The sequence below is a fragment of the Roseomonas sp. AR75 genome (assembly GCF_005222815.1).
GTDB lineage: Bacteria > Pseudomonadota > Alphaproteobacteria > Acetobacterales > Acetobacteraceae > Falsiroseomonas.
Genome location: NZ_STGB01000005.1, coordinates 832,126 through 888,489, shown reverse-complemented (window position 1 = coordinate 888,489; position 56,364 = coordinate 832,126). Strand labels below are relative to the sequence as shown.

51 protein-coding genes and 1 pseudogene (2 of these 52 cut by a window edge) are annotated in these 56,364 nt (G+C 71.7%); 25 read left to right on the top strand and 27 right to left on the bottom strand.

Annotation, left to right across the window (positions count from 1 at the left end; genetic code table 11):
- Positions 1–93, top strand: the end of a protein-coding gene (locus E4T13_RS23655) for a serine hydrolase (protein ID WP_206030280.1). 1,056 nt of this gene lie to the left of the window's left edge; 93 of the gene's 1,149 nt are visible here — the last part of the coding sequence; the start codon falls outside the window, past its left edge; its stop codon occupies positions 91–93.
- A 38-nt stretch (positions 94–131) separates the two neighbouring features.
- On the opposite strand, the gene E4T13_RS23650 is transcribed toward E4T13_RS23655, so the two are convergent.
- Positions 132–569, bottom strand: coding sequence for a DoxX family protein (locus E4T13_RS23650; protein ID WP_137180790.1), 438 nt, complete (start codon positions 567–569; stop codon positions 132–134).
- 126 nt (positions 570–695) lie between these two features.
- Here E4T13_RS23650 and E4T13_RS23645 point away from each other — a divergent pair, with 126 nt between their 5' ends.
- The 3 genes from E4T13_RS23645 to E4T13_RS23635 all read left to right on the top strand — a co-directional run bounded on the left by E4T13_RS23645 (position 696) and on the right by E4T13_RS23635 (position 4,243).
- Positions 696–1,628, top strand: a complete 933-nt coding sequence (locus E4T13_RS23645) for a LysR family transcriptional regulator (RefSeq protein WP_137180789.1) — start codon at positions 696–698, stop codon at positions 1,626–1,628.
- A gap of 189 nt (positions 1,629–1,817) precedes the next feature.
- Complete coding sequence (locus E4T13_RS23640) at positions 1,818–3,572, top strand: transglycosylase domain-containing protein (protein WP_240791255.1); 1,755 nt, start codon at positions 1,818–1,820, stop codon at positions 3,570–3,572.
- 17 nt (positions 3,573–3,589) lie between these two features.
- The gene (locus E4T13_RS23635) at positions 3,590–4,243 is read left to right on the top strand and encodes a HAMP domain-containing histidine kinase (RefSeq protein ID WP_137180787.1); all 654 of its coding nucleotides are present in this window, start codon (positions 3,590–3,592) and stop codon (positions 4,241–4,243) included.
- Positions 4,244–4,322: 79 nt separating this feature from the next.
- Here the strand turns inward: E4T13_RS23635 and E4T13_RS23630 are convergent, their stop codons facing one another.
- The 8 genes from E4T13_RS23630 to E4T13_RS23595 all read right to left on the bottom strand — a co-directional run bounded on the left by E4T13_RS23630 (position 4,323) and on the right by E4T13_RS23595 (position 12,132).
- Positions 4,323–6,095, bottom strand: a complete 1,773-nt coding sequence (locus tag E4T13_RS23630) for a SulP family inorganic anion transporter (protein WP_137180786.1) — start codon at positions 6,093–6,095, stop codon at positions 4,323–4,325.
- Between the two features lie 3 nt (positions 6,096–6,098).
- The gene (locus E4T13_RS23625; protein WP_137180785.1) at positions 6,099–7,772 is read right to left on the bottom strand and encodes a bifunctional protein tyrosine phosphatase family protein/NAD(P)/FAD-dependent oxidoreductase; all 1,674 of its coding nucleotides are present in this window, start codon (positions 7,770–7,772) and stop codon (positions 6,099–6,101) included.
- Between the two features lie 36 nt (positions 7,773–7,808).
- Positions 7,809–8,702: an MBL fold metallo-hydrolase gene (locus E4T13_RS23620; protein WP_137180784.1), complete on the bottom strand. Its 894-nt coding sequence runs from the start codon at positions 8,700–8,702 to the stop codon at positions 7,809–7,811.
- Between the two features lie 33 nt (positions 8,703–8,735).
- Positions 8,736–9,191 (bottom strand): DUF6691 family protein, encoded by a 456-nt coding sequence (locus E4T13_RS23615; RefSeq protein WP_137180783.1) that lies wholly within the window; start codon positions 9,189–9,191, stop codon positions 8,736–8,738.
- A gap of 8 nt (positions 9,192–9,199) precedes the next feature.
- Entirely contained in the window at positions 9,200–9,628 is a 429-nt protein-coding gene (locus E4T13_RS23610) for a YeeE/YedE family protein (RefSeq protein WP_137180782.1), read from the bottom strand.
- Between the two features lies 1 nt (position 9,629).
- On the bottom strand, positions 9,630–9,848 hold the full coding sequence (locus tag E4T13_RS23605; RefSeq protein WP_137180781.1) for a DUF2892 domain-containing protein: 219 nt from the start codon (positions 9,846–9,848) through the stop codon (positions 9,630–9,632).
- Positions 9,849–10,174: 326 nt separating this feature from the next.
- Positions 10,175–10,666, bottom strand: a complete 492-nt coding sequence (locus E4T13_RS23600) for an Rrf2 family transcriptional regulator (RefSeq protein WP_137180780.1) — start codon at positions 10,664–10,666, stop codon at positions 10,175–10,177.
- A gap of 464 nt (positions 10,667–11,130) precedes the next feature.
- Positions 11,131–12,132, bottom strand: coding sequence for a D-2-hydroxyacid dehydrogenase (locus tag E4T13_RS23595; protein ID WP_170985191.1), 1,002 nt, complete (start codon positions 12,130–12,132; stop codon positions 11,131–11,133).
- A gap of 585 nt (positions 12,133–12,717) precedes the next feature.
- Between E4T13_RS23595 and E4T13_RS23590 the strand changes: the two genes are divergently transcribed.
- From E4T13_RS23590 to E4T13_RS23565, 6 genes are all read left to right on the top strand, one after another.
- Positions 12,718–13,662, top strand: coding sequence for a tripartite tricarboxylate transporter substrate binding protein (locus E4T13_RS23590; protein ID WP_170985190.1), 945 nt, complete (start codon positions 12,718–12,720; stop codon positions 13,660–13,662).
- Between the two features lie 75 nt (positions 13,663–13,737).
- Positions 13,738–15,282, top strand: coding sequence for an ABC transporter substrate-binding protein (locus E4T13_RS23585; protein ID WP_170985189.1), 1,545 nt, complete (start codon positions 13,738–13,740; stop codon positions 15,280–15,282).
- Between the two features lie 5 nt (positions 15,283–15,287).
- The gene (locus E4T13_RS23580) at positions 15,288–16,274 is read left to right on the top strand and encodes an ABC transporter ATP-binding protein (RefSeq protein WP_240791254.1); all 987 of its coding nucleotides are present in this window, start codon (positions 15,288–15,290) and stop codon (positions 16,272–16,274) included.
- A complete protein-coding gene (locus tag E4T13_RS23575; protein ID WP_137180776.1) occupies positions 16,271–17,242 on the top strand; it encodes an ABC transporter ATP-binding protein in 972 nt (323 codons plus the stop codon). Before E4T13_RS23580 ends, E4T13_RS23575 begins: the two co-directional genes overlap by 4 nt.
- Positions 17,236–18,189: an ABC transporter permease gene (locus tag E4T13_RS23570; protein ID WP_137180775.1), complete on the top strand. Its 954-nt coding sequence runs from the start codon at positions 17,236–17,238 to the stop codon at positions 18,187–18,189. Before E4T13_RS23575 ends, E4T13_RS23570 begins: the two co-directional genes overlap by 7 nt.
- Positions 18,190–18,191: 2 nt before the next feature.
- Complete coding sequence (locus E4T13_RS23565; protein WP_137180774.1) at positions 18,192–19,010, top strand: ABC transporter permease; 819 nt, start codon at positions 18,192–18,194, stop codon at positions 19,008–19,010.
- Positions 19,011–19,012: 2 nt separating this feature from the next.
- On the opposite strand, the gene E4T13_RS23560 is transcribed toward E4T13_RS23565, so the two are convergent.
- Genes E4T13_RS23560 through E4T13_RS23545 form a run of 4 tightly spaced genes read right to left on the bottom strand, consistent with a single transcriptional unit; the run spans position 19,013 to position 22,900 of the window.
- Positions 19,013–20,506, bottom strand: coding sequence for a tripartite tricarboxylate transporter permease (locus tag E4T13_RS23560; RefSeq protein WP_137180773.1), 1,494 nt, complete (start codon positions 20,504–20,506; stop codon positions 19,013–19,015).
- Between the two features lie 6 nt (positions 20,507–20,512).
- On the bottom strand, positions 20,513–21,004 hold the full coding sequence (locus tag E4T13_RS23555; RefSeq protein WP_137180772.1) for a tripartite tricarboxylate transporter TctB family protein: 492 nt from the start codon (positions 21,002–21,004) through the stop codon (positions 20,513–20,515).
- A gap of 2 nt (positions 21,005–21,006) precedes the next feature.
- A complete protein-coding gene (locus tag E4T13_RS23550; RefSeq protein ID WP_170985188.1) occupies positions 21,007–21,960 on the bottom strand; it encodes a tripartite tricarboxylate transporter substrate binding protein in 954 nt (317 codons plus the stop codon).
- A 40-nt stretch (positions 21,961–22,000) separates the two neighbouring features.
- Complete coding sequence (locus E4T13_RS23545) at positions 22,001–22,900, bottom strand: SMP-30/gluconolactonase/LRE family protein (RefSeq protein WP_137180770.1); 900 nt, start codon at positions 22,898–22,900, stop codon at positions 22,001–22,003.
- 103 nt (positions 22,901–23,003) lie between these two features.
- On the opposite strand from E4T13_RS23545, the gene E4T13_RS23540 reads away from it, so the two are divergent.
- From E4T13_RS23540 to E4T13_RS23510, 7 genes are all read left to right on the top strand, one after another.
- The gene (locus tag E4T13_RS23540) at positions 23,004–24,050 is read left to right on the top strand and encodes a LacI family DNA-binding transcriptional regulator (RefSeq protein WP_137180769.1); all 1,047 of its coding nucleotides are present in this window, start codon (positions 23,004–23,006) and stop codon (positions 24,048–24,050) included.
- A 120-nt stretch (positions 24,051–24,170) separates the two neighbouring features.
- The gene (locus E4T13_RS23535; protein WP_137180768.1) at positions 24,171–25,532 is read left to right on the top strand and encodes an acetate--CoA ligase family protein; all 1,362 of its coding nucleotides are present in this window, start codon (positions 24,171–24,173) and stop codon (positions 25,530–25,532) included.
- A 5-nt stretch (positions 25,533–25,537) separates the two neighbouring features.
- Positions 25,538–26,470, top strand: coding sequence for an SMP-30/gluconolactonase/LRE family protein (locus E4T13_RS23530; protein WP_137180767.1), 933 nt, complete (start codon positions 25,538–25,540; stop codon positions 26,468–26,470).
- Positions 26,467–28,470: an acetate--CoA ligase family protein gene (locus E4T13_RS23525; RefSeq protein WP_137180766.1), complete on the top strand. Its 2,004-nt coding sequence runs from the start codon at positions 26,467–26,469 to the stop codon at positions 28,468–28,470. Before E4T13_RS23530 ends, E4T13_RS23525 begins: the two co-directional genes overlap by 4 nt.
- Before the next feature lie 20 nt (positions 28,471–28,490).
- The gene (locus E4T13_RS23520) at positions 28,491–29,330 is read left to right on the top strand and encodes an enoyl-CoA hydratase/isomerase family protein (RefSeq protein WP_137180765.1); all 840 of its coding nucleotides are present in this window, start codon (positions 28,491–28,493) and stop codon (positions 29,328–29,330) included.
- A 9-nt stretch (positions 29,331–29,339) separates the two neighbouring features.
- Positions 29,340–30,068: a metallophosphoesterase gene (locus tag E4T13_RS23515; RefSeq protein ID WP_137180764.1), complete on the top strand. Its 729-nt coding sequence runs from the start codon at positions 29,340–29,342 to the stop codon at positions 30,066–30,068.
- On the top strand, positions 30,065–31,024 hold the full coding sequence (locus tag E4T13_RS23510; RefSeq protein WP_170985187.1) for a tripartite tricarboxylate transporter substrate binding protein: 960 nt from the start codon (positions 30,065–30,067) through the stop codon (positions 31,022–31,024). The genes E4T13_RS23515 and E4T13_RS23510 overlap by 4 nt, the downstream gene beginning before the upstream one ends.
- Before the next feature lie 9 nt (positions 31,025–31,033).
- Here the strand turns inward: E4T13_RS23510 and E4T13_RS23505 are convergent, their stop codons facing one another.
- Complete coding sequence (locus E4T13_RS23505) at positions 31,034–32,014, bottom strand: tripartite tricarboxylate transporter substrate binding protein (RefSeq protein WP_170985186.1); 981 nt, start codon at positions 32,012–32,014, stop codon at positions 31,034–31,036.
- 193 nt (positions 32,015–32,207) lie between these two features.
- Here E4T13_RS23505 and E4T13_RS23500 point away from each other — a divergent pair, with 193 nt between their 5' ends.
- From E4T13_RS23500 to E4T13_RS23485, 4 genes are all read left to right on the top strand, one after another.
- A complete protein-coding gene (locus E4T13_RS23500; RefSeq protein WP_137180761.1) occupies positions 32,208–34,304 on the top strand; it encodes an acetate--CoA ligase family protein in 2,097 nt (698 codons plus the stop codon).
- The gene (locus tag E4T13_RS23495) at positions 34,304–35,080 is read left to right on the top strand and encodes an enoyl-CoA hydratase/isomerase family protein (protein WP_137180760.1); all 777 of its coding nucleotides are present in this window, start codon (positions 34,304–34,306) and stop codon (positions 35,078–35,080) included. Before E4T13_RS23500 ends, E4T13_RS23495 begins: the two co-directional genes overlap by 1 nt.
- Before the next feature lie 24 nt (positions 35,081–35,104).
- A complete protein-coding gene (locus E4T13_RS23490) occupies positions 35,105–35,938 on the top strand; it encodes an enoyl-CoA hydratase/isomerase family protein (protein WP_137180759.1) in 834 nt (277 codons plus the stop codon).
- Between the two features lie 109 nt (positions 35,939–36,047).
- Positions 36,048–37,091 (top strand): LacI family DNA-binding transcriptional regulator, encoded by a 1,044-nt coding sequence (locus E4T13_RS23485; protein ID WP_170985185.1) that lies wholly within the window; start codon positions 36,048–36,050, stop codon positions 37,089–37,091.
- Between the two features lie 147 nt (positions 37,092–37,238).
- On the opposite strand, the gene E4T13_RS31060 is transcribed toward E4T13_RS23485, so the two are convergent.
- The 3 genes from E4T13_RS31060 to E4T13_RS23470 form a co-directional block, all read right to left on the bottom strand.
- Positions 37,239–37,427 carry a ferritin family protein gene (locus E4T13_RS31060; RefSeq protein WP_408906399.1) on the bottom strand — a complete coding sequence of 63 codons (189 nt, stop codon included), beginning with the start codon at positions 37,425–37,427 and terminating at the stop codon, positions 37,239–37,241.
- Positions 37,428–37,548: 121 nt separating this feature from the next.
- A complete protein-coding gene (locus E4T13_RS23475; RefSeq protein ID WP_137180757.1) occupies positions 37,549–38,100 on the bottom strand; it encodes a cytochrome b in 552 nt (183 codons plus the stop codon).
- Positions 38,101–38,116: 16 nt separating this feature from the next.
- On the bottom strand, positions 38,117–38,455 hold the full coding sequence (locus E4T13_RS23470; protein ID WP_137180756.1) for a PepSY domain-containing protein: 339 nt from the start codon (positions 38,453–38,455) through the stop codon (positions 38,117–38,119).
- A gap of 128 nt (positions 38,456–38,583) precedes the next feature.
- Between E4T13_RS23470 and E4T13_RS23465 the strand changes: the two genes are divergently transcribed.
- The 3 genes from E4T13_RS23465 to E4T13_RS23455 are packed head-to-tail and all read left to right on the top strand — an operon-like array spanning position 38,584 to position 40,906.
- Complete coding sequence (locus E4T13_RS23465) at positions 38,584–38,898, top strand: PepSY domain-containing protein (RefSeq protein ID WP_137180755.1); 315 nt, start codon at positions 38,584–38,586, stop codon at positions 38,896–38,898.
- Entirely contained in the window at positions 38,898–39,557 is a 660-nt protein-coding gene (locus E4T13_RS23460) for a response regulator transcription factor (protein WP_137180754.1), read from the top strand. Before E4T13_RS23465 ends, E4T13_RS23460 begins: the two co-directional genes overlap by 1 nt.
- Positions 39,554–40,906 (top strand): sensor histidine kinase, encoded by a 1,353-nt coding sequence (locus E4T13_RS23455; protein WP_137180753.1) that lies wholly within the window; start codon positions 39,554–39,556, stop codon positions 40,904–40,906. Before E4T13_RS23460 ends, E4T13_RS23455 begins: the two co-directional genes overlap by 4 nt.
- Before the next feature lie 8 nt (positions 40,907–40,914).
- On the opposite strand, the gene E4T13_RS23450 is transcribed toward E4T13_RS23455, so the two are convergent.
- On the bottom strand, positions 40,915–42,270 hold the full coding sequence (locus tag E4T13_RS23450) for a sensor histidine kinase (RefSeq protein WP_137180752.1): 1,356 nt from the start codon (positions 42,268–42,270) through the stop codon (positions 40,915–40,917).
- Positions 42,267–42,923 (bottom strand): response regulator transcription factor, encoded by a 657-nt coding sequence (locus E4T13_RS23445; protein WP_137180751.1) that lies wholly within the window; start codon positions 42,921–42,923, stop codon positions 42,267–42,269. The genes E4T13_RS23450 and E4T13_RS23445 overlap by 4 nt, the downstream gene beginning before the upstream one ends.
- A gap of 117 nt (positions 42,924–43,040) precedes the next feature.
- On the opposite strand from E4T13_RS23445, the gene E4T13_RS23440 reads away from it, so the two are divergent.
- Complete coding sequence (locus tag E4T13_RS23440) at positions 43,041–49,217, top strand: cadherin domain-containing protein (protein WP_137180750.1); 6,177 nt, start codon at positions 43,041–43,043, stop codon at positions 49,215–49,217.
- Between the two features lie 152 nt (positions 49,218–49,369).
- Here the strand turns inward: E4T13_RS23440 and arsJ are convergent, their stop codons facing one another.
- From arsJ to E4T13_RS23400, 8 genes and pseudogenes are all read right to left on the bottom strand, one after another.
- Complete coding sequence (gene arsJ / locus E4T13_RS23435; RefSeq protein WP_137180749.1) at positions 49,370–50,617, bottom strand: organoarsenical effux MFS transporter ArsJ; 1,248 nt, start codon at positions 50,615–50,617, stop codon at positions 49,370–49,372.
- A gap of 16 nt (positions 50,618–50,633) precedes the next feature.
- Positions 50,634–51,677 carry an ArsJ-associated glyceraldehyde-3-phosphate dehydrogenase gene (locus tag E4T13_RS23430; RefSeq protein WP_137180748.1) on the bottom strand — a complete coding sequence of 348 codons (1,044 nt, stop codon included), beginning with the start codon at positions 51,675–51,677 and terminating at the stop codon, positions 50,634–50,636.
- Positions 51,674–52,534, bottom strand: coding sequence for a metalloregulator ArsR/SmtB family transcription factor (locus E4T13_RS23425; RefSeq protein ID WP_137180747.1), 861 nt, complete (start codon positions 52,532–52,534; stop codon positions 51,674–51,676). Before E4T13_RS23425 ends, E4T13_RS23430 begins: the two co-directional genes overlap by 4 nt.
- A 262-nt stretch (positions 52,535–52,796) precedes the next feature.
- Positions 52,797–54,131, bottom strand: a complete 1,335-nt coding sequence (locus E4T13_RS23420; protein WP_137180746.1) for an MFS transporter — start codon at positions 54,129–54,131, stop codon at positions 52,797–52,799.
- A gap of 20 nt (positions 54,132–54,151) precedes the next feature.
- Positions 54,152–54,379 (bottom strand): annotated as a pseudogene (locus tag E4T13_RS23415) (copper-transporting ATPase); the annotation flags it as partial.
- A gap of 147 nt (positions 54,380–54,526) precedes the next feature.
- On the bottom strand, positions 54,527–54,850 hold the full coding sequence (locus E4T13_RS23410) for a hypothetical protein (RefSeq protein ID WP_137180745.1): 324 nt from the start codon (positions 54,848–54,850) through the stop codon (positions 54,527–54,529).
- 200 nt (positions 54,851–55,050) lie between these two features.
- Entirely contained in the window at positions 55,051–56,244 is a 1,194-nt protein-coding gene (locus tag E4T13_RS23405) for an efflux RND transporter periplasmic adaptor subunit (protein ID WP_137180744.1), read from the bottom strand.
- A 3-nt stretch (positions 56,245–56,247) separates the two neighbouring features.
- Positions 56,248–56,364, bottom strand: the final stretch of a protein-coding gene (locus tag E4T13_RS23400) for an ABC transporter permease (protein WP_170985184.1). The gene runs 2,244 nt beyond the window's last position; 117 of the gene's 2,361 nt are visible here — the last part of the coding sequence; the start codon falls outside the window, past its right edge; its stop codon occupies positions 56,248–56,250.

Here is a 56,364-nt window from a genome sequence, read left to right as displayed (position 1 = left end):
ATCGGCGTGCTGCTGACGCAGCGCTTCTGGGATCCGGGCTGGCAGGCGCTGTACGAGTCGTTCTGGAACGGCGTCTACGCGGCGCTGGATTGATGTGTTGGCGGGGCGCGCTGGGCGCCCCGCCGCGCACCTCACGCCGTGGCCGTCGCCGCGCCGCGGCCGAGCAGCCGCCGCGGATCCATCGCGAAGGCGCCGGCGCCGAGAAGTGCCTGCACCAGCAGCGTCACCGTCCAGAACGCAGGGAATTCCCAGCCGCCGCCGCGTGCGCTGAAGATCCAGCCATTCGGGATGTGTTGCAGCAGCGCGCCAAGCATGATCGGCACCATCAGCAGGCTCACCGGGCGCACCCAGATGCCCAGGATCAGCGCGAGGCCCGCCGCCGTCTCGGCGATCGCCACCACCGCGCCCAGCGCCGGCGGGTAGCCGATCGAGCCGAAGAAGCCCATCGTGCCTGCCAGGCCGAAGGTGAAGACCTTCAGCAGCAGCCCGTGCGCCAGCAGCATCACGCCCATGCTCACGCGCAGCAGGAAGGCGGCGTAGGGCACGGCGGTCCGTTCATCGAAGGTCATCGGTCGATCTCCTGTCCCGGCGGCCTCGCGCCCCCGGCATGCCGTCCTTATCGACCGGCACAGGCAAGCCTTCCAACGGGCGGAACGAACACCCATCATCACGGTCATCAATGACGGGGGTGCGGCTTGGCCGACCTGCAGACTCTTGACCTCAACCTGCTGCGCGTCTTCGACGCGGTGGCGCGGGAACGCCATGTCACCCGCGCGGCGGAGAAGCTGAACCTCTCCCAGCCCGCTGTCTCCAACGCGCTGTCGCGCCTGCGCCACGCGCTGAACGACGAGCTTTTCCTGCGCCGCCCAGGCGGCGTCGAGCCGACCGCGCTCGCGCTCTCCCTCGCCGGCCCGGTCGCCGAGGTGCTGGACCGCCTGCGCGATACGCTGGCGACCCATGCACCCTTCGATCCCGCCACCAGCGACCGCATCTTCACGGTGGGCTTCAGCGAATATGCCGAGAGCGTGCTGGCGCCGCCGCTGCTGGAGGTGATGGCCAAGCAGGCGCCGCAGGCGCTGCTCGCCGTCAGCCATGCCGACCGCACCAATGCGCTGGACCTGCTGGAGCGCGGCGAGGCGGAACTCGCCGTCGGCGTGCTGCCGGAGCCGCCCGCGCTCTTCACCCGCGTGCGCCTGTTGCCCGAGGGTTTTCTCACACTGGTCCGGGCCGGCCATCCGCTGGCGGAGGGCCCGATGACGCTGGAGCGCTTCGTCGCCTTCCCGCATCTGCTGCACTCCCCCAACGGCTCGCGCGACGGCGCGCTGGACGGGCCGCTGACCGAGGCGGGCTTCCCCCGCCGGCTCGGCGCCGTGGTCGCGCATCTCGGTGCGGTGCCGGAGATCCTGGCGCGCACCGACATGGTGATGACGCTCTCCGCCCGCCTCGCGCTGCGCCTGTCGGAGACGCACGGCCTGGTGGTGCGGCCCTGCCCGGTGCCGTTCCGCCACACGCGCCTGTCGCTGATCTTCCACCGCCGCTTCGAGGCGGATCCCGGCCATGCCTGGCTGCGCCGCACGCTGCTGGCGGTGGCGCGCGAGGTCGGGCCGGTGCCGGGGGTGGGCGCGTAGCGCAACGAAGCGGCGATCCGCGTGCGGCGACGCGGGGCGGCGTGCTACAGCACCGGCATGCCTCGCGCCGCTCCAGCCCGGAAGGCTGCCGCCGGCGGGACCGCCCGCAACGGACGCGGCCGCGCCGCGCCCGAGCGGTCGTCTCGTGCGCCGGCCCGTGCCCGCGGCACCTGGCGCTGGCTGCGCTGGGTGGTCCTGCTCACCATCTGGGGCGGCGTCGCGCTTGGCGCGGTGCTTCTGTTCCTCATCTGGGACCTGCCGCGCACCGACATCGCGCTCTCCGCCACGCGCCGCCCCGGCGTGACGCTGGAAGCCGCCGACGGTCGGATCATCGCCAACTCCGGCGACGTGCATGGCCAGGTGGTGCGGCTGCGCGACCTGCCGCGCCACCTGCCCGCCGCCGTCATCGCCATCGAGGACCGGCGCTTCCGATCGCATCTCGGCATCGACCCGATCGGGCTGGCGCGCGCGGCCTGGGTGAACTGGTCGAGCGGGCGCGTGGTGCAGGGCGGCTCCACCCTGACGCAGCAGCTCGCCAAGAACCTGTTCCTGACGCCGGAGCGCAGCCTGCGCCGCAAGGCGCAGGAAGCGGTGCTGGCGCTGTGGCTGGAATGGCAGTTCAGCAAGGACGAGCTGCTCGAGATCTACCTGAACCGCGTCTATCTCGGCGGCGGCGCCTATGGCGTGGATGCCGCCGCGCGGCTGTTCTTCGGGGTGCCCGCCACGCGCGTGACGCTGTGGCAGGCGGCGGTGCTGGCGGGGCTGCCGCAGGCGCCCTCCCGCCTCAATCCGCGGGTGGCGCCCGATGCCGCCGCCGGCCGCGCGGTGGAGGTGCTGGATGCGATGGCCGAGACGGGTTTCCTGACGCGCCAGCAGGCCGCCCTTGCGGTCGAGCATATCCAGATCCCGCCGCGCCCCTCCCGCGCCGCGGGCTGGTTCGCGGATTGGGTGATGGACGATCTCGCCGACCGCTTTCCCGGCAATGCCGACCTGGTGCTGCGCACCACCCTCGATCCGCGCATCCAGGCGGTGGTGGAAAGCCGGCTGGATGCGCTGCTCGCCGGCCCCGGTGCCCGCGCCAACGCGACCCAGGGCGCGGTGGTGGTGATGGAGGCTGCCACCGGCAATGTCCGCGCCATGGCCGGCGGCCGCGATTTCCGTTCGAGCCAGTTCAACCGGGCAACCCAGGCGCGGCGGCAGCCGGGTTCGGTGTTCAAGCCCTTCGTCTTCCTCGGCGCCATGGAACGCGGCGCCAGCCCGGACGACCTGGTCTCCGACGCGCCGATCAACCTCGGCGGCTGGTCGCCGGGCAATGGCGAATGGCGCATGCGCGGCGAGATCACGCTGGAGGAGGCGCTGGCGCATTCCGTCAACACTGCTGCGGTGCGCGTGCTGCAGCGCGCCGGCGGCCCGCGCGAGGCGGCCGCCGTGGCGCGGCGCTTCGGCCTTGCCGGCCCGTTCCCGAACGACGCCACCCTGGCGCTGGGCACCGGCGAGGTGACGCTGATGGAGTTGACCGCCGCCTATGCCGCCTTTGCCAATGCCGGGCTGCGCCCGGTGCCGCGCGGACTGGCCTCGGCGCGGGCCGATGGCCGGCCGGTTCCGATCGCCCCCGCTGCCGCCACCCGCGCCACCACGCCCGAGCAGGCGGCGCGCATGCGCGCGATGCTGCAGGCCGTGGTTGCGCGCGGCACGGGGCGCGCCGCGCAGCCGCCGGGTGCCCGCCCGCTGGCCGGAAAGACGGGCACGACACAGGATTTCCGCGATGCCTGGTTCGTCGGCCTCGTGCCCGGTGCGGGCCCTGGCCTCGTCATCGGCGTCTGGCTCGGCAATGACGACGGCGCGCCCATGGCCCGGGTGACCGGAGGCAGCCTGCCGGCGCGCCTCGTGCGGGAGATCGCCGCGGGCCTTGGCGGCGATGCGCGCGCGGCCGCCGGCGGTTGAGGGGGGAGGGCTCCGACTTGGACAGCGATACGCCGGTGCCGCGACAGGCTTCCGACAGCAGCGACCTGGTACTGCTGCGCCACGACTGCCTCCGCCGCACCGCGCCCGCGGTGCAGCACGAGGTGAACAATGCCATGATGGTGCTCGCCTCCAACCTGGAGATGCTCGGCCGCTCTGTGCCGGAGGGACCGCCGCGCCGGCAGCTCGAGCGGGCGATCGCCTCGATGCGCAAGCTGGACGTGACGGTGCGCGCCTATCTCGATGCCGCTCGGCGGGAGGCCGAGGACGAGGCCGTGCTGGCGCCGAGCGAGGCGCTCGGTCAGGCGCTGCCGCTGCTGCGCGTGGCCTTGGGCGGGCGCTTCGGCTTCGACCTCGCCGCCGCCGAGCCCGATCCGCTGCCGGCGGCGCGGCTCGATCGTGGCCGGCTTGACCTGGCGCTGCTGCGCCTGGTGCAGGATGCGGTGCCGCGCATGGCCGTGGGCGCGCGCATCACGGCGCGGGGCATGGCGCGGCCCGAGTCGGGCGAGGTCGCGCTGGTGCTGGACCTGCCGCCAGGCGCGGAGCCCGGCCCGGAGGCAGCGGCGCTGCTGCACGACGCCGCCGCCGCGACGGGCGGGCGGCTGGAAGGAGACGCGGCGCGCGTCACGCTGATCTGGCCGGCCGCGCGGTAGCGCCGCGCGCCCTGCCAGGGCAGTGGCTCACGCCGCAGCAGCCTCGGCCCCTTCGGGCTGCAGGTCGGGACTTCTTGCGCTAGTTGCTGGACGCAACTTCGATCTCCTGTGCCTTTCGCGCCGGCCGTTCCGGCTTGCCGGCGGCGCCGCCCAGTGCCGCTGCCGCCTCGTACTGCGAAAGGAACACGCGCCCCTTGAAGTGCGCGAAGAAGTCGGATCGCCGGAGCCCGTCCATCACCGGCCCCTTCACCTCCGAAAGGTGGAAGCCGATGCCCGCGGAATGCAGCCGCTCCGCAATGGCCTCGAGGCTCTCGAGCGCGCTGGCGTCGATCATGTTCACGGCCGAGCACATCAGGACGACATGCTTCAGTGCCGGCCTTGCGGCGATCTCGGCGAGAATCCGATCCTCGAGGAAGCGCGCATTGGCGAAATAGAGGCTCTCGTCCACGCGGATCGACAGCAGATCCGGCGAGGTGAGCACGCTGTGCCGCTCGACGTTGCGGAAATGCTCCGAGCCCGGCACCTGCCCGACGATCGCCACATGGGGCGTGCTGGTGCGCCACAGGAACAGCAGCAGCGACAGCGCCACGCCGGCGACGATGCCGGCCTCCACGCCGACCAGCAGCACCAGCGCGATGGTCGCGGCCATGGCGGCGAAATCCGCCTTGGAATAGGCGAAGGTGCGGCGGATCGCGGCGACGTCCACCAGCGACAGTACGGCCACGATGATGGTCGCCGCCAGGACAGCCTGCGGCAGGTAGCGGAACAGTGGCGTGAGGAACAGCGTGGCGCCGAGGATGCCGAGCGCGGTCGCCGCACCGGCCAGCGGCGTAGCCGCGCCGGCGTCGAAGTTCACCACCGATCGCGCGAAGCCGCCGGTCACCGGGTAGCCGCCCGAGATCGCCGAGGCGATGTTCGCCGTGCCGAGCCCGACCAACTCCTGGTTCGCGACGATGCGCTGCCGCCGCTTCGCCGCCAGCGTCTGCGCGACCGAGACGGATTCGACGAAGCCCACCAGGCTGATCAGCACCGCCGCGGGCAGCAGCTCCATCCACAGCGCGGGATCGAAGCTCGGCAGGGCGAATGGCGGCAAGCCGGCCGGGATCTCCCCCACGATGCGCACGCCCGCCCGGTCAAGGCCGAGCAGCACCACCGCGAGGATCGACAGGATGATCGCCGCGAGCGGTCCGGCCTTCGCGAGCAGGTCGGCCAGCCGCGGCCCGAGCCCCGCGCGGCGCAGCAGCGCCTTCAGCGACCGCCGCGCCCAGAACAGGAAGCCCGTCGCGGCGATGCCGATCACCAGCGTCGGAGGATTCACCCCGCCGATCCCGTGCGCGAGCCCGGCCAGGATATGCGGCAGCGTGTCGCCCTCCGCGCGGATGCCGAGGATATGCTTGAGCTGGCTGGCCGCGATCAGGATGCCAGAGGCGCTGATGAAGCCCGAGATCACGGGATGGCTCAGGAAATTCGCGAGGAAGCCGAGCCGCAGCACCGCCATCGCCAGCAGCACAAGCCCCGACAGGAAGGCGAGCGTCACCGCCGCCGAGACATAGGCCGCGCTGCCCGTCGCGGCGATCGGCGCCACCGCCGCCGCCGTCATCAGCGAGACCACGGCGACCGGCCCGACCGCGAGCGTGCGGCTGGTGCCGAAGATCGCATAGGCCACCAGCGGCAGAATCGAGGCATAGAGCCCGACCACCGGCGGCAGCCCCGCGAGCATGGCGTAGGCAAGGCTCTGCGGCACCAGCATGATCGTCACGATGACCGCGGCGAACAGGTCGTTCACCGCATCGCCGCGCGTGTAGCGCGGCGCCCAGTCGAGGATCGGCAGAACGGAGGCGAGGCGGCGCATCGTTCAGCCCGCCATCTGCGGCTTGGCCATCCATTCCTTCCCGCGCAGCATCGCCTTCCAGTAGATCGGCGGCAGCATGCGTTCCTTCAGCAGCCAGGCGAGGTGGCTCGGCTTCGTGTCGTCGATCAGCCAGGCGGGGAAGCTCGGCAGCCGCTTGCCACCATAGCCGAACTCGGCAAGCACGATCTTGCCGCGCTCCACGGTCAGTGGGCATGAGCCGTAGCCGTCATACTGCGCATCGGCACCCTGGATCGCGCCGAGATCCTTCAGCAGGTTGTGCGCCACCACGGGCGCCTGCTTGCGTGCCGCCGCCGCGGTCTTGGCATTGGGCGCGTTGCAGGCATCGCCGAGGCCGTAGACGCCCGGCAGCGACTTGTGCCGCAGCGTCGCCTCGTCGACATCCACCCAGCCCGCGGCATCGGCGAGCGGCGAGACGCGGACGAAATCGGGAGCGACCTGCGGCGGGACGGCGTGCAGCATGTCGAATTCGGTCTCGACCAGCGTGGTCGCGCCATCGGCATCGGCGCGGCGGAACCACGCGCGCCGCGCAGGCCCGTCCACCTTCACGAGCGTATGCTGGAAATGCAGCTGCGCATGGTATCGCTCGACATAGGACATCAGCGCCGGCACGTACTCCTTCACGCCGAACAGCACCGCGCCGGCGTTGTAGAAGTCGATCGCAATGTCCGACAGGCGGCGCGACCGCAGCCAATGGTCGGCCGAGAGGTACATCGCCTTCTGCGGCGCACCGGCGCATTTGATCGGCATCGGCGGCTGCGTGAACACCGCGCGTCCGGCCCTGAGGTTCTGCACGCAGTCCCAGGTGTAGGGGGCGAGGTCGTAGCGGTAGTTCGATGTCACGCCGTTGCGCCCGAGCGTCTCGGCCAACCCCTCGATTCCCGCCCAGTTCAGCTTGATGCCAGGCGCGACGGCCAACGCGCGGTATTTCACCACGCGGCAGCCATCGAGGATGACGGCGTTCTTCTCCGGCTCGAAGGCGGCGACCGCGGCCTTGATCCAGCGGACCCCGGCAGGCAGCAGCGAGGCCATGGTGCGCGCCGTGGTCGCCGGGTCGAAGATGCCCGCGCCCACCATGGTCCAGCCCGGCTGGTAATAGTGGATGTCGGCCGGGTCGATCAGCGCGATGTCGAGATCGGGCTTGCGCGCCTTGAGGCTCGCGGCCAGCGCGATGCCGGCAGCACCGCCGCCCACGATCACGACCTCATGCGTCGCATCCGGCGTGTCGGTCGGCGTGCGCCCGCCATTGGCGATGCGGCGCGCCACGGCCGTCATGTCGTAGCCGGCGGCCTTGGTGGCGGCGAGGATCTCGGGAAGTGCGCGGCCATGCGCCGCCTCGGCCAGCGACCACAGCGTGGCGGAGCGCGTGCCGCTGCGGCAATAGGCGAAGACCGGCTTCGGCAGCGTTGCGAACAGGGCCCCGAAAGCCTCGGCATCGGCGTCCTTCACCTGGCCGGAGATGACGGGCAGGTAGGCGGCCTGCAGCCCAGCGGCGCGCGCCGCGGCCTCGATCTCGGCGAAGGCGGGCTGGTCGGCGCCCTCGCCGTCGGGGCGGTTGCAGACGACAGAGCGGAAGCCGGCAGCGGCGATGGCGGCGATGTCGTCGGGCAGGATCTGCGGCGATACCGACAGCCCGGCGTTGATGGCCTTGATGGTCATGCTGGCTTCCTCTGTTGTTGTCGCGCCGGTTCGACGTCAGAGCGCGTTGACGGGAAGCTTCAGGAAGACGCGCCCGTTGGGCTCGGCCGGCGGCAGCGCGCCGGCGCGCATGTTCACCTGCAGCGAGGGGAGGATCAGGCGCGGCATGCCGAGCGTCTTGTCGCGCGCCTCGCGCATTGCGACGAAGTCGTCCTCGCTCATGCCGTCGCGCACATGGATGTTGTGTGCGCGTTCGTCGGCGACGGTGCTCTCCCAGCGGATCTCGCGGCCGTTCGGGCCATAGTCGTGGCACATGAACAGGCGCGTCTGCGGCGGCAGTTCCAGGATGCGGCGCATCGAGCGGAACAGCGTGCGCGCGTCGCCGCCGGGGAAGTCTGCGCGGGCCGATCCGCCATCGGGCATGAACAGCGTGTCGCCGACGAAGGCTGCGTCGCCGATCACATGCGTCATGCAGGCGGGGGTATGGCCGGGCGTATGCAGCGCGAAGGCGCGCATGCCGCCGATGCTGTAGCTGTCGCCGTCCTTGAACAGGCGGTCGAACTGGCTACCGTCGCGGCGGAACTCGGTGCCTTCGCTGAAGACCTTGCCGAAGACCTCCTGCACGACGGTGATCTGCTCGCCGATGCCGATCCTGCCGCCGAGCTTGCCCTGGATATAGGGCGCGGCGGAGAGGTGGTCGGCATGCACATGCGTCTCGATCAGCCATTCGAGCGTGAGGCCACGGTCGCGGATATGCGCGATGATCGCGTCGGCGCTGTCGTAGGTGATGCGCCCGGCGGCATAGTCGATGTCCATCACGGAATCGATCACCGCGCAGGCATTGGAGCCCGGATCCTTCACGACGTAGCTGATCGTGTTGGTCGGCGCGTCGAAGAAGGCGGTGACCTCGGGCTTCACCGAGAGGTCCACGGCGTGCTGAATGGCGTTCATGGGGCTTCTCCTTTGGGTTTCGGGTTGCGCCGGTCAGATGGGGGGACGGACTGCAGCGGGCGCGACTTGGCGTGCCGCGAGAACGCGCGCGCCGGCCATGCCGGCGAACATGGCCGCCAGGAACAGCCAGGCCGGCGCGCCGCCGGTGAGCGTCGCCGTCAGGGCCGGTCCCGGGCAGAAGCCGGCCAGCCCCCAGCCGACGCCGAAGATCGCCGGACCCGCGACGATGCGGGAATCGAGGTCGCGCGCCGTCGGCAGGTGGAAGCGTTCGCCGAAGATCGGCTGGTCCCGGCGCAGCACCAGGCGGAAGCCGATGAAGGTTACGGCGATCGCGCCGGCCATGACGAAGGCGAGGCTGGCATCCCATCCACCGCTGCCGATCGCGGCGATATCGAGGAAGTTCAGCACCTTCGCCGGATCCGACATGCCGGCGACGACGAGGCCAAGGCCGAAGACCAGGCCGATGGCGAACTGGAGGAGAACGATCATCGCGCGCCTCACAGGACGTGGCGGGTGAGGAAGACGGTGGCGATCGCCGTCGCCATGAAGACCGCCGTGGCCACGAGCGAACGCATCGACAGCCGCGACAGGCCGCAGACGCCGTGGCCGGAGGTGCAGCCATTGCCCCAGACCGCGCCGAAGCCGACGAGCAGGCCGGCGAGCGCCAGCACGGGTGTCGTCGCCTCGATGCGCGGGACAGGCATGCTGCCGGTGACCAGAGCCACGATCAGCGGTGCGACGACGACCCCGAGCACGAAGGCGAGGCGTCCGGCAAAGCCGTCATCGTCATAGGGCGGCAGCAGGCGGGCGGCGATGCCGCTGATGCCGGCGATGCGCCCCGTGGCGGCCATCAGCGCCACGGCTGAGGCGCCGATCAGGACGCCGCCGGACAGCGCCGCGACGGGCGTGAATTCCGTGGCGACCATGTCAGGCCCTCGCCACCGGGCAGGTGCGGATACCGAGCAGCGTGTAGGCCGGGCAGAATCGGAAGGCGGCGGTGCCGAGCATCACCACGCCCCAGGCGGCTACCGCGAAGCGCCAAGCGCCGAGCGGAGCGAAGGCCCCGGCGAGGAGGAAGGGTGCGGCGACCAGCGCCGCGCCCAGGGCGAAGCGGAAAGCGCGATCGAAGGAACCGACATTGCGCATGTGGAGATGCTCCAGGGGCTGCTGCGGGATCTATATATTCGAAGATACTAAGATGTCAACATAAAAACCGACATACTCTATGCAGCGTTTCCGGCGCTGGACGCCAAGGCCGAGAGCGCCGCACGCTGGGCGCGTCTGCCACGCCAACGCCAAGCGCCTGCCGGCCCGGTGTCACCTTCGGGTGGTGTAAAGTCGGCCCTGCAGCCGGTGGGTCGATCAGCCTGTCGCCCAACGCGCTGTCGCAGCACCGCGCGTGGAGGCTCGATCTCAAGCGGGTGGAGATCCGGCGCCGGGGTGCCAGCGATCCGGTGGCGGTTCTGCCGTCTCTACCGTGCCGCGGTGGCCTGCGGCATCGGCGTGACGTGATCGGGCGCTTCGGCCGGCATCGTGCCGCCGAGCCGCGCCAGCAGCGCATCCCGGTTCAACGCGATGTCGGCGATGGTCAGATCATCCAGCACCGACAGGAAGGCCCGAAGCGCGCGCTGCAGCCCACGCGAAAGGTGACATGCGCCCAGCAGGGCACAGGTGTTCGTATCGGGGTTGAAGCACTCGACCAGTTCAAGCGGCGCCTCGGTCCAGCGGACGATCTCGCCGACCGTGATGTCGTCCGCCGGGCGGGCGAGACGCATCCCGCCATGCCGTCCACGAATGGAATCGATGTAGCCGCGTCGCGACAGCTCCGCCGCGACCTTCACCAGATGCGCCTTCGATATCCGGTGGGCGCGCGCAACGTCATCCACCGTGACGACGGCTGGAGCGCGGAGCGCGATGAGTTGCAGCATGCGCAGGGTGAAGTTCGAGTACTGGGTCAGGCGCAAAGGCTGATCTTTCGCAGGATAATCTACATAGAGCATAGTGCTTTTGGGGTGGCATCGCAACGAGCTTCACCGAGCATGATGGTTTGGCAGGGTTGCCCATGCGCGGTCTGGACGCCCTCCTGCTCGCGCGCATCCAGTTCGCCTTGGCGATCGTCCGGCGTCGGCGCCCTTGAGACAGCTCGGCGGTTGAGGAACGGAGGATGACTGGCGCAGCCCCATCCGCAGTGACCTCGCCAGCCTCGCGTAAGCCGATTGGCAATGGCGCATCCGGGGCGGTGGGCAGATGCCAAGCGCCCAGGTCGGCCGCGTGCGCGCGGTTGGGCGTGCCGGCGCCACAGCGCCTCGATCTGCTGCCCGATGTGCCGACGCTCGCCGAGCAGGGCATCACACTGGACAGCTGAGGCGGAGAAAGCCTGGCGCCGGCCGGATTGCTCCGGGCCCGCGTCCCACCCTGCCTGAACCGCTCATCGCGACGGAGTTGGTCGCGGTCCGCCTGCGGCGAAGCAGTGCAGCAGTTCCTCGCCGCTCAGGAAACGCGCGATGTTGGCGGCGAAGAGCGCACGAAGGCGTTCCGGCTGGCGTCGGTCACGGCCGCCCACATGCGGCGACACGATCAGGTTCGGGCAGGACCAGAGCGCATGGCCGGTCGGCAGCGGCTCCGGCTCCGTGACGTCCAGGCCTGCGCCGGCCAGGTGACCGTCCCGCAGCGCCTCCGCGAGCGCGGCATGGTCGAGGGAGGCGCCGCGGCCGACATTGACGAGCATGGCGCCTCGGGGCAGCCGCGCAATCTCGTGCCGGCCGATGATGCCGGCGGTCGCTGCGCCGCCCGGCAGGGCGAGCAGCAGGATCTCGCTGTCCGGCAGTATCGCCTGAAGGTCGGCGACGCTGCGCAAGGTGACGCCTGGCAGAGGAGCGGGATTGCGGGAGATGCCGGTGACCTCGGCGCCAAGGGCGAGCAGCCGCGTGGCGACGGCGCGGCCGATGCCGCCGAAGCCGAGCACGGTGGCACGCTTGCCCGCTACACACTCGAAGCCGTCACGTGGCAGGCCCCAGGTGCCGTGTGTCTGGTTCCGCACCGCATCGTGCAGACGGCGGCCGAGCGCCAGCAGCAGCGCCAGCGCCTGCTCCGCCACGACGGCATCAAGAATGCCGGCCGCGCGGGTGAGCACGACGCCGGGCGGCGGGGTCACGCCGTCCAGCAGGTCGGTGCCGGCGCTGCCGATCTGAATCCAGCGAAGCCGCGGATTCCGGAACAGCGTCTCAGCCACGTCGCGGGTCATGAACCGGCCGAAGCTGATGACGGCGTCGCAATCGGCGGCATCCGCCAGCGCAGTTTCGACAGCCTCGTGGAAGTCGAAGCGGATCGCGGGGAAGTCGTCCGTCAGCGAACGCAGGAAGGCGTTCCCGGGATACACCACGACGACGCGGAGGCACGTTGCGTCGCCCGCCTGCCGCCGCTCAATCATGCGAAGCTCCTGCACGGCCCTCGGGCCAAGGTCGCCGGCGACGCGCCGTCGGATGTTTCGCCTGCCGGCCCCGGCGCGATCGGGCATGCGGCCGCCAAGCTGTCCTGGTGAAGTTCGTCACGGGCGCTGCTGCGGTGTCCGCTCATCCGCTGCGGCGACACAGCGCGTTGCGGTCGCACGCATGAGCGCAGCCGGAGCATGACGGGACGATAGCGGCATCGGCATCGGGGGCAAGCGGCGCCGTGTCGTCGTGCTCAAGGTCGCGGTTGCCCGCCGCCCCGCGGCTGCGGTAGGCTGCTTGGAGGAAAACGATTCAATCGGGGGAACGGTGAGGAGGGTGTTGCCGGCGACAGGCCAGGGACCGCTGATGCCCGCGGCTCTCCACGGCATGTGCTCAACCCTGTTGCCGCCGATGCGAGCCGATGCGCACAGCGCCATGCCGGCGCGCATCGAGGGCCGCAGCCGCATTCTTATATCCGCCCGATCGCCGCCTCGCCCTGCGAAGCGGCTGGCGCGCAACGCCGTCCACGGCATGACATGACCACCGGGGAGCGCCGAGCGATGTCTCTTTCCCGCAGAGCCCTCTTGAGCATCGGGGGCGCGCTGCTGCCGGCGGCGGTCGCGAGGGCCCAGTCATTTCCCGAGCCGGGGCGGGCGATCACGCTGATCGTGCCCTACACGCCCGGCGGCGGGGTGGACTTCGTCGCCCGTGCCACGGCCGCCGGCCTGGAACGGGCGCTTTCGGTGCCCGTCGCCGTCGTGAACCGGCCTGGTGGCGGCGCGCAGATCGGCCTCACCGGCCTCGTGCGGGCGCGGCCAGACGGCTACACGCTGGCGATGGTGGTGAAGCCCACCGTGCTGTCGCACTATTTCGACCCCTCGCGGCAGTCGGGCTACACGCGGGAAAGCTTTCAGCCCATCGCGCATCTCTACTCGGTCCGCTACGCCATCGCGGTGCGCGCTGACAGCCGCTTCCACGACTTCCGCGCGCTGATCGACGCCGCGCGCGCGAGCCCGGAGGGCATCAACGTCGCCGATGCCGGCATCATGACCGCGCCGCATGTGATGCTGCGCCAGCTTGAGCGCGCGGCGGATGTGCGTTTCACCGCGGTGCACTTCAACGGCGGGGCGCCTGCGATGAACGCGCTGGTCGGCGGGCATGTGGACGCGATGACTGGCGGCGGGTCCGACTTCGTGCCGGCGCTGCGCACCGGCCAGATCCGCGTGCTGGCCACCACCACGGCAGAAGAGGACCCGCTGCTGCCGGGCGTGCCGACCATGCGCTCCGCCGGCGTTGACGTGATCTTCGCGACGGCGACAGGCATCGCAGCACCGGCCGGGACGCCTCCGGCGGCGATCGCCGTGCTGGAGACGGCGCTGGCCCGCATCGCCACAAGCGATGCCTGGCGGTCGGCGCTGATCGGGTCGGGCATCACGCCGGACTTCATGGGCGCGCGCGACTATGCGGCATTCTGGCAGCGCTACGATGAGACGGTCGGCCCGGTGATCCGGGACATGATCGGCCGCTGATCGTCCCGCATGTCGCGCCAACGAATGGCATGGTTCAAAGCGGGGTCGGCAGGGCTCCGAGCAGGAGGAGACAAGATGAGCACCTTCCCCGGAGCGCCGCGCCTCGGCCGTCGCGTCACGCTGGCCAGCCTGCTCGCGGGCGGCCTCGTGTCGGGCGCAGCCGCGCAGGAAGCCCGCCGAGGCGGCACGCTGCGGGCGGTGATCGATGCCAACCCGTCCAGCCTCGATCCGCATGTCGGCGGCCAAGGCGGCGACCATGCGGTGCTCTCCACGCTGTATGATCGCCTGGTGGATTACGACCCGGCGACGCTGGCGCCGCGCCCTTCGCTGGCGACGGCGTGGCGCTTCGAATCGCCGACGCAGCTCGTGCTGGAACTGCGCCAGGGCGTGACCTTCCACGACGGCGAGATCTTCGACGCGGCGGCAGTCAGGGCGAACTTCGCCCACATGATGACCAACCCGCGCTCCACCGTGCGGGCCGACATCGCCTCGGTGGCGGAGGTCGAGGTCGCTGCGCCCCATGTCGTCGTGCTGAAGCTGCGTCAGCCCGACACCACCCTGCCGATGATCTTCACGGACCGCGCCGGCATGATGTCCTCGCCGAAGGCGCTGGCGGAGCGCGGCGAGAACTACGGCCGCAATCCCGTCGGCACCGGCGCGATGCAGTTCGTGCGCTGGACCGATGCGGCGGAGATCGTGGTGCAGCGCAACCCGCGCTACTGGAAGCCGGGCGAGCCGCTGCTGGATGGCATCGTCATGCCGATCATCACGGACACCACCACCGGGCTGCGCTCCGTGCGCGCCGGGCAGAACCACATCAGCCTGAACGTGGATGCGCAGCAGATCCCGGGCCTGCGGCGTGCCAGCGACGTGACCGTCAGCGTGCAGGACACCTTCCGCCTGCAGCAATGCTACATCAACTTCTCGAAGCCGCCGCTGAACGACATCCGGCTGCGGCAGGCGCTGAACTTCGCGATCGACCGCGTGGCCTATGCGCGCGTTGTGCTGGGCGGCGTCGGCGCGCCGGCGGACCTGCATGTGCCGAAGGGCCTCTGGGCCTACGATGCGGAGGCGGCGTCGAAATACCCCTACGATCCCGACCGCGCGAAGCGGCTGATCGCGGAGGCCGGCTTCGGTCCCGGCCAGCTCACCATCAATGCCAGCTACGCCTCCAACCAGCTCAACGCGCAGCGCATCGAGATCCTGAGCGCCTTCCTGGACCGCGTCGGGGTGAAGCTCACCAGCACCACCGGCACCCTCACCGCCACGTTGCAGACCTGGCGCGAAGGCGTCGGCGACATCCGCCTGGCGAACTGGACCGGGCGGCCGGACCCGGCGCTGACCTACCAGCTGCTGCTGCACCCCAGCTCCGCCTTCAACATCGGTCGCGCGGTGCCCTCGCCCGAGCTGATCGAGGCCATCGCTGCAAGCCGCACGGTGGAATCGCTGGACGACCGCCGCGCCGCGATGGCGCGCGTGCTGCGGCTCGAGCGCGAGTTCGCCCTGACCCTGCCGCTCGCCTTCGAGCCGGAGATCACGGCGCTGTCGCGCCGCGCGCGCAACTACGTGCCGAACCTCGCCGGCAGGCCGCGCTTCGAGCAGGTCTGGCTCGCCGCCTGACCGGCGTGACCGCGCCGCTTCTGGAGGTCGAGCGTCTGGAGCTTGCGCTGCGCGCCGGGCGCGGCTGGCTGAAGGTCGTGGAGGACGTCTCCTTCGCGATCGCGCCCGGCGAGGCCGTGGGCCTGGTGGGCGAGAGCGGCGCCGGCAAGACCCTGACCGGGCTCGCGCTGCTCGGCCTGCTCCCGCGGGAGCTGTTCCGCGCCGGCGGCCGGGTGCGGCTGGACGGAGAAGACATCCTGAACCTGCCGGAGAGCGCGCTGCGGCGCCTGAGGGGCCGTCGCATCAGCATGATCTTCCAGGAGCCGATGACGGCGCTGGACCCGGTCTTCACCGTGGGCGAGCAGATCGCCGAGACGCTGCGCGCGCACACCGACCTGTCGCCGGCCGCGGCGAAGGCCAGGGCCGTGGAGGCGCTGGCCGAAGTCGGGATCCCGCTGCCAGCGCGGCGCGCCGAGGACTATCCGCACCAGCTTTCCGGCGGCATGCGCCAGCGGGTGATGATCGCCATCGCGCTGGCCTGCGAGCCCCGCCTGCTGGTGGCGGACGAGCCGACCACCGCGCTGGACGTCACCATCCAGGCCCAGATCATCGACCTGCTGCTGCGCCAGGTCTCGGCACGCGGCACCGCGCTGCTGCTGGTTTCGCACAACATCGGCGTGGTGCGCGAGTGCTGTTCCCGCATCGTGGCGATGTATGCCGGGCAGGTGGTGGAGGATGCGGCGGTGGATGCGCTGCTGGAGCGGCCGCTGCATCCCTACGCATCGGGCCTGCTGCGGTCGCATCCGCGCTTCGCGCCGCACCGGGCCCGGCTGCCGTCCATCGGCGGGCGTGCTCCGGCGCCCGGTGCGATGCCGCCGGGCTGCCGCTTCGCGCCGCGCTGCGCCCATCGAACGACCGGCTGCGACGCGGCGCAACCGCTGCTGCCGCTGGAAGGCCGTGCCGTGCGCTGCCATCGCGCGGCGGCGCTCGACCTGCCGGGCGCGGTGCCATGAGCGCGCCGCTGCTGCGGGTGCTGGATCTGCGCGTGGCATTTCCCCTCCGCGACAGCGGGGACACCCTGAAGGCCGTGGATGGCGTCAGCTTCGAGGTGGCGGAAGGCGAGACGCTCGGCATCATCGGGGAATCCGGCTCGGGCAAGTCCACGCTGGGCCGCGCCATCGTGGCGCTGCTGCGGCCGGACGCCGGCCGCGTGGAACTCGAGGGCGAGGATCTTTTCGCCCTGCCGGCGCCGCAGCTGCGCCGGCGGCGCCATGCCATGCAGATCATCTTCCAGGATCCGCACGCCGCCCTGAACCCGCGCCGCCGCATCCTGGACAGCGTGCGCGAGCCGCTCGACATCGCGGGCGAGGGTCCCCCCGCCGAACGCACGGCACGCGCCATCGCGATACTGGCGCGCGTCGGGCTGGATCAGGCCCAGGCCGCCCGCTTCCCCCATGAGCTCTCGGGCGGCCAGAAGCAGCGCGTCAACATCGCCCGCGCCCTGGTGCGCCGCCCACGGCTGCTGGTGGCGGACGAGGCGACCTCGGCGCTGGATGTCTCGATCCAGGCCGACATCCTGAACCTCTATCTCGACCTGCAGGCCGAGTTCGGGCTGACCTACGTCGTCATCACGCATGACCTTGCCGTGGCGATGCATATCAGCGACCGCCTCGCCGTGATGTATCTCGGCCGCTTCGTGGAGGTCGCGCCGGCGGCGACGCTGGAGCAGGCGGCCCGGCATCCCTACACCCGGGCGCTGCTCGCGGCTGAGCCTGTCGCGCTGCCATCCCGCCTGGTCACGGGAGCGCGCATGCCGCTGCAGGGCGAGATCCCGAGCCCGGTGGACCCGCCCTCCGGCTGCCGCTTCCGCACGCGCTGCCCGGGCGCCGAGCCGCGCTGCGCAGCGCAGGAGCCGGCCTGGCGCCAGGTCGCACCGGGGCATCGTGTCGCGTGCCATCTGGTGGAGGGGGCGGCATGCTGACGCGTCGTCGCAGCCGCGTGATACGCCTGCGCGTGGCGCAGGCCGTGCCGACGCTGATCCTGGTCTCCCTCGTCTCGTTCCTCATCCTGCATATCGGCCCGGGCGACCCGGCGCTGCTGCTCGCGGGCGAGTTCCCGACCGAGGAGAGCATCGCCGAGATCCGCCAGCTCTACGGCTTCGACCGCCCCATCTGGGAACAGTACCTTTCATGGGTCGGGCAGCTGCTGCGGGGCGATCTCGGCCTGTCGCTGCAGTCGCGGGAGCCGGTGATGGACCTGATCCTGAACCGCCTGCCGAACACGCTGCTGATCGTCTGCTACGCGATGGTCATCGCCTTCGTGGTGGGCTCGGTGCTCGGCATCGCTGCCGCGGCGCGGCGCGGCAGCCTGGTGGACCGGGTCGCCACCGGCGTCGCGACGATCGCCGATGCGCTGCCCTATTTCTGGCTGGCGATGCTCATGGTCTCGGTGCTCGCGCTGGAATGGCAGCTGTTTCCGGCGACGGGGGCGGTGAGCTTCCTCGAGGATCCGCTTGGCGCCATCTGGACCGCGACGCTGCCGGCGATCGCGCTCTCGATCAGCGGCATCGCGCAGATCACGCGCCAGCTCCGTGCCGCCATGATCGAGGTGCTGGCCTCGCCCTTCGTGCGCACGCTGCGGGCCAAGGGGCTCTCGCCCGCCGCGATCCTGTGGCGGCACGGGCTGAAGAATGTCGGCGTCACGCTCCTCACCGTGGTCGGGCTCGTGTTCAGCGGCAAGATCGGCGGCACGCTGCTGACCGAGACGGTCTTCGCCATTCCCGGCACGGGAAGCGCGCTGATCCAGGCGGCGATCAACAAGGACTACTTCGTCGTGCAGGGCATCATCCTGATGCTGGCGGTCCTGGTGTTCCTGGTGAACCTGGTGGTGGACCTGCTCTACGCCGTGCTCGATCCCCGGGTGGAGTGAGCATGCGTCGGCTCCTTCTGATACTGCGCGATCCCGGGGCCGCCGCGGGGGTGCTGTGGCTGGGGCTGCTGATCGCCGCGGCGCTCGCCGCGCCCTGGATCGCGCCGCACGATCCGCTGAAGGTGGACCTGCTCGGCGTCCTGCAGCCACCGGGCCCAGAGCATTGGCTCGGCACAGACGACCTCGGCCGGGACGTGCTGAGCCGGCTGCTGTATGGCGCGGCCCCGTCGCTGTTCTCCTCCATCGGCGCGGTCGCGCTCGGCATGCTGATCGGGCTGCCGTTCGGGCTGATCGCCGGCTACCTCGGCGGCTGGGTGGATGCGGCGATCAGCCGCGGGATCGATGCCTTGCTCTCCTTCCCGACCATCCTGCTCGCGGTCGGCATCGCGGCGGTGCTGGGCACCAGCCTGACGAATGCGGTGATCGCCATCGGCATCGCCTTCTCGCCGGGCTTCGCGCGGCTGGCCCGCGCTCGCACGCTCGCCGTGAAGCAGGAACTCTATGTGGATGCGGCACGCGCCGCGGGGGCGGGGGCGGGGTGGCTGCTGACGCGACATGTCCTGCCCAACGCCGTGACACCGGTCATCGTGCAGGCGGGGCTGCTGCTGGGCACGGCGCTGCTGGCGGAGGCCAGCCTGAGCTTTCTCGGCCTCGGCGTGCAGCCGCCCCAGGCGAGCTGGGGCGGCATGCTGGCCCGCGCCCTGCTCTACCTGGAACGCGCGCCGGACCTCATGATCGCGCCCGGCGTCGCTCTGCTGCTGACCGCGCTCGCCTTCAACAGCCTCGGCGAGACGGCCCGGCGCTGGCTCGATCCGCGATAGCGTCAATCGTCCTCGGCATTCACCACCGGCCGTCGCGGCCAGAGGCCGAGCAGCAGGATGGCGGCGGCGAGGCAGAGCAGCGTGATCGAGATCGGGCTGGCGACGAAGACGCCGAACTCGCCATCGGAGATGTTCAGCGCCTGCCGGACCGAGCGTTCAAGGATCGGGCCGAGCACGAAGGCCAGGATCAGCATGCCCAGGTTGAAGCCGTGCTTGCGCAGATAGTAGCCGACAAAGCCGAAGACCACGGCGATCAGCACGCCGGATGCGTCGCCGACCGAGGAATACACGCCGATCATGCAGAACAGCAGGATGATCGGCCCGAGATAGGCGCGCGGGACGTCCAGGATGCGGATCATCAGCCCGATCAGCGGCAGGTTCAGCACCAGCAGCATGACGTTGCCAATATACATGCTGGCGATCAGCCCCCAGAAGATCTCCGGCTGCTGCGTCATCATCGCCGGCCCCGGTGCGACGCCATGCAGGATGAAGGCGTTCAGCAGCACGGCCGTGGTGGCATTGGCCGGAAGTCCCATGCAGAGCAGCGGCAGCAGCGAGCCGGAGGAGGCTGCATTGTTCGCGGTCTCTGGCCCTGCCAGGCCCTCCACCGCGCCCTGGCCGAACTCCTCGGGCCGCTTCGCGAACTTCCTCTCCAACGCATAGGAGAGGAAGGAGGCGATCACCGCGCCGCCGCCCGGCAGCACGCCGACGAGGAAGCCGAGCACCGTGCCGCGCACGACCGGCGCGACCGAACGCCGCGTCTCCTCGCGGTTCGGCAGGAAGCCGAGCAGCGAACGCGGCGGCGCGATCATCTTCAGCGAGCTCTGGGAGCGCCGCGCCAGCAGCAGGATCTCCGACAAGCCGAACAGCCCGATCGCCAGCGCCGGCAGCTCGATGCCGTCCAGCAGGCCGGTGAAGCCGAAGGTCAGGCGGGGCTCCAGCGTCATCGGATCCTTGCCGACGCAGCCCAGCACCAGGCCGAAGGCCGCCATCAGCAGCGACTTCAGCAGCGAGCCGGAGGAGAAGTAGGTCACCGCCGCCAGGCCCGCGAGCATCAGCGCCGCGTATTCCGCCGGCCCGAAGGCGAAGACGAGCTCCGCCAGGGGCGGCGAGAGATAGGAGATGCCGATCGTGCCCACCGTGCCCGCGATGAAGGAGCCCACCGCGGCGATGGTCAGCGCCGCGCCGGCCCGGCCCTTGCGCGCCATCGCGTAGCCGTCGATGCAGGTGACGACGGACGACGCCTCGCCGGGGATGCGCAGCAGCACGGAGGTCGCGGTGCCGCCATAGGCGACGCCATAGTAGATCCCCGAGAGCATGATCAATGCCGAGGTGACGTCCAGCTTGTAGGTCACCGGCAGAAGGATCGCGATGGTGGTCAGCGGGCCGAGGCCGGGGATGATGCCGACGACCGTGCCGAGCAGCGTGCCGACGAGGCAGAAGAACAGGTTCGCCGGCGTCATCACCACGGCGAAGCCGTGCAGCAGCTGCTCCATGCCGTTCTACCGCACGAGCCAGCGAAGCAGGGAGTCCGCCGCCGCGTAGGGCATCTCGATCTCCATGTAGTGGCCGAGCCCGATGGTGCCGATGACAGCGCAGGCCAGGCCGAAGAGCAGGGCGGAATGGAAGGGGCGGCGTTCCGCGAGCCAGGCGATCAGCAGTGCGAGCAGGATCGTCGTGACCGCGAAGCCGAGGAAGGCGGAGCCGACCACCATGAGCACCAGTCCGGCGATGTAGAGGTGGAAGGTGCGGCGTTCCTCGGGGCCGACGGGCTCCTCCGCCGCGCCCGGCGCCGCGGCCTCGCGGCCGAGCGCGGGAACGAGCACCAGCGCCAGCGCGAGCGCCGCCGCCAGCCCCGCCGTGATCTGCGGGAAGATGCCGGCGCCCGGGCCGAACGGCCCGAAATCCTCGAGGCGCATCGCCTGGGACAGCAGCAGCAGCGCCACCGCCGCCGCGGCGATATAGGGCAGCCGCTCCGAGCGAAGGAGGCGCAACGCTATCGCCGCTTCATCCCGGCCTCCGCGAGCATCGCCTCGATGGTGGGGGCCTGGGAGAACAGCGCGTGGCGGAACTCCGCGCCGGTCATCGGCTTCGGCATGTTGATGGTGCGCGTCAGCATTTCCACGGTCGCGGGGTCGCGCGCCGCCTTCAGGATCGCGGCCTCGAAGCGTGCGCGGATCGGCGCGGGCACGCCGGCGGGGCAGGCGAAGCCGAGCGGCACCACCGTCTCGCCGTTGAAGCCTGCTTCCTTCACGGTCGGAACGTCCGGCATGTTCGGCCAGCGCGCCGGCGTCACCGCCAGCAGCTTCAGGCGCTGCGACTGCAGCATCGGCAGCAGCACGGTGGAGGAGGTCATGGCGATGTCCACGAAGCCGCCGACCGTCTGGGTGATGGCCTCGGCGTCGGTCTGCGTGTTCACCAGTCGGAACCGCGCGCCGGACTGGTTGCCGGCCTGCACCAGCGCGACGCCGTTCATGATGGTGGCGCAGGCATAGGTGATGCGCCGCGTCTTGCCGGTGGCGATCATGTCGCCGAAGGTCTGCCAGGGCGAGTTCGCCGCGACGGCGACGCCATAGTAGTTCTGCGAGATGCCGCCGAGGAAGGCGAGGTCGTCCCAGCTGAAGGGCACCTGCATGATGTGCGGCAGGACCAGCAGCGAGCCGATGTTCACCAGCGAGAGCGTGTAGCCGTCGGGCGGGCTGCTCGCCATCTCCGCCATGCCGGTCAGGCCGCTGCCGCCGACGATGTTCCGCACGACCACCGTGCCGCCCGTGTCCTGCGCGATGACGCGCGCGACCTGGCGCGCCACGAGGTCCGCGCCGCCGCCAGGAGCGACGGAGACGATCAGGCGGATCTCCTTGCTCGGCCAGTCGGCGTTCTGCGCGAGGGCGGGCGCGGCGAGGACCGTGCCGCCGGCGATGACAAGGCTGCGACGCGTGATGGCGGACATGCGGCTTTCCTCCCATGTCGTCATTCCCGGCGGGGGAAGGCTAGCCACCCATTGAAACGTTTCCAAGATCCGCGCGGAACGCGTGCTCCGGCAGGCCTGCCACGCCTGGCTCCAGCGCCAGAAGGCATCCGGCGGCGGGTTGCGCCGCCAGCGCCGCGGCATCGAGGCCGTATGAGATCGTCGTGACGAAGAGGGTGCGCAGACCGGGGCCGCCAAAGGCCAGGCTGCTCGGCTTGGCGACGGGCAGGGCGATGGCGCGGTCCAGCTGCCCGTCGGGTGCGTAGCGCGCGATCCGCCAGCCCTCGATCTCAGCCACCCAGAGGAAGCCTTCCTCGTCCACCGTGCAGCCATCCGGCCTGAAGCCGTTGCCCGTGTAGTCGATCAGGCATTGCGGCGCGCCCAGCATGCCGGTGGCCGGGTCGAGGTCGTAGGCATCCACGCGGCCCGGCCGTGAATCGGCGTGGTACATGCGTCGTCCATCCGGGCTGAAGGCGATGCCGTTCGAGACGACGAGGCCGCGCCGCCCGCAAACCGGACGCAGATCGGGACCGATGCTGTAGAGCGCCGCCACGGGGGCATGGCCGCCCGCGTGGCGGGTGCCGATCCACAACCGCCCCGCGGCGTCGCATGCGGCGTCGTTGAAGCTGACGTCGCTGAAATCCACGCCGGACAGCGGCCATTGCTCGGCGCGCCCGCTCTCGAACTCGAAGCGGCCGAGCCCCTTCTTGTAGCCGACGACCAGCCCGCCTTGCCGATCCGGCACCAGGCAGGAGGGGCGGAAGGGCAGTTCGCGCTCCTCGGTCACGCCGTCCCGCAGGCGGAAGACGACACGACGATGGCCGTCGATCCAATAGAGCGCCCGCTCGGTGGTGGACCAGAGCGGCGCTTCGCCGACCGTCGCGCGAACGGCGCTCGCGACACGAATCTCGCCGGGCGCCATCCGAAGAGCTCCGCCGGTTGAACGCCTTCGACGCTAGTCACCGCCTCGCGTGGCAGCAAGCCGGTGCGTTGGAGAGCGGCGGGGATTCGGCTAGCTTGTTGCCATGTCATCCGATGCGTCCCGGGACGCGCCCCGCCGGCGGCCGCGGCCGACCATCACGGACGTCGCGCGCGAGGCGGGCGTCTCCACCGGCACGGTGTCCCATGTGCTGAACGGCTCGCGCGATGTCAGCGCCGAGCGGCGCGAGCGCGTGATGCGCGCGGTGCGGGACCTGGGCTACGTGCCCAACCTGCTGGCGCAGAGCCTCAGGCGGAACCGCGCCACGCTGATCGGGCTGTGCATGCCGCACGCCGCCTTCGGGTATTTCGTGGCGCTGTCGGAGGCCTTCGAGGGGCTCGCGGCGGAGGCCGGCTACGACATCCTGCACGTCTTCAGCCGCCAGGACAGCGAGACGGAACTGCACCGCGTGGAGACGCTGCTGCGCTTCGACATCGGCGGCCTGCTGCTGCTGCCGAGCTGGGAGCCCGCGGCGACGCTCGATCGCCTGGCCCGCGCCGCGGTGCCGACGGTGATCCTGGACCGGCCGATCGAGGATGGTCGCTTCGATCAGGTGCGGGTCGACGTGCGCGCGGCGATGCGGCGGGCGGCGGCCGAGCTTCTCGCGCGCGGGCATCGCAGGCTCGCATTTGTCTCCGCCAATCCCGGGCTGCTGATCTCGCGCCATCGGATCGAGGGCCTGCGGCAGGGACTTGCGGATGTGCCGCGCGCCTCGCTCGAGATCATCGAGCGGTCGGAAGACGCCGCGGCCTTCCTGGAACAGCTGGCCGTGGCGATGAAGGGGCCGAAGCGCCCGACCGCGCTGCTCGCGACCAACACGCAGGGCGTGGAGCAGGTGGTGCGCGCGCTGGCCACGCTCGGCCTGCGCTGCCCGGAGGATGTCTCGCTGATCGCGGTGGATGAGCCGCCCTGGGCCGAGATGGCGACCCCCCGACTTTCCGCCATCCGCCCGCCGGCGGGCGACGTGGCGCGCCGCGGCTGGGAACTGCTGCTGGCGCGCATGCAGGGCGGCCGTCCGCGCGTGCGGCGCCTGGCGCTGGAGCCCGAGTTGCGACTTGCGGACTCGGTGGGCGGGGTGCCGGCGCGGCGTTGACATCGCGCCTCCTGCGCGGCACGGTTTGAAACGTTTAAGGCGGTGCGGCCCGCGGTGCTGTGCAGCACGGCCAGGCGAGCCTGCCTCAAGCGGGTCGGGTTGAGGGGACGGGACGCGCCCATGCAAGGCGACGGCAGCGGCGAAGCAGCCTCGGCGACCGCGTCCGGTGTGCCGCAAGTCCTGCTCCTCGCCGGCTCCGCGCGCACCGCCGAGGCGATGCAGCGCGCCGCGGCGAAGCGGCTTCTGCCCATCGCGGCCCGCACTGGGGCCGATGCGGCCGCGCTGCTTGCGGCGGCGCTGGATTCCCCCGCCCGGATCCTGGCGCTGGTGCAGGAGGCGCGATGCGATGGCACGGCGCTCTGCGCGGCGCTCGGCGCGGCGCGGGCGGCCGGGCGCATCGTGGTGCTGCTGCCGGCCGACGGCAGCGTGTCGCATGCCGGGCGGATGCTGCTTGCGGCGGAGGGCGCGGTCCTGGTCGCCGCGCATCGCGAACTGCTCGACACCGCGCTGTTCGCGGCGAGCCTGGCGCGCACGGGCCTGCCCGCCGGTCCGCGCGTGGCCATCATGACGGGCGGCGGCGGCGGCGGCGTGATCGCGGCCGATCTCTGCGGCGCGGCCGGTCTTGAGGTGCCGCCGCTGTCGGAGGCGACCCGCGCCGCGCTGGCGCCCCTGGTGCCGGCCATCGCCTCCACCGCGAATCCGGTGGACCTGACGCCGGAAGCGTTCAACGAGAAGACCTATGACCGCTTCCCGCGCATTCTCGACATCGTCGCGGCGGACCCGGATGTGGACGCGGTCTTCCTGCCGACCACCTTCAATGCGCCGCGCGGCGCGGCCGTGGCGGCGCAGGTGCTGGCGGAGTTCCACGCGCGGGCGCCGAAGCCGGTGTTGATCGCGGCCGGCACGCCGCCGGCGATGCTGCCGGTCTTCGCGCAGCACGGCGTCGCACCGATCGCCGATGTCGCCGCGGCGGCGGCGACGCTGGGCAAGCTCGTGGCGCGTGGCCGCCTGGCAGCGCCCGTGCGGCGCTCCGGCCAGGCTGCGGCGCCATGGACCGCGGAGCACCTGCCGGCCAGGCTGGCGGCGGCGGGCTTCGCCCGGTCCGGCGAGGCGGAGGGCGATGGCCGTGTGCTGCCGCTTGCGCTGTCCGGTTGGCGTGATCCCGCGTTCGGCGCGGTGGTCGCGGTGGGCGCCGGCGGGATCGCGGGGCGCGTGCTGGAGGAGCAGGTGGTCGCACCCGCGCCGCTCGACGCCGACGGCGCGCTGGCGCTGCTCGGGCGCAGCCGGGCCGTGGCGCAGGTGGCGCGGATGGAGCCCGCCTTGGACCGCGCCGCGCTGGCGCGGGCGCTGTCCGGCCTGGCGCAGCTTGTCGCGGGCGCGCCCTGGCCGCGCTTCCGGCTGCGGCTCGATCCCGTGCTCGCGGGTGCCGGCCCGCCGCGCGCCGCGGAGCCGCGGCTGTCCCTCGCTTCGGAGGAGTGCTGACGCCGATGTTCGCCGCACCGCCCGTCATCCAGGCCGAGCTCTTCTCCAGGTTGCCCGATGCGCTGCGGATCGAGGGCCGTCACACGGCGTGGAGCCGCGCGCGCGGCGGAGCACCGCTGCACTCCTTCCTGGAAGGACCGGCCTTCGACACGGCAGGCAACTTCTACTGCACAGATCTCAACCACGGCCGCATCTTCCGCGTCTCGCCTGCCGGCGCGTGGGAGGTCTTCGCCGACTACGGCGGCGGACCGAACGGGCTGAAGATCCACCGCGACGGCCGCATCTTCGTCGTCTGCCGGAAGGAGGGGGTGGTCGCCTTCGATCCGGCGAGCGGGCGGCGCAGCACCGTGGCGGAAGGCTTCGACGGCAAGCCCTTCGTCGGCCTCAACGACCTCTGCTTCGCCGACAATGGTGATCTCTACTTCACCGATCCGGGCCACAGTTCGCAGCGCCGCCCCGATGGGCGCGTCTATCGCATGACGCCGGACGGCACGATCAGCCTGGTCTGCGACGGGCTGCCCTATCCGAACGGGCTGGTGCTGTCGGCCGGGCAGGAAACGCTGTTCGTCGCGCTGACACGCCCGCTGTCCGTGATCCGCATTTCGCTGCAGCCCGATGCGCAAGGACAGCGACATCATCACTGGGGAACCTTCCTGCAGCTGTCCGGCGGCCTGGCCGGACCCGATGGGCTGGCCGTCGACGATGAGGGCGGCCTCGCCGTGGCGCATTCGGGCCTCGCGACGGTGTGGCTGTTCGACCGGCTCGGTCAGCCTGCGGCCCGCATCCTGTCGCCGGCCGGCATCCGAACGACGAACATCGCCTATGGCGGCGCCGACCTGCGCGACCTCTACATCACGGAGTCCGAACAGGGCTGCATCCTGCGGGCGCGCGTGCCGGTCGCCGGACGCGCCATGTATTCGCACCGCGCGGCTGCATGAGCGCCGCGCGCAACCCTCTGCTCGCGCCGGAGAGCATCGTCGTCATCGGCGCGTCGGACACGCCCGGCAATCTCGGCGCGCGGGTGATCGACTACCAGCGCAAATACGGCTACCGCGGCCGCATCCATGTGGTGAATCCGCGGCGCGACAGCGTCGCTGGCCTGCCCTGCCACGCCGCGCCGGCCGCGCTGCCGGAGGTGCCGGACCTTGCCATCCTTGCCGTGTCGGCCGCCGCGGCGGAGGAGGCGGTGAAGAGCTGCATCGAGGCCGGCATCCGCCACGGCATCCTCTGGGCCGCGGGATTCGCCGAGGTCGGAGGCGAGGGGATCGCGCGCCAGGCCTCGCTCGCCGCGCTCTGCGATGCGCATGGCTTCTCCCTCTGCGGGCCGAACACGCTCGGCATCATCGACACGCATGTGCCGCTCGCCGCCACCTTCGCCACGCCGCTGCTGCAGGTGGACCGGCTGGTGCCGGGCAGCATCGCGATCGTCAGCCAGAGCGGCGGCACGGCGATCCACCTGCTCGGCCAGGCGCAGCAGGCCGGCTTCGGCCTGCGCTGCATGATCAGCTCGGGCAACGAGGCGGTGCTGCGCTTCCCGGACTACCTGCGCATGCTGGCGGAGGACGACGCGACGCGGGTCGTCGCCGCCTATCTGGAAGGCGTGCAGGACGGCGCCGATTTCCTCGACGCGCTGGCGCGGCTCCGCGATGCGGGCAAGCCGCTGGTGATCCTCAAGGCCGGCGCGGCGGAGGCCAGCGCGCGGGCCGCGCAGGCGCATACCGGTGCGCTGACGGGTGCCTTCCGCGTCTGGCGCGCGGTGCTGGAGGAGCACGGCGCGATCCTGGTGCGCAGCGGACGGGAACTGCTGGACGTCTCGCTTCTGCTGGCGGCGGGAGTGCGGCCCGGTGGGCGGCGCGTGGCCGTGGTCTCGGCCGCGCCCGAGACCGCCGCGGTCGCCGCCGGGCTTCTGCAAGGCGAGGGCCTGGAGCTTGCCGGCGGCGCGCCCCGTATCCTTGACAGCCCGCCCTCCGCCGCGACGCTGAGCGACGCTGCTGCGTCGGCCGATGCGCTGCTCTTCGAGGATGCGCTCGGCCTGGGCGAGCCGGCGGAGACCGAGGCCACCCTCGCGACGCTCGCGCAGCTGCACGCCGCCGGCGCGGTGCGGGCCGTGGCGGCGCTCGAGGTCGCGCCGGACACGCGCGTGGCGCTCGCGCGTGATGGTCTCTGCGTCATCCCGACGGCGGCCCGGGCCGCGGAAGCCCTTGCGCGCGTGCTGCGCGCGCCGCGCGGGGACGCGGTGGCGCGCCCGGCGCCGCTCGGCTTCGACTGGGCGGCCGCGCTGCCGCAAGCGCGCGCGGGGCTCGTCGTCTCCGAGCATGACTGCCACCGCCTGCTCGCGGCCGGCGGGTTGCCCGTAGCGCAGGGCCGCATCGCCCATTCGCCCGAGGACGCCGCCGCCGCCTTCGCCGCCATCGGCGGGACGGTGGCGATGAAGGGGATCTCGGCGGCGGTGACGCATCGCGCCGCGGCCGGTCTGCTGCGGCTTGGCATCGCCGGCGCGGCGGAGGCCGCCGCGGCCTGGCGCTCGCTGGCCGAACGCGCGGCGACGCTCGGCGTGCCCTTCGAGGGCGCCTATGTGCAGCGCATGGAGCAGGGCGGCGTCGAGGTGATCGTCGCCGCGTTCCGCGATCCGATGTTCGGCGTGATGGTCACCTGCGGCGCTGGCGGCACCGCGACCGAATTGCTGGACGACGTCGCGATCGCCCGCGCGCCGCTGGACGAGGATGCGGCCCGGGCGCTGATCGCGCGGCTCCGCCTGGTCCGCGCGCTGGGCGATGACGCGCCGGATGCGGCCCCGCTCGCGCGCTTCATCGCGCATTTCTCCCGCCTGGCCGCCGCCATCCCCTGGGCCGCCTTCGAGCTGGAGGTGAACCCGGTGAAGTGGCGCGCCGGCGATGCCATCGCCGTGGATGGCCTGCTGCTGCTGACCGCCCCTTGAGATCGTCAGGAGATCGCTCGATGCCTCCGCAATACGAGACGCAATACGACCACGCCACGATGGCGCCGAAGGACCTGAAATACGTCCTCTACGAGAAGAAGGGCCGCGTGGCCTACGTGACCATCAACCGGCCCGAGGTGCGCAACGCGTTGCATACCTACGCCTATCAGGAGCTGCGCGCCTGCTGGCGCGACGTCGGCCTCGATCCGGAGATCTACTGCGCGATCGTCACCGGCACCGGGGAGGCCTTCTCGGCCGGACGTGACGTGAAGTTCCTCGCCGCGCACCAGGCGGAAGGCAAGCGCACGCCGCATGAGGACCCGACCAACCCGAACTACCAGTGGGGCGGCGGCGGCCTGCCGAGCGCGGTCAACCTCGACAAGCCCGTCATTTCCGCCATCAACGGCCTCGCGGTCGGCGTGGGGCTCAGCCTGGCGCTCGCCGGGCAGCTGCGCGTGATGGCGGAGGAAGCCTGGATCAGCGATACGCACACGCTGGTGGGCCGGCTGGGCTCGCCGCAGAACCTCTACTTCGGCATCCCGCGCGCCGTGGCCGCCTACATGACGCTGGCGAACGGGCGGCTGAGCGCGCAGGAATGCCTGCAATACGGCATCGTCAACCGCGTCGTGCCGCGCGCCCGGTTGATGGAAGCCGCGGAGGAGATCGCCGCCATGGTCTGCCGCGGCGCGCCGCTGCCGACGCAGGCGGCCGTGCGCATCTATCGCCTCGCCTCTGCCTTTCCCGACGCGCTGGTGGACTATCAGCGGGCGCTGGACCGGCAGACTGCCGAGAGCGAGGACGGCGCCGAGGGCCCGCGCGCCTTCCGCGAGAAGCGCAAGCCGAACTGGAAGGGCAGGTAGCAGCCCGCCATGCGCGCGGTCCGGCTCGTCCACAGCTCCGACCTGCATGTGGAGGATGCCGGGCCGCACGCGCCGCCAAGGCAGGCCGCCGCGGGGATCGCGGGGCTGGCGGCGGTGCTGGACACCGCCCGCGCGGTGCAGGCGGACGTGGTGCTGCTTGCCGGCGACACCTTCGACCATGCGCGGGTCGGCGATGCGATGCTCTCCCGGGCGACGGCGCTGATCGCTGCCGCGTCGCTGCCCGTCGTGCTGCTGCCGGGCAACCACGACGCGGCGCTGCCCGATTGCCTGTTCCGCCGCGCCGGCCTGCTTGGGCTGCCGCAGGTGACGGTGCTCGGCGTGAATGCCGGGACGGCGCTGTTCGACGACCTGGATCTGGAGATCTGGGGCCGGGCGCATCATGGGGCGGATGCGCTGGACCCGCTCGGCCCGCCGCCGCCCCGGCGCACGCGCTGGCAGGTGGCCATGGCGCATGGGCACTATGTGCCCGCGGAGGAATGGCGCTGGCAGTCGCACCGTGCCTGGCGCATCGCCGACGAGGCGCTGCGCGCGGCGCGCGCGGACTATGTCGCACTTGGCCACTGGGACCGTGCCGTGCGCGTCGGGCCACCGGAGGTCGAGGCGCATTACAGCGGCTCGCCGGACCTGGCCGGCACCGTGCAACTCGTCACGCTCGCGCCGGAGGGCGTCGCCGTGCGGCGCGAACGCCTGCGCATCGCAGAGGGAGGATGTCCATGACCACGCGTCGTGTCCTGCTTGCCGCGCCCCTGCTTGCCGTGCCGCGCCTCGCCGCGGCGCAGAGCTGGCCGGCGGGTCGCGCCATCACGATCATCGTGCCCTACGCCCCCGGCGGCGGCGTGGACACGGCCGCGCGGATGATCGCGGCCGGGCTGGAGCGCGAGCTCTCGACCGGTGTCCAGGTGCTGAACCGGCCGGGCGCCGGGTCGCAGATCGGCATCACGGAGTTCCTGCGCAGCCGGCCGGATGGCCTGACGCTCGCCTTCGCCGTGCTGCCGACGCTGATCACCCACTACCTCGATCCGTCACGACGTGCGCCCTATACGCGGGCGGATTTCCGCACCGTGGCGCTGCACCACATCTCGCCTGTTTCCTTCGCGGTGCGCAGCGCGAGTCCCTGGCCCAGCATCGGCAACCTGGTCGAGGCGGCGCGCGCGCGGCCGGAGGCGATCAGCGTCAGCGACAGCGGGCTGATGGCCACCCCGCATCTCGGCGTGCTGATGCTGCAGATGGCGGCTGGCGTGCGCTTCAACTCCATCCACTTCAACGGCGGCGCGCCATCGGTCACGGCGCTGCTCGGCGGCCATGTGGACGTGCTCGCCGGGGGCGGCAGCGACGTGCTGGGGCCGCTGAGCGAAGGGAGTTTCCGCGTCCTCGGCACCACGGGGGAGCAGCGCGATCCGCTGCTGCCGGGCGTGCCGACGCTGCGCGAACAGGGGCTGGACGTGGTCGTCGCCTCGGCGGGCGGCCTTCTCGCGCCGGCCGGCACGCCGGACGAGGCGGTGGCGCGGTTGGCGGAGGCTGTCCGCGCGGTGATGGCCGCGCCGGCCTACGACCAGGCCATGCGCCGCTTCGGCCTGGTGCCGGACTGGAAGGGCCCGGCCGACTACGCCGCCTATTGGGAGCGGGACGAGGCGCGCATGCGCCCCATCATGGCGGCCCTGGCGCGTGGCTGAGCCGCGGCCTCAGTTCGGGCGGATGGTCCGCAGGACGGGCGCCATCCGCCGTTCGGTTTCCATCCAGAACTGGGTGTAGGCCTCCGGATCCATGAAGGCCGGCACCAGCGAGAAGTCGAGCAGCTGGCGACGATGCTCCGGGCTCTGCACCACGCGCTGCATGGCGCCGCTGAGCGCCTGGACGACGGGAATGGGCGTGCCTGCCGGCGCGACGATGCCGGTGGCGGAGGCCGCGATCACGTCATAGCCCTGTTCGCGCAGTGTCGGCACGTCCGGCATGGAACTGTCGCGCTCCATCGCGGCGACGCCGAGCACGCGCCAGGCGCCGCTGCGATAGTGCGGCAGGGAATCCGCGGTGCCGCCGGTGAAGGCATCCACATGGCCGCCGAGCAGCGCGTTCACCGAGGGCGCGCCGCCTGTGTAGTGCACCGAGATGAACTTCACGCCCGCGACCTGTTCCAGCATCAGCACCTGGGTGTGCGGCACGGCCATCTGGCCGCTGGTGCTGAAGGACAGCGTGTCCGGCCTGGCGCGCGCGGCCTCCACCAGATCGCGCAGCGTGCGGTAGGGGCTGTCGGCGCGCACGGCGATGGTCTGCGGCGAGAAGTGGTGGTTGCCGATCGGCTGGAAGCTCTCGCGCGTGTAGGGCGGCGTGCGTGGCGTCTCGGTGTAGTGCGTCACGACCGTCGGAAGCACGGCGTAGGACAGCGTGTAGCCATCCGGTCGCGAGCGGACCAGCTCGGTCAGCCCGATCTGCGAGGCGGCGCCGGCCTTGTTGACCACCTGCACCGGCGTGCCGAGCTCACGCTCCAGCGCGACCGCCATCAGGCGCCCGGCCGTGTCGGTGACGCCGCCGGGGGCGTAGGGAACGATCAGGATGATCGGGCGTCCGCGCTGCGGGAAGGCCGGCTGCGCCTGCGCGAAGGCCGTCGAGGTGGCCCCGGATGCAAGGGACAGCGCCATGGCTGCGAGAGCAGCCCTGCGGCTCATGGACATGACCTTCCCCCTTCACGGTGGGCGCTTCGGCGGCCCACCTGCTGAATGCTTTCAACGCTAGGTGCTGCGGAAGCCCGGCGCAAGCGGTTTCGCAAGGGCTGGCTTGCCGCGACGCTGCGGGCCTGCCTATCCTGAATGCATTCAACCAGCCTGGAACCAGCGGGTGCGAACAACGACCGGAAGCGGGATGGAGCGCGACCTCGCGCCGCTGCTCTTCGCGCGCTCGATCGCGGTCATCGGCGCGTCCGACCAGCCGGGCAACCTGGGCGCCACGGCGATCGGCCTGCTGCGCAAGTTCGGCTTCGGCGGCCCGATCCTGCCGGTGAATCCGCGGCGGGACAGCGTGGCCGGCATGCCGTGCTTCGCCTCCGTCGCCGCCTTGCCGCAGCTGCCGGACCTCGCCCTGATCACCACGGCCGCGCCGACCGTCCCCGCGCTGCTGCGCGACTGCGCCGCGGCCGGCATCCGCCACGGCATCGCCTGGGCCGGCGGCTTCGCCGAGGCGGGCGAGGCGGGCATCGCTCTCCAGGCGGAGGTCGCCGCCGTCTGCCGCGAGACCGGCTTCCTGCTGGCCGGCCCGAACTGCCTCGGCATCGTCAACTGCGCGACGGGGATGGCCGCAACCTTCTCCTCCGCACTGGTCGGCACGGACAGGCTGCTGCCGGGCGTCATCTCCATGGTGAGCCAGAGCGGCGGGCTTTCGACCATGTGCCACACCCTGGCGCAGCAGGCCGGCTTCGGCTTCCGCCTGGTGATCAGCAGCGGCAATGAGGCGGTGCTGACGCTGGCGGACTACATCCGCGCCCTGGCGCGCGACGACGGCACGCGGGTGATCGCGATCTACCTGGAAGGCGTGCGCGACGGCGCGGCGTTCCTGGCCGCGCTCGGCGAGGCGCGTGCGGCCGGCAAGCCGGTCGTCGTGCTCAAGGGCGGGATGAGCGAGGCGAGCGCGGCTGCCGTCGCGGCGCACACCGGCGCCCTGGCGGGGGAGGGCCGCGTCTGGGACGCCGTGCTGCGCGAACAGGGCGCGATCCAGGTGCATGGCCTGGAGGAACTGCTGGATGCCGTGCTGTTCCTGGCCAGCGAGGGGGAGCGTGCAAGGCTGGCCGGACCGCGCATCGGCATCGTCACCACCGGCGGCGGCAGCGGCGTGGTGACGGCGGACCAGTGCGCGCGCGCGGGGCTTGCCACGCCGCCGCCCGGCGCGGCCACGCGCCAGGCGCTGCGCGCGTTGGCGCCGTCGCTCGCGGCGCTCGGCAATCCCTTCGACCTGACGCCGCAGGTGTACACGCAGCCGGAGAGCCTGGCGCGCTTCGGCGCGACGCTCGACGCCATCGCCGCGGACGCGTCGCTCGACGTCCTCTATGTGCAGTTCGGCCCGATGGCGCAGCGCGGGGCGGAGGTGGCCGCCGAGCTGGCGCGGTTCCGCGCACGCGCGCCGAAGCCGGTCTGCCTCGCCTGGCCGCTGGCGCCGCCCGGCGCTGTGGAGCACCTGCGCGCCTCGGGCGCCCATGTCTTCCTCGACTATGGCCGCGTGGTCGCGCTGCTGTCCGCCCTTGCGCAATCGGGCGACGGGCCGGCGCCGGTGGCGCCGCGGGGCTTCGACTGGACGGGCCTGCTGCCGCTGGCCCTGGACGGCCAGATCGTCCCGGAGCATGCCTGCCACGCCATCCTCGCGGCAGCGGGGCTGCCCGTGCCGGAAGGGCGGCTGGCCACCGCACCGGGCAGCGCCGCCGCCGTCGCGCGCGACATCGGCTTCCCGGTGGCGCTGAAGGGCATCTCGGCGCAGGTGACGCATCGCGCCGCCGCCGGCCTGCTCGCGCTCGACCTGCGTGACGAGACCGAGGTCGCGGCAGCCGAGGCAAGGCTGCGCGCGCGCGCGGCGGCAGCCGGCGTCACGCTCGATGGCCTCTACGTGCAGCGCATGCGGCACGGCGGGGCGGAAGTGCTCGTCTCCGGCTTCCGCGATCCGGTCTTCGGCCCGATCGTCTCGGTCGGTGCGGGCGGCACGCTGACCGAGGCGCTGGACGATGTCGCCCTTGCCCGCGCGCCGATCGACGCGGCGGGCGCCGCGGCGCTGCTGGGGCGGCTGCGCCTGCTCCGCCGCGCGGCGAAGCTTGCACCGGGCGCGGCGCTTGCGCCGCTCGCCGACTTCGTCGCCCGCTTCTCGCAGCTGGCCGCGGCCGCGCCCTGGCAGCGCTTCGTCTTCGAGGTGAACCCGGTCGCCTGGTCGCATGAGGGCGTCGTCGCCCTGGACGGGCTGCTGGTGATCGAGAGGGCCTGATGTCCACGCCGCATCTCCGCCTGGAATTCCCCGTGCCCTTCGTCGCCGTCCTCACGCTGGACCGGCCGCCGGTGAACGCGCTGGACTGGCCGACGCGCGAGGCCTTCGTCGCTTTGCTGGAGGAACTGCATGAGCGCGACGACGTGCGCTGCATCGTGCTGACGGCCGCGGGGCGCATCTTCTGCGCCGGCGCCGACATCCGGGAGAAGCAGGCGCTCGGCGCCAAGCCGGGCGACCTGATGCGCGCCGACCGCGTCACCCGCGATGCCTTCTTCACGCTGCTCGACATCGCCAAGCCCGTGGTCTGCGCGGTGCAGGGCGGCGCCCTCGGCGCCGGCTTCGTGCTCGCCGCCTGCTGCGACATCATCCTCGCCAGCGAGGATGCCTATTTCGCCATGCCGGAGATCGATGTCGGCCAGGGCGGCGGCGCAAGCTTCCTGCAGCGCATCCTGCCGCCCGCCAAGCTGCGCCGCATGATGCTGACGGGCGAGCGCGTGCCGGCCGCCGAGCTGCATCGCCTTGGTGCGGTCGAGAGCGTGCTGCCGGCCGCCGACCTGCTGCCGGCCGCGATCGCCCTCGCCGCCACCATCGCAGCGAAGAGCCCGACCGCCGTGCGCCGCATCCGCGCCTCCTTCGGCACGGTGGAGGCGCTCGGCCTGCGCGAGGGGTTCCGCCTCGAGCAGGGCTACACGACCGAGCTCAGCCGCTCCACCGAGGCCGAGGAAGCCCGGCGTGCCTTCTTCGAGAAGCGCAAGCCGGATTTCGGCGGGCGCTGAGGCCAGCACAGCAGGAGGAAACGCGTGTCCAAGCTCAGCTCGCCCTACGATCCGGCGCAGGCGCCGAAGGACCTGAAATACGTCCGCTACGAGAAGAAGGGCAACGTCGCCCACGTGATCATCAACCGCCCGGAGGTGCGCAACGCGCTGCACAGCTGGGCCTATATCGAGCTGCGCCAGTGCTGGCGCGACATCGGGCTCGATCCGGACATCTATGTCGGGATCGTCAGCGGCGAAGGCCACGCCTTCTGCGCCGGGCGCGACGTGAAGTTCCTCGCCGAGCACTGGGCCAGCGGCACGCGCACGCCGCATGAGGATCCGAACAGCCCGCACTACCATTGGGGCGGCGGCGGCCAGCCGAAGGACGTGAACCTGGAGAAGCCGCTGATCGCCGCGCTGAACGGCTTCGCCGTCGGCGTCGGGCTCAACATCGTCCTGCAATGCCAGCTGCGCGTTATGGCCGAGGATGCCTGGATCGGGGATCAGCACACCAATGTCGGCCGCTACGGCGCGCCGCACGAACTCTACACCGCCCTGCCGCGCGCCACGGCGGCCTATCTCTCGCTCTGCAACGGCCGGCTGACGGCGCAGGAATGCCTGATGCAGGGCATCGTCAACAAGGTGGTGCCGCGTGACCAGGTGATGGCGGCGGCGGAGGAGATGGCGGAGATGGTCTGCCGGAGCTCGCCGCTGGCGGTGCAGGCGATCATCCGGACCTACAACATGGTCGCGGCCTTCCCGCCCTCCCTCGTCACCTATGCCCGCGACCTCGATCAGCGCATCGCGGAGACCGAGGATGGCGAGGAAGGCGCGCGCGCCTTCCGGGAGAAGCGCCGCCCGGCATGGAAGCTGCGGTAGCTCGCCGCCGTCGCGCCACCTGCCCCTGCGCGGCGGCTCGGCTATGGTCGGCCGCGCAGCGAAGGGGCGGATGGTGGGTCGAGAGAAGGGGCGCAGGGCCGGGGAGCCCTTGGCGGTTCGGCGGACACCGACCATCACCGACGTGGCGCGGCTGGCCGGGGTGGCCGTGGGCACGGTCTCGAATGTGCTCAACGGGACCGTGCCGGTGGGCGGCGAACGGCGCGAGCGCGTCCTCGCGGCTGTCGCGCAGCTCGGCTATCGGCCGAACATGCTCGCGCAGAGCCTGCGCCGTCGTCGCTCGCCGGTGGTGGGCATCTGCGTTCCGCGCACCTCGGTCGCCTATTTCGCGGCACTCGTGGAGGCCTTCGAGGAGATCGCCTCCGATGGCGGCTACCATGTCATGCACGTGCTGACCCACGACGCCCCGGAGCTGGAGCGGCAGCGTGTCGCCTCGCTGCTGCGCTATCACGTCGGTGGTGTCGTCCTGGTGCCCGGCGCCGAGCCGGCGCCCACCCTCGACATGCTCGCGCAGTCGGATACGCCCGTGGTGGTCGTGGACCGCACCGCCCGCGGCTACGGCTTCGACGAGGTGACCTTCGACAATCGCGCCGCCATGCGGGACGCAACGGAGCGCCTGATCGCGCTGGGGCATCGGCGCCTGCTCTTCGTCGTGCGGCGCCGCAAGCTCGTGGTGACGCAGCAGCGCATCCAGGGCATGCGCGAGGCGGTGCGCCGGTCGGGCGCCGAGGTTTCCGCGGAGATCCTGGAATGCGCGGCGGAGGGGGAACTCGGCACGCGGCTCGCCTTGGCGCTGACCGCGGCGGCCAGGCCCACGGCGGTCATCGTGAGCAACAGCACCTTCGCGGCAGGCGCGATGCGGGCGATCCGGGCGCTGAGGCTGCGCTGCCCGGACGATGTCTCGCTGCTCGCCTTCGACGAGCCGCAATGGGCCGAGCTCGTCAGCCCCTCGCTTTCCGTCGTGCGCCAGCCGACGCACGACATCGCGCGCATGGCCTGGGAACTGCTGATGCGCCGGATGCGCGGCGGCGCCGAGGAACGGCAACAGGTCGAGCTGAAGGCGCAGGTCGTGCTGCGCGACTCCGTGGCCCGCCCGCCGCTGCAGGCAAGGAACGCGCGGCGGCGAAAAGCTTGAGGTTGCACGAGGCCGACCGGAAACACCAAGCTACCGTGCCGCTGTGACTCTGGTACCCGGCGAATTTGCCCGGCGCGGCGATCACAGCGCCATGGCTGTTCGCGTCGGTCGTGACAGCATTGTCGCGGCTGCACACGAGAGAAACCGTCAGCCACCCATCCGAATCGGCAGGATCAGGTCGCCATAGCATGCGCGATGGAGGTCGATCAGCCGGCGGCGGTGCTCGTTCTCCTCGGCCGCCATGCCGTCGAAGACGGCGGCCGAGGCCGGGTACTGTCGCGCAGCCGGTTGGCGTAGAGGGCAGGGCCGGAGCGGCCGCTCACGCCGAGGAGCGATCGCATCACGTCAGATCAATCAGCATGTGCTGCGCCACCTCGCCGCGCCGCTGGCGGCGTGGTGCGCGATGGCGGGCTTTCCGACGGGGCGCGCGCCCCGCCCAACCTGCTTCGGCGCAGATCTATCGCGTCGCGCGCGGTACCGGCCAGGGCAGCATCCGTTGCAGCACGCCATCCCTCAGCACGAAGCGGTGCCAGAGCGCCGCTGCGACATGCAGGGCGACCGCCGCCAGCAGAAGGTCCCCCAGCACCTCATGCGCTTCGCCCCACCAGCGGCCGCCGGGGATCGGCATGGGCGCGGGCAGCGGCAGGCCGCCGAATACCGTCACGTCCCGCCCGCGCGCCCAGCGATCGAGAAGCCCGCTCACCGGCAGCGCGACCGTCAGCCCGACCAGCGACAGGTGCATCCCCATCGCCGCCAGCCTCTGCCAGGCCGTGCCCTCCGCTTGCGGCGTCGGGGCAACGGCGCGCCAGGCGATGCGCAGCCCGGCGAAGCCGAGCACGAGCACGCCCAGGCTGTAATGCACCTGCATCGCCAGGTCGCGGCTGCCGCCGCGTGGAGAATCCTCCATGGTGCTGCCGACCACCCAGGCCGACAGCACCAGCAGTGCGGTGCCCCAGTGGATGGCGCGCGTCGTCGCGCCATAGGGCCGCATCGCGACACCCGTCGCCATCCCCAGGGTCCTTCGCTCAGCGGTCGCGGCGGGTGACGACGCCGGTGGCGGCGTCGACGCGCAGTTCGACGCGGCGGCCCTCGGCGGTGGAGGACTTCACCTCCCAGCTCCCGCGTTCCCACTCGACACTGCGCACCGGTCCGTAGCCGGCGGCGCGCACCGCCGCTGCTGCGCCTGCGGCATCCACGGTGGCCTGGGTGAGCGCCGCGCGATCGGCGGTGCGGCGATCGTCGCCACGACGCTCCTCGGTGCGACGCGCGTCGCGGCCGGTGTCGGGCGACGCCATGGCCGGCAGGAAGGGAAGGGATGCGGCCATGGCGAGGCTCAGGGCGCCTGCACGCATGAAACGGCTCATCGGATATTCTCCAGCGGGTCTGCATTGCGGGACATCCGCAATGCAGGGCAGTCTCCTCCCCCACGGCTGAACCGTTGCTGATCCGTCCGTTCAGCCAGCGTTCAGCTGGCTTCAGCGAGGCTGTCCCGATGCGCCGCGCCCTGCTGCTGCTGCCGTTGATCCTGCTTCCGGCCGGCCCCGGCCGCGCCGATGACCGGCGCGATCATGAGCGCGCGCGCGCGGCGCTCGCCGCCGGCGAGATACGGCCCCTTGCCGAGCTGCTGGCGGAGGTCGAGCGGCGCTACCTGGGCCGCGTCATCGAGACCGAGTTGGAGCGTGAGGATGGCCGCTGGATCTACGAGATCACCGTCCTGCCGCCGTCCGGTCGTGTCTTCGAGTTGAAGCTGGATGCCGCGACCGGCGCGCTGCTGCGTGCCCGCGGCCCGGTGCAGGAACGGCGCTGATGCGCGTGCTGGTCGTGGAGGATCACGCGGCGCTGGCGCGCCAGGTCAGCGACGCGCTGACCGAGGCCGGCTTCGTCGCGGACCGCGCCGCCGACGGCGAGGAGGCGCATTTCCTGGGCGACACCGAGCCCTATGACGCGGTGGTGCTCGATCTCGGCCTGCCGCGACTCGATGGATTGTCGGTGCTGAAGCGCTGGCGCGCGGCGGGGCGGGACATGCCGGTGCTGATCCTGACGGCCCGCGACGGCTGGAGCGAGAAGGTCGCCGGCCTCAACGCCGGTGCCGACGATTATCTCGCCAAGCCCTTCGTCATGGCGGAGCTGGTCGCGCGCGTGCAGGCGCTGGTGCGCCGCGCGCATGGGCGAAGCCGGCCGGAGATCGCCCTCGGCCGGCTCGTCGTGGACACTGCCGCGCAGCGCGCGCTGCTGGATGGCGCGGGCGTGCGGCTGACCGGTCTGGAGTACCGCCTGCTGGCGTATCTCGCGCTCCATGCCGGGCAGGTGGTGTCCAAGACCGAGCTGACCGAGCATCTCTACGCGCAGGATTTCGACCGCGACAGCAACACGCTCGAGGTCGTCATCGGGCGCCTCAGGAAGAAGCTGGGCGACGGCTTCATCGAGACGATCCGCGGCCAGGGATACAGGCTGTCGGCCGGATGAGGTGGCCGCGCTCCCTTGCAGTACGGCTCGCGCTCGCGACCGGGCTGTGGGTGGCCGCCGGCCTCGGTGCCGCCGCCTGGTTCGTCGCGGACATCGCCGTGCGGCAGGTGGAGGCGGCGTTCGACGGGCGGCTTGCCGCGCTGCTGGACGCCGTGGTGGCGGCCGCGGCGACCAGTGCCGAGGGCGGGATCGTGCTGTCGCGCGCACCCGCCGGCGCGGATTTCGAGCGCCCCTTCAGCGGCGCCTACTGGCAGGTCACGGCGCCCGACGGAGCCGTCCGCACCTCCCGCTCGTTGTGGGACCAGGTGCTGCCCCCGGCGGCGGCCGGGCACCAGGGCGTGCTTCTGCGCGACGTGACGGGACCGCGCAACGAGCGCCTGCGCGTCGCCGAGCGGGACCTGCTGCTGCCGGGAGCGAGCGCGCCCGCGCATGTCGCGGTCGGGCTGTCGCGTGCGGGCACCGAGGCCGACATCGCGCGCCTGCGCCGCACACTGCTGGTCACCTTCGCGGTGCTGGGCCTGGGGCTGGTCGGCGGGGTCGTGGCGACCGTCGTCGCCGGCCTCGCGCCGCTGCGGCGGGTGCGGCAGGCGCTGGCGGATGTCCGGCAAGGCCGGCGCGCGCGCTTCGACATGGCCGCGCCGTCCGAGATCGCGCCGCTGGTGGCGGAACTGGACGCGCTGGTGTCGGCGAACCGCGCAACGGTGGAGCGCGCGCGCTCGCATGTCGGCAACCTCGCCCATGCGCTCAAGACGCCGCTTGCCGTGCTGCGCAACGCCCTGGATGCCGCGGCGCCGGACCTGCCGGTGGCGCGCACCGAGGCCGCGGCGCTGGAGCGGCTCGTCCACCACCACTTGGCGCGGGCGAGGACCACCGCCCTGGCCTCGACGACGACGGGCGCGGCGCCCTTCGAGGTCGCGACACAGATCGCGACGGCGATGCGGCGCCTCTTTGCGGAGCGCGGCCTTGCGATCGCCGTGACGGGCGATCCGGTGCGCCGCGTGCGCGTGGACCCGCAGGACCTGACGGAGATGCTCGGCAACCTGATGGAGAACGCCTGCACCCACGCCCGATCGCGGGTCGCCGTGTCGGTGGCGGAGGCAGCGGCGGGCAACGAGGTCGCCATTGCCGTGGCGGATGACGGGCCCGGCCTGTCCGAGGCGGAGCTGGAGCAGGCGCGCCGCCGCGGCGTGCGCCTGGACGAGGCCGCACCCGGCAGCGGGCTGGGCCTGGCGATCGCGGCCGACCTGGCGGCGCTGCATGGGGGCCGGCTCGATCTCGGTCGTGCGCCGGAAGGCGGGCTGCGCGCGGCGCTGCATCTGCCGGCGCAGCCCTTGCCGCAGACCGGCTGAAGGCGCGGTCACGCCGCTTCGGCGCAGCGCAGCGTCAGGACCGCCTCGAACCCGTCCGCCCGGCCCCGCGCCGGCGAGTGCAACTCCAGCCCGCCATCGGCCTGCTGCGCGATCGCGTGGACGATGGACAGGCCGAGGCCGGAGCCCTTGCCGCCATGCGACACGAAGCGTCGATGCAGGCTCGCCAGCCGTTCCTGCGGCACGACCGGCCCCCCGCTGACCACGGAAACGGTGCCGGCCGCGCTGACGGTGATCTCCACCGGCGCCCCTGCCGGTCCATGGCGCAGCGCGTTCTCGATGAGGTTGCGCAGCGCGATCGCCAGCGCGTCGAGATCCGCCAGGACAATCACCCGCGCCAGCCCGCCATCGTCGAAGCGCAGCCGGCTGCCGACATCGCGCTGCCCCCGGAACTCCTCCACGAGCAGGTCGAGCGCGACAAGCAGGTCGACAGCCTCGCGCTTCTGCGCCACGCCCGATTCCGCGCGCGCCAGTTGCAGCAGCTTCTCCACCCTTGCGCCGAGTCGGCCGAGCCCCGCCGCCATTTCCTCTGCTTCCAGGCGCGCCGCGCTGTCCCGCGGCAGGCTTGCGGCGAGAAGCTGCGCCTGGGCGAGCGTGGCGGCGATGGGCGTGCGCATTTCGTGTGCGGCATTCGCGCTGAAGCTCCGCTCCGCCTCCAGCGCCTGGCGCAGCCGCTGCAGCAGCAGATTCACGCCGTCGCGGATCGAGCCGAGCTCGACGGGAAGCTGCGCAAGCGCCATCGGCGCCAGATTGGCACCCCCGCGCCGCGCGATCTCCGCCTGGAGCAGCCGTACAGGCGCGAAGCCGCGGCGCACCGCGGGGGGGATCAGCAGCAGCGCGGCGAGCACCAGCACCAGCAAAGGCGCCAGCAGCCGTATCAGCGTCGGGCGGATGGTGTGCGGGCGATGATCCGGCGGTTCCGCGAGCGTGATGCGGTAGCGATGATCGGCGCTTTGCTCGGTGTACAGCCGCGCGCCATCGATCGTCGCGAATCCGAGCGGCGGCATCGCCGTTTCCGTTGCGCCGTGCGAGCGCATCAGCAGCCTGCCATCGGCGGCATAGAGCCGCCAGGTGATGTATTCGTCGTGCGGCGTCGCATCCGTGACCACGACCGGATGCGGCCCGGGCCCTTCGAGATCCGGGGCATAGCGGCGCGTCAGGTCGGGCAGCAGGATCTGCGCGTGCTCGGAGAGGATGCTGTCGAAGACCTCGTTCAGCTCGCGCACCACCACCAGCGCCGCGGCGGCGGCCGAGACCAGCCAGAACAGCAGCAGCGCCGCGGAGAGCGAGATGCCGAGGCGCGCGGCCATGCTGCGGGGCGAGAAGGCGCGGAGGCGGAGCCTCATGCGCGGGCGCGGTAGCCGACGCCGCGCAGCGTGTCGATCAGCTCGCTGCCGAGCTTGCGCCGGATCCGGCTGACATAGACCTCGACGGTGTTGCTCTCGACTTCGTCGCCATAGCGGTAGATCGCCTCGGCGATCTGCTCGCGCGAGACGGTGGCGCCCGGGCGCTGCAGCAGCCTTTCCAGGATGGCCCATTCGCGCGCGGTGAGCGCCACCTCCGCGCCGCCGACGGTGGCATGCCGATCCTCGAGATTCAGCACCACCTCGCCGCTGCGGAACTCGCGCCCGGGTCGTCCCCCGGCGCGACGGGCTACCGCGTGGATGCGCGCGTGAAGCTCGTCCAGGTCGAAGGGCTTCACCACGTAGTCGTCGGCGCCGGCCTTCAGCCCCTCGATGCGGTCGGTGATCTGGTCGCGCGCGGTCAGAACGATCACCGGCCGCCAGTCGTCGCGTCCACGCAGGGCGCGCAGCACGTCGAGCCCGCTGCCGTCGGGCAGGCCGAGGTCGAGCAGGACCAGCGCATGATCCGGCATGCGCAGCGCGGCATCCGCATCGGACCGGCTTGCCACGAGGTCAACCGCGTGGCCCGACAGGGTCAGGTGCGCGCGTACCGCGCGGCCCAGTGCCGGATCGTCCTCGACGAGCAGGATCCTCATCCGTGGCGCGAAATTCTCCCCTTTCAGCTTGGCGTCAGGTTGCAGCGCTAGCAAGCGGGCGACGACGCGACCCCAGCGGGGGAAAACTTACGCGCGCGTCATGAGGAGGGTGCCCGCATGCCGCTTCCGGCCACGAAGGTGTTTCTTGTCAGCGCGACCGGCAGCGGCGGCTATGTCCTGACGCCGGAGGAGCCCGGCGACATGGCCTATGTCGCGACGGGCTTCCCCTCGGCCTCCTGGGTCACGACGATCGGCGACATCGACGGCGACGGCGTTGCGGAAATCGTCACCGGCGTGCCTGGCAACGGCGACCAGGAGATCGGCGGCGGCCGCGTCTATATCGAGATGGGCGGCGCCGCGGGCGGCTCCTCCTTCAAGCTCGGCGACAACCTCACCTCCATCCGCCTCGACGGCGCCTTCCCCGACGATCATGTCGGCAGCGCCGTCGCGGCGACCGGCGACATGAACGGCAACGGCCTGCAGGAGCTGGTGGTCGGCGCGCCGGAAGCGGACCGCAACGGCGAGACCGATTCCGGCGTCGCCTACCTCTTCTTCACGCCGACAGCCCCCGGCAGCACCGACCTCAAGGACCTCGATGACGCCGGTTCGAATGAAGGCTTTGCCATGTTCGGCGAGGCCGCCGGTGACATGGCGGGCTACGCCGTGGCGGGTATCGCCGACCTGAACGGCGACGGGCGTGCCGACCTCGTCGTGGGCGCCCCCGGCAACGACGCCGGCGGCAGCGATGGCGGCGCGGCTTATGTGGTCTGGGGCAAGGCCACGCGTGCGGGCGTCGACCTTGCCAATGTCGCGGCGGGCACGGGCGGCTATCGCATCACCGGCGTGACAGGCGAGGCGGCGGGATCGGCGCTGGCGACGCTCGGCGACCTGAACGGCGACGGCAAGGCGGAGATCCTGGTCGGCGCGCCCGGCGCCGATGGCGGCGCGGGCGCGGCCTATGTCGTGTTCGGCAAGGGCACGACGAGCGCGGTGGATCTCGCCAATGTCGCCGCCGGCATCGGCGGCTATCGCATCACCGGCATCAGCCCCGGCGAGGCGGTGGGGATGAGCCTGGCCGCGCTCGGCGACGTCAACGGCGACGGCCTGGGCGACATGCTGCTGGGCAGCACCGGCCTGGCCTATGTGGTGTTCGGCAAGGCGGATACCGCCGAGGTCTCGCTGCTCGACGTGGCCGACGGGATCGGCGGCTTCGCCATCCTGCCGGAATCCTGGGGCGACCTCGACAACATCGCCGTCGCCGGCGGCGGCGACCTCAACCGCGACGGCATCAACGACATCGTCATCGGCGCGTCCCACAACGCGGAGGGCGGCTTCAACGCGGGCGCGGTCTACGTGGTGTGGGGCGGCGGCCAGGGCACGGTGGACCTCGCCATGATCGCGCAGGGCGCGGGCGGCGCGAAGGTGGTGGGCAGCGCCGGCAGCTACACCGGCAGCAGCGTGGCCGTCGCGCCCGACCTCGACGGCGACAGCGCGGCGGATCTGGTCATCGGCTCGCCCGGTCTGTCGCTGGAGCGAGTCAGCGTCCTGTATGCGCCGGGCAGCTGGCAGCCCGACGACAACGTCTACGGCACCAATGGCGACGACCTGCTCGGCGCGGGCAGCGGCAGCCGGCACCTGGTGGGCGAGGGCGACGACAGCATCTACGCCTTCGCCGGCGCGGATTCGATCGACGCGGGCGGCGGCAACGACCTGCTCGATGGCGGGGCGGGTGCCGACACGATGCGCGGCGGCGCGGGCGACGACGTCTACTACGTGGACGTCGCCGGCGACGTGGTGCTGGAAGAGGCGGGCGGCGGCGCCGATACGGTCCATGCCAGCGTCAGCTACACGCTGGGCGCCGAGGCGGAGGCGCTGCGGCTGACCGTCGCGGGGCGGGTCGGCACCGGCAATGCCGGCGACAACCTGCTGCTGGGCAGCACCGGCGCCGACACGCTGAAGGGCGCGGAGGGCGCCGACACGCTCGCCGGCGATGCCGGCAACGACAGCCTGGATGGCGGCACCGGCGCGGACAGCATGGCCGGCGGCGGCGGCAACGACGCCTATGCGGTGGACAATGCCGGCGATCTCATCACGGAAGCGGCGGGCGCGGGCGCCGACACCGTGGTGGCGAGCATCGAGACCGCGCTCGGCGCGAATCTCGAAGTGCTGGTGCTGGCCGGCGGCGCGCATGCGGGCAGCGGCCATGACGGCGCCAACACCCTGGTCGGCGGCACCGGCGACGACAGCCTGTATGGCCTCGGCGGCGGCGACAGCCTGGTCGGCAATGGCGGCAACGACCGGCTGGAGGGCGGCGCCGGCGCCGACAGCATGGCCGGCGGCGGCGGCGACGACCTCTACATCGTGGACGACGTGCTCGATCGCGCGATCGAGCTGGCCGGCGGCGGCGCGGACACGGTGATGTCCTCGGTGGATTTCACGCTCGGGACGGAGGTGGAGGCGCTGGTCCTCACCGCACCCGGCCACAAGGGCACGGGCAACGCGCTGCAGAACGACATCGCCGGCACCGTGGGCGCGGACACGCTGGATGGCGGCGCCAACGGCGACACGCTGCGCGGCGGCGGCGGCGACGACGTCTATGTCGTGGACAACGCCGCCGACGTGATCGTGGAGGACGCCGCGGGCGGCCATGACCTGGTGCGCAGCGCCGTCAGCTACACCCTGGCCGACTCGCTGGAAGACCTGGTGCTGACCGGCAGCGGGCTCACCGGCACCGGCAATGCCGGCGACAACGCGATCACCGGCACGGCTGGCGGCGATACGCTGGACGGCGGCGCGGGCGCGGACACGCTGACCGGCGGCGGCGGCAACGACGCCTATCACGTGGACAGCGCGGGCGACGTGATCGTGGAAGCCGCGGGCGGCGGCGCCGACACCGTCTTCGCCGCCTTCGACACCACGCTGACCGGCGACATCGAGGCGCTGGCGCTGGAAGGCGGCGCGCATCACGGCACCGGCAACGAGGGCGACAACCGCCTGATCGGCGGGATCGGCGATGACTCGCTCGAGGGCCTTGGCGGCGCCGATACGCTGGAAGGCGGCGCGGGCGCCGACACCATGGCGGGCGGGGACGGCGACGACACCTATTTCATCACCGATCCCGGCGATGTCGTGATCGAGCTGCCGGGCGGCGGCTTCGATACCGTCGTCGTCTCCGCCGACTGGACGCTGGGCGAGGGGATCGAGGGCGTGCAGCTGCTCGGCTCCGGCCATGCGCTGACCGGCAATGCCGAGAACAACACGCTGAGCGGCAATACCGGCGACGACTCGCTCGATGGCGGCGAGGGCGACGACGTCGCGCTCGGCGGCGATGGCGACGACGTGCTGGTGAGCCGATCCGGCGCCGATACGCTCTCGGGCGGCTCGGGCAATGACCGCTTCGAGGTGCATGGCGGCAAGGCGCATATCGAGGACTTCCTCGGCGAGGACACCATCGACGCCTCCGACGCCACGGGCGACAGCTACATCGACCTTTCCGGCGACACGCAGAGCGAGGTCGAGGACCAGCTCTGCGACTTCGGCCAGGGCGGCAGTGCGGCGGGCCCGCTGGACCTGCAGTTCCTGCAGGACCTCACCGGCTCCTTCGCCGATGACATCGCGACGGTGCGCACGCTGGTGCCGCAGATCGTGGGCGCGCTGCAGGCGGTGCAGCCGAACAGCACCTACGGCGTCTCCTCCTTCCGCGACAAGGCGTTCGGCTCCTTCGGCAGCATCGGCGACTGGGTGTACCGGCAGGAGACGGTGCTTTCGAGCAACTCGGCCGCGCTGCTCGCCAGCTACACGGCGATGGTGGCGGGCGGCGGCGCGGACGGGTCGGAGGCGCAGATCGAGGCTCTGATGCAGCTTGCGCTGCACATCACCGATATCGGGTTCCGCACCAACTCCGCGCGCTTCGTGGTGCTGTTCACCGACGCGTCCTACCACGTCGCGGGCGACGGCCTGGCCGCCGGCATCCCGCTGCCGAACAACGGCGACGGCGTGCTGGATGGCTCGCCGCCCGGCACGGGCGAGGACTATCCCGCCATCGCCCAGCTCAAGCTGGCGATCGAGGCGGCGAACATCATCCCGATCTTTGCCGTGGCCGGCGGCTTCGACGCCGACTACCAGGCGCTGGTGGCGGCGCTCGGGCGCGGTGCGGAGGTGACGCTCACGGCCGACAGCTCCAACGTCGTCGCCGCGATCACCGCGGGGCTGACCGCGGTGACGCAGACGCGGATCGAGGCGGCCTGGGGCGGCGACGGCGCGGACACGCTGAAGGGTAACGCCGCGGACAACGAGCTGCGCGGCCAGGGCGGCGACGACGACCTCGACGGCGCCGGCGGCAACGACGCGCTGCTCGGCGGCGGCGGTGCCGACACGATGCGGGGCGGCGAGGGCACCGACACTGCGGTCTTCGACCTCGACGTGGACCAGTACGCCTTCGGCCATGACGATGTCACCGGGGAATGGCGCGTGACGCATGCCGGCGTCACCGCGGTTGTCGCCGCGGATGTGGAGCGGATGCGCTTCGGCAGCGGCCCGTCGCTGCTGGAGGTGGACCTGGCGGCGCCGCCCGGCTGGCTGCTCGGCGCGGCCCCGGCCATCACCGGCATCACCGAGGCCGGCACCGACGAGGATGCCGACCCGGCCACGCTGCAGCTTGCCGAGAACGCGCCGGCCGGCAGCATCGTCGCGCTGGTCGCCGCGACGGATGCGGACCTCGCCACGGGTGATGCGCTGAGCGCTTCGCTGGTCCTGGCTGATGGCACGCCCGACCTCGCCTCGCCCTTCGAGCTCGTCGCGGTCGCCGGCGGGTGGGAGCTGCGCAGCACGGCGCCACTCGACTTCGAGACGGTGCCGTCCTGGGCGCTGCGCGTGGCGGTGACGGACCTGGCCGGCCATGTCGCAACGCAGGATGTGACGGTGCAGGTGCTCGACGTGGAGGAAGGGATCGTTGGCACCGATGGTGCCGAGAGCATCCTCGGCACGGCAACCGACGACCTGATCCGCGGCCTCGGCGGTGCCGACACGCTGCTCGGCTATGTCGGTGCGGACACGCTGGATGGTGGCGCGGGCGCGGACAGCATGCTCGGCGGTCTCGGCGACGACGTCTACATCGTGGACGATGTGCTCGATCGTGTGGTGGAGACGAAGACCGGCGGCTTCGACCGCGTGCTGAGCAGCGTGACCGTGACGCTGAAGAGCTACTTGGAGGAGCTGGTGCTGACCGGCGATGCCGCGATCGGCGGCACCGGCAACGCGCTGGCCAACCTGCTTGTCGGCAACGAGGCGGGAAATCGGCTCAACGGCTCGTCGGGAGACGACACGATCCTCGGCCTTGGCGGTGCCGACACGCTCATCAGCGGCCCCGGCGCCGACAGCCTGGTGGGCGGCGAGGGCAACGATGTCTACGCGGTCTACGATCCTGCGGACGCGATCCTTGAACTGCCCGGCGGTGGCATCGACACGGTGCGGACGGCAATCTCCTTCACGCTCGCCGAGGGAGTCGAGAACCTCACCATGCTGGGCGCCGCCAGCATCGAGGGCATCGGCAATGCGCTCGACAGCCTGATGACCGGCAACGGTGCCGCCAATCTGCTGAGCGGCGGCGACGGCGCCGACACCTTCAACGGCCTCGGCGGCGCCGACACGGTGATCGGCGGCGATGGCGACGACGTCTATGTCTACGGCGCGGGCGATCTGATCGTGGAGGTGGGCACCGGCCTGGACACCATCCGCACCAATGTCACGGTCTTGATGGCCGATGGCGTCGAGAACCTGGTGCTCACCGGCGGCAGTCCCGCGGCAACCGGCAATGCGCTGGACAACGTCATGCTTGGATCCCGCGGCAACAACGTGATGAGCGGCGAGGCCGGGAACGACAGCGTGTTCGGCGACGCGGGCGGCGACACGCTGATGGGCGGCGAGGGTGCGGACACGCTGGATGGCGGCGCGGGCCGCGACCAAATGAGCGGCGGGGCAGGGGCCGACATCTTCCTCTTCGCCACCGTGCCGGATCGCTACGACATCATCGCCGATTTCACGCCGGGAGAGGATCTGGTCATGGTCAGCGCCGCGGCGTTCGGCGGCGGGCTGTTCGCCGGGGAGGATCTGCTGGCGGAAGGTGCCTTCGCCAGCGGCACCCTGGCCAGTGCGGCACATGCCCAGTTCCTGTGGTCGGAACCGCTTGGCGTGCTCTACTGGGATGCGGATGGTACAGGCGCCGGGGCGCGGATCACGGTGGCGCTCTTCGCAGCCGGTACGGCGTTGAGCGCGTCGGACATCGTCGTGGTCTGATGCTGGTCCGGGCGGTTTCGCGCCGATCTGGGGGAGACTTGCCTTCCTGGGGCGCCGCCGAGGGCGCCCGGCGATGGCTGCCGCTTCGTGCCGGAGGGGCAGCCGGATTCGGACTGTTGCCTCCCTGATGCCCTGGAGAGCGGTGCCTGGCGTTACGGCGCGGCCGCGTGCGGTCGGTGGCTTGGGAAGGCCAGGGTGAAGGCCCAGCAAACCGTGAGCATCGCACCGGCGCTTGTCAGGCACGCCGTCAGTCCGCCCCACCCATAAAGCAGCCCCGACAGCAGGATACCGCCAAACCGGCCGGCGGCATTGGCGGCATAGTAGAACCCAACATCCTCAGCTGCCTTCTCGCTGCCTGCATAGGCCAGCACGAGATAGGAATGGATGGAGGAATTCACCGCGAACATCAGGCCAAAGACGCAGAGCCCGACCGGCACGAAGACGTCCGCCCGTGGCACCCCGGTCACCATCATCATGGCGAGCACTGCCGGCACCGCCGCCAACGCGAGAGACCAGGCGCGCGCCGCCGGCACTTCGGCCGAAAGCCCGTCTTCGCTGCGCCGTACCAGCGCCGGTGCAGCGGCCTGGATCACGCCGTAGCCGATGGTCCAGAGGGCGAGGAAGCCGCCCACCATGGTGAAAGTCCAGCCGCTCGCGTACAGGAACACCGGAAGCCCGACGACGAACCAGACATCTCTTGCCCCGAACAGGAAGAAGCGGGCAACGGCGAGCAGGTTGACGCCGCGGCTCTTGGCGAAGAGCTCCTTCGCCGATCTGGATGCCTTCGCCCTCCCCATCAGTGGCGGCAGGGACAGGACCACCCCGACAAGGATCAGGGCCAGCGCCGCCGCCATCACCCAGAGAGCCCCGCGGAAGCCCAGCGCCTCCAGCAGCAGGCCGCCGAGGAAGAAGCCCACGCCCTTCATCGCGTTCTTGCTGCCGGTGAAGAAGGCCACCCAGCGGAACAGGCGCCCCGATGCGTCGCCCGCCGTCAGCTTGATCGCCGATTTGCTCGCGGTCTTGGTCAGGTCCTTCGCGACGCCGCAGACGCCTTGCGCGGCCACTACCCAGGCCACTGAGACTGCCGCGGCCCAATCCGGCGAGACGGCGGAGAGCATCAGGAAGCCTGCAACCTGCGTGCCGAGCCCGACGGCCAGCATCCGCGCGATGCCGAAGCGGGTGGCAAGCCATCCGCCGATCAGATTCGCTCCGATCCCCGCCGCCTCGTACAGCAGGAACAGGAAGGCGAGCGTGAAGGGCGAGTAGCCGAGTTGGAAGAAGTGCAGCAGCACCAGCATGCGTAGCGCGCCGTCAGTCAGCGTGAAGCCCCAGTAGGCGAGCGTGACGATGACGTAGTTGCGCGTGCCGTGCGACGCGATTGCGGCGGTGCTGCTGCTCATGCCGTCAGATCCCGGTTCAAATGCCCGCTTCGCGCATGTGGCAGGCCAGGTCGACCATGCGGCAGGCATAGCCCATCTCGTTGTCGTACCAGGCATAGACCTTCAGCAGCGTGCCGTCGGTGACCATGGTGGAGGGCGCGTCCACGATGGAGCTGCGTGTGTCGCGGGCGTAGTCCGCGCTGACCAGCGGCCTCGCCTCGTAGCCGAGGATGCCGGCGAGCGGGCCGGCAGCGGCGGCCTGGAACAGCGCGTTCACCTCCTCCGCGCTCGTCTGTCGCTGCATCTCGAAGACGCAGTCGGTGAGGGAAGCATTGAGGACCGGCGCGCGCACCGCATGGCCGTTCAGCTTGCCCTTGAGTTCGGGGTAGATCAGCGCAATGGCGGTCGCGCTCCCCGTGGTCGTCGGCTGGAGCGACAACATGGCGCTCCGTGCCCGCCGCAGGTCCTTGTGGGGTGCATCCACCACCACGTTGGTGTTGGTCGGGTCGTGGATGGTGGTGATCTGGCCGTGGCGAATGCCGATGGCCTCATGCACCACCTTCACCACCGGCGCGAGGCAGTTGGTGGTGCAGGAGGCCGCGGTCACGATCGGGTGCCGCGCCGGGTCGTAGAGGCCCTCGTTCACGCCCACGACCACGTTGAGCACGCTGTCGAACTTCACCGGCGCGGCGACGATCACCCGCTTCGCGCCGCGGTCGAGATGGCCCTGCAGCGTCTCGGGTGAGAGGAACTTCCCGGTGCATTCCAGCACGATATCGACACCGAGGTCGCCCCAGGGAATGTCGCCAGGCCTGGCATGCTCGCTGAAACCCAGCCGCGTGCCGCCGATGCGGATCGCCCTGGCGCCTTCGGCCGCGATCGCTGTCCGCCAGCGTCCCTGGACGCTGTCGAATTCCACCAGGTGCGCCGTCGCTATGGGGCCGCCCTTGATCTCGTTGACATGCACCACGTCGAGCCGGTTGCCAGCGCGTGGGTCGTCCTCAGGCCGCTCCGCCGCGCCCATCGCCGCGCGCAGGGCGAGCCGCCCGATGCGGCCCATGCCGTTGATGCCAACCCTCATGCCCGGGTTCCCGCGTTGAGCGGCTGCGCCAATTCGTCAAGGCGCGCCTTCATCGCCATGCGGTCCAGCGCGCCGAAGGAGAGGCTGGTGAAGATGGACAGCCGCCGGTGCAGGGCGGCGTAGAGCTCGTTCAGCAGCGTCGCCCGCTCGGTGGCGGTCCCCGAGAACTTCGCCGGATCCGGCAGCGGCCAGGCCGCGGTGACGTGCGTGCCTTCGAAATCCGGGCAGGCCTGCAGGTTCAACGTGTCGCAAAGGGCGATGACGAAATCCATGCGCGGGGCATCGGGTCCGGTGAACTCGTCCCAGGACTTCGAGCGCAGTGCCGAGACGTCGTGGCCCATCGCCTTGAGCTGCGCCAGGACCTCGGGCAGCGGACCTGCCGGCAGCGGCTCGGAACCGGCCGAGAAGGCGCGGAAGCGACCCTGCCCGATGTCGTTCAGGATCGCCTCGCCCATGATCGACCGGGCCGAGTTGCGCGTGCAGAGGAACAGGACATTGAAGGTCGCCGGTGTCATCCGGGCGGTCTCCCTGGGGGTGTCGAACAGACGGTGCAGATCGCCGCACCGCGCCGGGTCACCGTCGCAGCAGGCATCCGCGAGGAAGGTCAGCAGGGCGCGCAGGCGGTCCACCTGCGCGGCGTAGATCAGGCTGCGCCCCTGCCGGGTCGCGGCGATCAGCCCTGCCTGGTCGAGCGCGCGGAGGTGGAAGGACAGCGTCGAGGGCGGCACGCCGAGCCGCGCGGCGACGTCACCGGCGGCGAGCCCGCTCGGCCCGGCCGCGAGCAGAACGCGCAGCAGGTCGAGGCGCGTTTCCTGACCCAGTGCAGCAAAGGCGAAGGCAACCCTGGACGATTCCATGATTCGAAGATAATCGAATCGTGCGGCCGAACCAGTGAAGCTTCCATGACAGGCGCGTTCAGCCTGCCGCGCCTACGCGGCTGGCAGGTCGAACCATCGCTCCCCAAGCGCGGAGCGCCGGCCCGACTGCGGCGTTGCCGGAGGCGAAAAGCGCGAAGACCTGCGCGGTGGTGAAGGGCAGCATGTCGGCGCGCGCCTGCGTGGCCAGGAGGCCAAAGGCTTCGCTGGTCACCTTGTCCTCGCCATCACCCGCATCAAGGGATCAGCGCGGCCACTTCGGGTGCAGCTCGTCGATCACGAAGGCATGACGGTGGCGGAGGCTGTCCGGCCCGGTCGGGACCGGCCGGTGGTCGTTCGCGCGGTGAGGGTGCTCCGCAGGCAGGCCAGCATGGTCGTGCTCGATCTCCTCCGGGTCATGCCGCGGCCAGAGCGCCGCCGCCGCGACGAGCCCCACCACCGCCAGCACGGCCAGCACCAGGCAGGTTGGCCCGAGCCCGATCGTCGCGCCGAGGCTGCCGGCGAGCGGATAGGTCAACAGCCAGCATGCATGGCTCAGCGCGAACTGCGCGGCGAACAGCGCCGGCCGGTCGCCGGCATGCGCGGAACGCCTGAGAAGCCGTCCGCTCGGCGTCAGCACGAGCCCGTTGCCCAGGCCGAGCAGCGCCCAGACCGGCAGCAATGCTGGCCAGGACGGCACCAGTGTCGCCAACAGCAGCCCACCGACCAGCAGCGCGGCGCCGGCCAGCATTGCCATGCGGTCCGTCACGCGCTCGCCGAGCAGGCGTGGCAGGATGAGCGCCGCGGCCATGGAGCCCAGGCCATAGGCCGCCAGCGTCCACGCCACCTCTCTTTCCCCAAGGCCGAAGCCCGCCCGCACCAGCACCACGGTGTTCACGATCACCATCGCGCCGGCGGCGGCCACGGAGAGGTTCAGAGCCAGCAGCCCGCGCAGCCGTGGAGTCGCGAGATAGATGCGCGCTCCGCGCGTCGTGCGGCGCCACGCGCCCACGGAGGTCGTCGGCGGCTCGGGCGAGGGCAGCACGACGGAGAGCACCAGCGCCGCCGAGGCGAGGAAGCCGAGCGCGTTCAGCCCGAACAACCAGTGGAACCCGATCATGCCGAGCAGGGCCGCGGCGATCGCGGGGCTTGCCAGCGCCTCGAGGTCGTAGGCCAGCCGCGAGAGGGAAAGCGCCTTCGTGTACTCCGCCTCGTCCGGCAGTATGTCGGGGATGGTCGCCTGGAAGGTCGGCGTGAAGGCGGCGGAGCCCGATTGCAGCAGGAAGATGAGGAGATAGACCTGCCAGACCTCGGTGACGAAGGGCAGGCAGACCGCGACGGCGGCCCGCAGCACGTCGAGAGCGACCAGCAGGCTGCGCCGCGGCACCAGGTGGACGAAAGCGCCGGCGACGGGCGCGATGCCGACATAGGCGATCATCTTGATCGCCAGCGCCGTGCCCAGCACCACGCCGGCATCGGCGCCCGCCAGTTGATAGGCCAGCAGGCCGAGTGCGACGGTCGCGAGGCCGGTGCCGAGCAGCGAGAGCACCTGGGCCAGAAAGAGATGACGGTAGATCAGGTTCGACAGCGGCGACAGCATGCACCTGCACCCCGTTGCAATCACTGTAAGCGAGCCCTGCGTAGCCTCAATGCATTACCAACCACGCTCACCGAGGACAGCGCCATGGCCGCCGCCGCGATGAGAGGCGAGAGAAGAATGCCGAAGAAGGGATACAGCACGCCCGCCGCGATTGGCACGCCCGCCGCGTTGTAGGCAAAGGCGAAGAACAGGTTCTGCCGGATGTTGCGCATCACAGCCCGCGAGAGCCGCCGCGCCCTGACAATGCCGGTCGGGCATGACGCGGAACTGCCGGACCTCCCGGCCGATCGGGATGACCTGGGAGATGCCGGGGATGGTGAGCAGCCGCGGGCGCATTACCCAGTCGGCCAGGTCGCGCAGTTCCATCGGGCCGACCGAACCATCCGCCGGCGCGGTCATCGCCACCAACCTTGGCGCTCGGCGGCAACCTCCTGGCCAGCGAGGGTCAGGGTGACAGAGCCATCCAGGGGGCTGTTGTCGGCGTAGCGGTCGAGCGTGACGGTCAACGCGCCGCCCGGCTGCAGGATCGCGACGATCTCGAACAGGTCGCCGTGGGCTTCGGCCCGTGGCAGCGCAGCAGCAACCGGCTCGGGTGCTGCGCCGTGGTCGTGCCCTTCGTGCGCGGCGGCAGGCCGGTGGAGGAGGAGCAGGGCGAGCAGACCGAGGGCGACAAGTCGCCGTGCTGCCGGCAGCTGGCTCAGGGAGGAACGAAGAGGCATGCAGGGCTCCTGGAAGCATCCTCCATGCCGCCACGTGTGCGACGGTGCCGCGCAGGCTTATGACAAAGTGTGTCCGTAACGATCACAGGGCGGGTGCGACGACGCGTTGGAGCCCTGGTGCCCCACCAGGATCAAGAGCCACCCGCCAGAAGTGGCGCTTGCCGGAGTGGCGCATCCGCGTTCGAACCTTGGCCGACGGCTTACCTTGTGCCGCCAACGCGGACGCCGTCGCGCAGCGTGCTCGGCGGAAACAGAACGACGGTCTCGCCCGCCATCAGGCCGCCGGAGATCATGGCGCTGCGCGCCGCGCGGCGCACCACCTCGACCCGACGCTCGCGCGCCGTGCCGCCCTGCACCACGAACACCGCCCAGCCGGCACCCCGCCGGAACAGCGCGCTGACCGGCACCAACACGGCGTCCTCGATTGCCTCCACCGTGATACGCGCATCCACGCGGAACCCGTCGCCAAGCGCGCCCCACCGCTCTCGGGGGCTGATGAGGTCGACCACCACCCACACCCGCTGCTCCTCGACGCCGAGCGCCGAGACCCGGGTGAAGGCGCCAGGCTCGACCCGCCGGACGCGGCCTTCCAGCGGAACGGGCCCGCCCCACCGCTCGATCGTCACGGGCGCGCCGGGGCGGATGCCGACCGCCTCGGCGGTGAGGACATCCACCACCACTTCCAGGTCGGCCGGGTCGCCGAGTTCGAGCAGCGGCGCGCCGGAGGCGACCACCGCCTCGCTCTCCTGCAGCACGCGCAGCACGCGGCCGGCCACGGGCGCGCGCACCTCATGGCGCTCCAGGCTACCCTGCTGCGCGTCAGCCGATGCGAGCAGCGCACGCGCCTGGTCCAACTCGTGCTCGGCGGCGTGCCTGCGCCGCTCCGCCGCCAGCATGTCACGCGCGGCCGTGCGCTCGGCCAGCTCCGCACGCTCCAGCTGTTGAAGCGGCGCCGCGCCTCGCGCGTGCAGGGCGCGGACCCGGGCGGCATCCGCCTCCGCCTGGGCCTGCTGGGCGGCGGCGCGCTCCACCAGGACGCCAGCCTGCTGCAACATGGCCTCCGCCGCGCCGACGCGCTCCTCGGCCTCGCGCCGCGCGCGCGGGCTGAGCAGGGCCGAGGGCGCTGCAACGATCTCCGCGACCAGGTCGCCACGCCCGATCGTATCGCCGGCGCGCACGCCGATCCGCAGTACCCGTCCGGCGACGGGGGCGGAGACGACGTAGCGGTCCCGCACCCGCGTCCGCCCGTCCTCCTCCACCACCGCCTCGAAGCGGCCGCGGGTGACAAGCTCGGTCTCGACCAGAATCGGTCGCGGCCGAAAGGCGAGGAATGCAGCGCCAGCCGCCAGAAGGACGGCCGCGGCAACCAGCGCCCGGCGGACGTGCCGGTTCATGCTTCAGTCCCTCGCCTTCAGGGCGGCAACCAGGTCGAGCCGGTCGATCCGCCGCCGCACCACCACCGCGCTGGCGAACGCCGCGCCGAGCACGACCAGCGCCGCCGCCGCGAATGTCGT

Excerpts from the sequence above, each read along its gene's own strand:
- E4T13_RS23650 (WP_137180790.1), bottom strand. The coding sequence starts at position 569 with ATGACCTTCGATGAACGGACCGCCGTGCCCTACGCCGCCTTCCTGCTG.
- E4T13_RS23630 (WP_137180786.1), bottom strand. The coding sequence starts at position 6,095 with ATGCGCCGCCTCGCCTCCGTTCTGCCGATCCTCGACTGGGCGCCGCGC.
- E4T13_RS23625 (WP_137180785.1), bottom strand. The coding sequence starts at position 7,772 with ATGACCATCAAGGCCATCAACGCCGGGCTGTCGGTATCGCCGCAGATC.
- E4T13_RS23620 (WP_137180784.1), bottom strand. The coding sequence starts at position 8,702 with ATGAACGCCATTCAGCACGCCGTGGACCTCTCGGTGAAGCCCGAGGTC.
- E4T13_RS23615 (WP_137180783.1), bottom strand. The coding sequence starts at position 9,191 with ATGATCGTTCTCCTCCAGTTCGCCATCGGCCTGGTCTTCGGCCTTGGC.
- E4T13_RS23610 (WP_137180782.1), bottom strand. The coding sequence starts at position 9,628 with ATGGTCGCCACGGAATTCACGCCCGTCGCGGCGCTGTCCGGCGGCGTC.
- E4T13_RS23605 (WP_137180781.1), bottom strand. The coding sequence starts at position 9,848 with ATGCGCAATGTCGGTTCCTTCGATCGCGCTTTCCGCTTCGCCCTGGGC.
- E4T13_RS23595 (WP_170985191.1), bottom strand. The coding sequence starts at position 12,132 with ATGATTGAGCGGCGGCAGGCGGGCGACGCAACGTGCCTCCGCGTCGTC.
- E4T13_RS23585 (WP_170985189.1), top strand. The coding sequence starts at position 13,738 with ATGAGCACCTTCCCCGGAGCGCCGCGCCTCGGCCGTCGCGTCACGCTG.
- E4T13_RS23575 (WP_137180776.1), top strand. The coding sequence starts at position 16,271 with ATGAGCGCGCCGCTGCTGCGGGTGCTGGATCTGCGCGTGGCATTTCCC.
- E4T13_RS23570 (WP_137180775.1), top strand. The coding sequence starts at position 17,236 with ATGCTGACGCGTCGTCGCAGCCGCGTGATACGCCTGCGCGTGGCGCAG.
- E4T13_RS23565 (WP_137180774.1), top strand. The coding sequence starts at position 18,192 with ATGCGTCGGCTCCTTCTGATACTGCGCGATCCCGGGGCCGCCGCGGGG.
- E4T13_RS23560 (WP_137180773.1), bottom strand. The coding sequence starts at position 20,506 with ATGGAGCAGCTGCTGCACGGCTTCGCCGTGGTGATGACGCCGGCGAAC.
- E4T13_RS23550 (WP_170985188.1), bottom strand. The coding sequence starts at position 21,960 with ATGTCCGCCATCACGCGTCGCAGCCTTGTCATCGCCGGCGGCACGGTC.
- E4T13_RS23545 (WP_137180770.1), bottom strand. The coding sequence starts at position 22,900 with ATGGCGCCCGGCGAGATTCGTGTCGCGAGCGCCGTTCGCGCGACGGTC.
- E4T13_RS23540 (WP_137180769.1), top strand. The coding sequence starts at position 23,004 with ATGTCATCCGATGCGTCCCGGGACGCGCCCCGCCGGCGGCCGCGGCCG.
- E4T13_RS23535 (WP_137180768.1), top strand. The coding sequence starts at position 24,171 with ATGCAAGGCGACGGCAGCGGCGAAGCAGCCTCGGCGACCGCGTCCGGT.
- E4T13_RS23530 (WP_137180767.1), top strand. The coding sequence starts at position 25,538 with ATGTTCGCCGCACCGCCCGTCATCCAGGCCGAGCTCTTCTCCAGGTTG.
- E4T13_RS23525 (WP_137180766.1), top strand. The coding sequence starts at position 26,467 with ATGAGCGCCGCGCGCAACCCTCTGCTCGCGCCGGAGAGCATCGTCGTC.
- E4T13_RS23520 (WP_137180765.1), top strand. The coding sequence starts at position 28,491 with ATGCCTCCGCAATACGAGACGCAATACGACCACGCCACGATGGCGCCG.
- E4T13_RS23515 (WP_137180764.1), top strand. The coding sequence starts at position 29,340 with ATGCGCGCGGTCCGGCTCGTCCACAGCTCCGACCTGCATGTGGAGGAT.
- E4T13_RS23510 (WP_170985187.1), top strand. The coding sequence starts at position 30,065 with ATGACCACGCGTCGTGTCCTGCTTGCCGCGCCCCTGCTTGCCGTGCCG.
- E4T13_RS23505 (WP_170985186.1), bottom strand. The coding sequence starts at position 32,014 with ATGAGCCGCAGGGCTGCTCTCGCAGCCATGGCGCTGTCCCTTGCATCC.
- E4T13_RS23500 (WP_137180761.1), top strand. The coding sequence starts at position 32,208 with ATGGAGCGCGACCTCGCGCCGCTGCTCTTCGCGCGCTCGATCGCGGTC.
- E4T13_RS23495 (WP_137180760.1), top strand. The coding sequence starts at position 34,304 with ATGTCCACGCCGCATCTCCGCCTGGAATTCCCCGTGCCCTTCGTCGCC.
- E4T13_RS23475 (WP_137180757.1), bottom strand. The coding sequence starts at position 38,100 with ATGGCGACGGGTGTCGCGATGCGGCCCTATGGCGCGACGACGCGCGCC.
- E4T13_RS23470 (WP_137180756.1), bottom strand. The coding sequence starts at position 38,455 with ATGAGCCGTTTCATGCGTGCAGGCGCCCTGAGCCTCGCCATGGCCGCA.
- E4T13_RS23465 (WP_137180755.1), top strand. The coding sequence starts at position 38,584 with ATGCGCCGCGCCCTGCTGCTGCTGCCGTTGATCCTGCTTCCGGCCGGC.
- E4T13_RS23460 (WP_137180754.1), top strand. The coding sequence starts at position 38,898 with ATGCGCGTGCTGGTCGTGGAGGATCACGCGGCGCTGGCGCGCCAGGTC.
- E4T13_RS23455 (WP_137180753.1), top strand. The coding sequence starts at position 39,554 with ATGAGGTGGCCGCGCTCCCTTGCAGTACGGCTCGCGCTCGCGACCGGG.
- E4T13_RS23450 (WP_137180752.1), bottom strand. The coding sequence starts at position 42,270 with ATGAGGCTCCGCCTCCGCGCCTTCTCGCCCCGCAGCATGGCCGCGCGC.
- E4T13_RS23445 (WP_137180751.1), bottom strand. The coding sequence starts at position 42,923 with ATGAGGATCCTGCTCGTCGAGGACGATCCGGCACTGGGCCGCGCGGTA.
- E4T13_RS23440 (WP_137180750.1), top strand. The coding sequence starts at position 43,041 with ATGCCGCTTCCGGCCACGAAGGTGTTTCTTGTCAGCGCGACCGGCAGC.
- arsJ (WP_137180749.1), bottom strand. The coding sequence starts at position 50,617 with ATGAGCAGCAGCACCGCCGCAATCGCGTCGCACGGCACGCGCAACTAC.
- E4T13_RS23430 (WP_137180748.1), bottom strand. The coding sequence starts at position 51,677 with ATGAGGGTTGGCATCAACGGCATGGGCCGCATCGGGCGGCTCGCCCTG.
- E4T13_RS23425 (WP_137180747.1), bottom strand. The coding sequence starts at position 52,534 with ATGGAATCGTCCAGGGTTGCCTTCGCCTTTGCTGCACTGGGTCAGGAA.
- E4T13_RS23420 (WP_137180746.1), bottom strand. The coding sequence starts at position 54,131 with ATGCTGTCGCCGCTGTCGAACCTGATCTACCGTCATCTCTTTCTGGCC.
- E4T13_RS23410 (WP_137180745.1), bottom strand. The coding sequence starts at position 54,850 with ATGCCTCTTCGTTCCTCCCTGAGCCAGCTGCCGGCAGCACGGCGACTT.
- E4T13_RS23405 (WP_137180744.1), bottom strand. The coding sequence starts at position 56,244 with ATGAACCGGCACGTCCGCCGGGCGCTGGTTGCCGCGGCCGTCCTTCTG.